42 protein-coding genes and 2 pseudogenes are annotated in these 57,671 nt (G+C 69.9%); 26 read left to right on the top strand and 18 right to left on the bottom strand.

Annotated elements, in window-relative coordinates; genetic code table 11:
• The first annotated feature begins 12 nt into the window (after window positions 1-12).
• The 3 genes from ACFWFI_RS04215 to ACFWFI_RS04205 all read left to right on the top strand — a co-directional run bounded on the left by ACFWFI_RS04215 (window position 13) and on the right by ACFWFI_RS04205 (window position 3,705).
• Complete coding sequence (locus ACFWFI_RS04215) at window positions 13-681, top strand: DUF4232 domain-containing protein (RefSeq protein ID WP_387385237.1); 669 nt, start codon at window positions 13-15, stop codon at window positions 679-681.
• 275 nt (window positions 682-956) lie between these two features.
• Window positions 957-2,570, top strand: a complete 1,614-nt coding sequence (locus ACFWFI_RS04210; RefSeq protein ID WP_387385235.1) for an ABC-F family ATP-binding cassette domain-containing protein — start codon at window positions 957-959, stop codon at window positions 2,568-2,570.
• 205 nt (window positions 2,571-2,775) lie between these two features.
• Window positions 2,776-3,705 carry a bile acid:sodium symporter family protein gene (locus ACFWFI_RS04205; RefSeq protein WP_387385259.1) on the top strand — a complete coding sequence of 310 codons (930 nt, stop codon included), beginning with the start codon at window positions 2,776-2,778 and terminating at the stop codon, window positions 3,703-3,705.
• 136 nt (window positions 3,706-3,841) lie between these two features.
• Here the strand turns inward: ACFWFI_RS04205 and ACFWFI_RS04200 are convergent, their stop codons facing one another.
• On the bottom strand, window positions 3,842-4,060 hold the full coding sequence (locus ACFWFI_RS04200) for an MbtH family protein (protein ID WP_387385232.1): 219 nt from the start codon (window positions 4,058-4,060) through the stop codon (window positions 3,842-3,844).
• Window positions 4,061-4,574: 514 nt separating this feature from the next.
• On the opposite strand from ACFWFI_RS04200, the gene ACFWFI_RS04195 reads away from it, so the two are divergent.
• Both ACFWFI_RS04195 and ACFWFI_RS04190 read left to right on the top strand, forming a co-directional pair.
• Window positions 4,575-6,155 (top strand): alpha/beta hydrolase, encoded by a 1,581-nt coding sequence (locus tag ACFWFI_RS04195; RefSeq protein WP_387385230.1) that lies wholly within the window; start codon window positions 4,575-4,577, stop codon window positions 6,153-6,155.
• 50 nt (window positions 6,156-6,205) lie between these two features.
• Entirely contained in the window at window positions 6,206-7,081 is an 876-nt protein-coding gene (locus tag ACFWFI_RS04190; RefSeq protein WP_387385228.1) for a peptidoglycan-binding domain-containing protein, read from the top strand.
• Window positions 7,082-7,217: 136 nt separating this feature from the next.
• Here the strand turns inward: ACFWFI_RS04190 and ACFWFI_RS04185 are convergent.
• From ACFWFI_RS04185 to ACFWFI_RS04175, 3 genes and pseudogenes are all read right to left on the bottom strand, one after another.
• Window positions 7,218-7,820 (bottom strand): annotated as a pseudogene (locus ACFWFI_RS04185) (N-acetylmuramoyl-L-alanine amidase); the annotation flags it as partial.
• 147 nt (window positions 7,821-7,967) lie between these two features.
• Window positions 7,968-8,819, bottom strand: coding sequence for an AfsR/SARP family transcriptional regulator (locus tag ACFWFI_RS04180; protein ID WP_387385226.1), 852 nt, complete (start codon window positions 8,817-8,819; stop codon window positions 7,968-7,970).
• 80 nt (window positions 8,820-8,899) lie between these two features.
• Window positions 8,900-9,589 (bottom strand): peptidoglycan DD-metalloendopeptidase family protein, encoded by a 690-nt coding sequence (locus ACFWFI_RS04175; RefSeq protein WP_387385224.1) that lies wholly within the window; start codon window positions 9,587-9,589, stop codon window positions 8,900-8,902.
• A 774-nt stretch (window positions 9,590-10,363) separates the two neighbouring features.
• Here ACFWFI_RS04175 and ACFWFI_RS04170 point away from each other — a divergent pair.
• The 5 genes from ACFWFI_RS04170 (at window position 10,364) to ACFWFI_RS04150 (ending at window position 20,245) form a co-directional block, all read left to right on the top strand.
• Window positions 10,364-10,573 carry an LGFP repeat-containing protein gene (locus ACFWFI_RS04170; RefSeq protein WP_387385222.1) on the top strand — a complete coding sequence of 70 codons (210 nt, stop codon included), beginning with the start codon at window positions 10,364-10,366 and terminating at the stop codon, window positions 10,571-10,573.
• Between the two features lie 78 nt (window positions 10,574-10,651).
• Window positions 10,652-13,936: a hypothetical protein gene (locus ACFWFI_RS04165; protein WP_387385220.1), complete on the top strand. Its 3,285-nt coding sequence runs from the start codon at window positions 10,652-10,654 to the stop codon at window positions 13,934-13,936.
• 32 nt (window positions 13,937-13,968) lie between these two features.
• A complete protein-coding gene (locus ACFWFI_RS04160) occupies window positions 13,969-18,021 on the top strand; it encodes a hypothetical protein (RefSeq protein WP_387385218.1) in 4,053 nt (1,350 codons plus the stop codon).
• A 216-nt stretch (window positions 18,022-18,237) separates the two neighbouring features.
• A complete protein-coding gene (locus ACFWFI_RS04155; protein WP_387385216.1) occupies window positions 18,238-19,326 on the top strand; it encodes a tetratricopeptide repeat protein in 1,089 nt (362 codons plus the stop codon).
• A 121-nt stretch (window positions 19,327-19,447) separates the two neighbouring features.
• A complete protein-coding gene (locus ACFWFI_RS04150; RefSeq protein WP_387385213.1) occupies window positions 19,448-20,245 on the top strand; it encodes an SDR family NAD(P)-dependent oxidoreductase in 798 nt (265 codons plus the stop codon).
• Between the two features lie 90 nt (window positions 20,246-20,335).
• On the opposite strand, the gene ACFWFI_RS04145 is transcribed toward ACFWFI_RS04150, so the two are convergent.
• From ACFWFI_RS04145 to ACFWFI_RS04135, 3 genes and pseudogenes are all read right to left on the bottom strand, one after another.
• The gene (locus ACFWFI_RS04145; RefSeq protein ID WP_387385211.1) at window positions 20,336-22,123 is read right to left on the bottom strand and encodes a cholesterol oxidase substrate-binding domain-containing protein; all 1,788 of its coding nucleotides are present in this window, start codon (window positions 22,121-22,123) and stop codon (window positions 20,336-20,338) included.
• A gap of 131 nt (window positions 22,124-22,254) precedes the next feature.
• Window positions 22,255-23,175: an AEC family transporter gene (locus tag ACFWFI_RS04140; RefSeq protein WP_387385209.1), complete on the bottom strand. Its 921-nt coding sequence runs from the start codon at window positions 23,173-23,175 to the stop codon at window positions 22,255-22,257.
• A 373-nt stretch (window positions 23,176-23,548) separates the two neighbouring features.
• Window positions 23,549-24,316 (bottom strand): annotated as a pseudogene (locus ACFWFI_RS04135) (helix-turn-helix domain-containing protein); the annotation flags it as partial.
• Window positions 24,317-24,400: 84 nt separating this feature from the next.
• On the opposite strand from ACFWFI_RS04135, the gene ACFWFI_RS04130 reads away from it, so the two are divergent.
• Entirely contained in the window at window positions 24,401-25,204 is an 804-nt protein-coding gene (locus ACFWFI_RS04130; RefSeq protein ID WP_387385207.1) for a TSUP family transporter, read from the top strand.
• Window positions 25,205-25,341: 137 nt separating this feature from the next.
• Here the strand turns inward: ACFWFI_RS04130 and ACFWFI_RS04125 are convergent, their stop codons facing one another.
• Entirely contained in the window at window positions 25,342-26,397 is a 1,056-nt protein-coding gene (locus ACFWFI_RS04125; protein ID WP_387385204.1) for a LacI family DNA-binding transcriptional regulator, read from the bottom strand.
• A gap of 273 nt (window positions 26,398-26,670) precedes the next feature.
• On the opposite strand from ACFWFI_RS04125, the gene ACFWFI_RS04120 reads away from it, so the two are divergent.
• From ACFWFI_RS04120 to ACFWFI_RS04105, 4 genes are all read left to right on the top strand, one after another.
• On the top strand, window positions 26,671-28,041 hold the full coding sequence (locus ACFWFI_RS04120; RefSeq protein ID WP_387385202.1) for an extracellular solute-binding protein: 1,371 nt from the start codon (window positions 26,671-26,673) through the stop codon (window positions 28,039-28,041).
• A gap of 22 nt (window positions 28,042-28,063) precedes the next feature.
• Window positions 28,064-28,996 carry a carbohydrate ABC transporter permease gene (locus ACFWFI_RS04115; protein WP_387385199.1) on the top strand — a complete coding sequence of 311 codons (933 nt, stop codon included), beginning with the start codon at window positions 28,064-28,066 and terminating at the stop codon, window positions 28,994-28,996.
• Between the two features lie 3 nt (window positions 28,997-28,999).
• Window positions 29,000-29,899 (top strand): carbohydrate ABC transporter permease, encoded by a 900-nt coding sequence (locus ACFWFI_RS04110; RefSeq protein WP_387385197.1) that lies wholly within the window; start codon window positions 29,000-29,002, stop codon window positions 29,897-29,899.
• A 71-nt stretch (window positions 29,900-29,970) separates the two neighbouring features.
• On the top strand, window positions 29,971-31,794 hold the full coding sequence (locus ACFWFI_RS04105) for a glycoside hydrolase family 2 protein (RefSeq protein ID WP_387385194.1): 1,824 nt from the start codon (window positions 29,971-29,973) through the stop codon (window positions 31,792-31,794).
• A gap of 63 nt (window positions 31,795-31,857) precedes the next feature.
• Here the strand turns inward: ACFWFI_RS04105 and ACFWFI_RS04100 are convergent, their stop codons facing one another.
• From ACFWFI_RS04100 to ACFWFI_RS04090, 3 genes are all read right to left on the bottom strand, one after another.
• Window positions 31,858-32,655, bottom strand: a complete 798-nt coding sequence (locus ACFWFI_RS04100; protein WP_387385192.1) for a sulfurtransferase — start codon at window positions 32,653-32,655, stop codon at window positions 31,858-31,860.
• Window positions 32,656-32,747: 92 nt separating this feature from the next.
• Window positions 32,748-33,182, bottom strand: coding sequence for an OsmC family protein (locus ACFWFI_RS04095; protein ID WP_387385189.1), 435 nt, complete (start codon window positions 33,180-33,182; stop codon window positions 32,748-32,750).
• 9 nt (window positions 33,183-33,191) lie between these two features.
• A complete protein-coding gene (locus ACFWFI_RS04090) occupies window positions 33,192-33,629 on the bottom strand; it encodes a hypothetical protein (protein ID WP_387385187.1) in 438 nt (145 codons plus the stop codon).
• Window positions 33,630-33,991: 362 nt separating this feature from the next.
• Between ACFWFI_RS04090 and ACFWFI_RS04085 the strand changes: the two genes are divergently transcribed.
• From ACFWFI_RS04085 to ACFWFI_RS04055, 7 genes are read left to right on the top strand one after another with little or no spacing between them, the layout of a single operon-like run.
• Window positions 33,992-35,611 (top strand): ABC transporter substrate-binding protein, encoded by a 1,620-nt coding sequence (locus ACFWFI_RS04085; RefSeq protein ID WP_387385185.1) that lies wholly within the window; start codon window positions 33,992-33,994, stop codon window positions 35,609-35,611.
• A gap of 4 nt (window positions 35,612-35,615) precedes the next feature.
• Entirely contained in the window at window positions 35,616-36,545 is a 930-nt protein-coding gene (locus tag ACFWFI_RS04080) for an ABC transporter permease (RefSeq protein WP_387385183.1), read from the top strand.
• A gap of 1 nt (window position 36,546) precedes the next feature.
• Window positions 36,547-37,458: an ABC transporter permease gene (locus tag ACFWFI_RS04075; protein ID WP_387385181.1), complete on the top strand. Its 912-nt coding sequence runs from the start codon at window positions 36,547-36,549 to the stop codon at window positions 37,456-37,458.
• The gene (locus ACFWFI_RS04070) at window positions 37,445-39,109 is read left to right on the top strand and encodes a dipeptide ABC transporter ATP-binding protein (protein WP_387385179.1); all 1,665 of its coding nucleotides are present in this window, start codon (window positions 37,445-37,447) and stop codon (window positions 39,107-39,109) included. The genes ACFWFI_RS04075 and ACFWFI_RS04070 overlap by 14 nt, the downstream gene beginning before the upstream one ends.
• A gap of 30 nt (window positions 39,110-39,139) precedes the next feature.
• Window positions 39,140-40,594 (top strand): NtaA/DmoA family FMN-dependent monooxygenase, encoded by a 1,455-nt coding sequence (locus ACFWFI_RS04065; RefSeq protein WP_387385177.1) that lies wholly within the window; start codon window positions 39,140-39,142, stop codon window positions 40,592-40,594.
• A complete protein-coding gene (locus ACFWFI_RS04060) occupies window positions 40,591-41,958 on the top strand; it encodes an NtaA/DmoA family FMN-dependent monooxygenase (RefSeq protein ID WP_387385175.1) in 1,368 nt (455 codons plus the stop codon). The genes ACFWFI_RS04065 and ACFWFI_RS04060 overlap by 4 nt, the downstream gene beginning before the upstream one ends.
• Before the next feature lie 8 nt (window positions 41,959-41,966).
• Entirely contained in the window at window positions 41,967-42,980 is a 1,014-nt protein-coding gene (locus ACFWFI_RS04055; RefSeq protein ID WP_387385172.1) for an aldo/keto reductase, read from the top strand.
• A gap of 34 nt (window positions 42,981-43,014) precedes the next feature.
• Here the strand turns inward: ACFWFI_RS04055 and ACFWFI_RS04050 are convergent, their stop codons facing one another.
• Window positions 43,015-43,881: a sulfurtransferase gene (locus ACFWFI_RS04050; protein ID WP_387385170.1), complete on the bottom strand. Its 867-nt coding sequence runs from the start codon at window positions 43,879-43,881 to the stop codon at window positions 43,015-43,017.
• A gap of 259 nt (window positions 43,882-44,140) precedes the next feature.
• Here ACFWFI_RS04050 and ACFWFI_RS04045 point away from each other — a divergent pair, with 259 nt between their 5' ends.
• Together ACFWFI_RS04045 and ACFWFI_RS04040 are read left to right on the top strand one after the other, a co-directional pair.
• The gene (locus ACFWFI_RS04045; protein ID WP_387385168.1) at window positions 44,141-45,163 is read left to right on the top strand and encodes an aldo/keto reductase; all 1,023 of its coding nucleotides are present in this window, start codon (window positions 44,141-44,143) and stop codon (window positions 45,161-45,163) included.
• A 360-nt stretch (window positions 45,164-45,523) separates the two neighbouring features.
• On the top strand, window positions 45,524-46,912 hold the full coding sequence (locus ACFWFI_RS04040) for an MFS transporter (RefSeq protein ID WP_387385166.1): 1,389 nt from the start codon (window positions 45,524-45,526) through the stop codon (window positions 46,910-46,912).
• Between the two features lie 53 nt (window positions 46,913-46,965).
• On the opposite strand, the gene ACFWFI_RS04035 is transcribed toward ACFWFI_RS04040, so the two are convergent.
• From ACFWFI_RS04035 to ACFWFI_RS04020, 4 genes are all read right to left on the bottom strand, one after another.
• Window positions 46,966-47,445 (bottom strand): NUDIX hydrolase, encoded by a 480-nt coding sequence (locus ACFWFI_RS04035; protein WP_387385164.1) that lies wholly within the window; start codon window positions 47,443-47,445, stop codon window positions 46,966-46,968.
• Between the two features lie 9 nt (window positions 47,446-47,454).
• Window positions 47,455-49,086: an apolipoprotein N-acyltransferase gene (lnt, locus tag ACFWFI_RS04030; protein ID WP_387385162.1), complete on the bottom strand. Its 1,632-nt coding sequence runs from the start codon at window positions 49,084-49,086 to the stop codon at window positions 47,455-47,457.
• 78 nt (window positions 49,087-49,164) lie between these two features.
• A complete protein-coding gene (locus ACFWFI_RS04025) occupies window positions 49,165-49,719 on the bottom strand; it encodes a hypothetical protein (RefSeq protein WP_387385160.1) in 555 nt (184 codons plus the stop codon).
• Window positions 49,720-49,788: 69 nt separating this feature from the next.
• A complete protein-coding gene (locus tag ACFWFI_RS04020; protein ID WP_387385157.1) occupies window positions 49,789-50,580 on the bottom strand; it encodes a glutamate racemase in 792 nt (263 codons plus the stop codon).
• Between the two features lie 58 nt (window positions 50,581-50,638).
• Here ACFWFI_RS04020 and ACFWFI_RS04015 point away from each other — a divergent pair, with 58 nt between their 5' ends.
• Window positions 50,639-51,820, top strand: coding sequence for a glycosyltransferase (locus ACFWFI_RS04015; RefSeq protein WP_387385155.1), 1,182 nt, complete (start codon window positions 50,639-50,641; stop codon window positions 51,818-51,820).
• A gap of 36 nt (window positions 51,821-51,856) precedes the next feature.
• Here the strand turns inward: ACFWFI_RS04015 and ACFWFI_RS04010 are convergent, their stop codons facing one another.
• Entirely contained in the window at window positions 51,857-53,143 is a 1,287-nt protein-coding gene (locus ACFWFI_RS04010; protein ID WP_387385152.1) for a TerD family protein, read from the bottom strand.
• Between the two features lie 261 nt (window positions 53,144-53,404).
• A complete protein-coding gene (locus ACFWFI_RS04005) occupies window positions 53,405-54,232 on the bottom strand; it encodes a phosphotransferase enzyme family protein (RefSeq protein ID WP_387385149.1) in 828 nt (275 codons plus the stop codon).
• A gap of 241 nt (window positions 54,233-54,473) precedes the next feature.
• Here ACFWFI_RS04005 and ACFWFI_RS04000 point away from each other — a divergent pair.
• On the top strand, window positions 54,474-57,671 hold a 3,198-nt coding region (locus tag ACFWFI_RS04000), incomplete at its 3' end, for an FG-GAP-like repeat-containing protein (protein ID WP_387385147.1).

Raw genomic sequence — 57,671 nt, 5'->3', positions numbered from 1 at the left:
ACAGGGGAACTCATGCGCCTTCAGAAGACTTCCGTCGTCATCGCCGCCGCTGCCCTGGCGACCCTCTCCCTCACCGCCTGCAACGGCGACGTCGGCAGCGGCACCGGCGCGGCGGCGTCCGCGTCGGTGGAAGCGTCATCCGGCACCAGCGGCTCCGGGGGCCCGAGCGGTTCCAGCAGTCCGGACGCCGAGGAAGGTTCCGGAGGAGGGGACACCCAGGCCTCGGCATCCGCCACCGCGTCCGCGTCGGACTCCTCGTCCGGTTCCTCGTCCGGTTCCTCGTCCGGCGACACCTGCCGGACCTCGAACCTCGCCTTCAGCAGTTCGGGCGGCATGGCGGAGGGCGAGGTACTGATCAATCTGGAGAACACCGGATCCGCGTCCTGCTCGATGCGTGGGTTCCCCGGCCTCGACCTCAAGGGCAAGGACGGGACCGTGAGCGCCGAGCGCAGCAGCGGCCGGTCGGCCCCGACGGTCACGCTGGCGCCCGGAGAGGGCACCAACTTCTCCCTGCACTTCCCGCCGAACACCAGCGGCGGCTCGGGCGTCACGTTCACCTCGGCTCTCGTGACACCGCCGAACGAGACCCACTCGCACCGCGTGTCCCTCTCCGTCAACATCTCCGCGGACTCCGGCTCCACTGCCCGCATCACGGTGGACCCGGTCGGCTCGGGCAAGTAGGGTCGTTCGTTCGGATCAGGCTGGACCAGGAGCGGGCCACGCGAGCCCAGCCTGATCCGAACGAGAGGCCGGCCAAGGTCGGCCCGGACATCGATCTGTGGTGAGGAGACCGGACATGGCGGGAGACGACGACATCTCCGGGTGACACCCGGATGTGTTCGGCCGTCGGCCGGTGCGTGACAGCACCGCTGCCGGGAGGCCCTGAGTCGCCCTGTTCCCCCATGCCCGCACCGGGCGGAAATCCGTCTGCCCGCATGCCACGCGAGGTCATTCCCATGTCCGACGTCTCCACAGCCCTGCTCGCACGCGACATCGTCCGGTCCTTCGGCACCGGGCGCGTCGTCGACGGCTTCTCCCTCACCGCGTCCCCCGGCCACCGCATCGGGCTGATCGGAGAGAACGGCGTCGGCAAGTCGACGCTGCTCCGCCTGCTCGCCGGCGCCGACGAACCCGACGCGGGCAGCATCATCCGCCCCGCCGACCTGGCTTTCCTGCACCAGGAGATGCCGTTCGACGCCGGGGCGACGATCGCCGACGTGCTGGACGACGCGCTGAGCGAGGTCCGTGACGATCTCGCCGAACTGGAGCGGCTCTCCAGGCAGTTCGCCCGCGTCGACGAGGGCTCCTCCGGCTACGCCGCACTGCTCGACGCCTACGGCAGGCGACTGGAGCGTGCCCAGGAAGAGGAAGCCTGGGACGCCGACCGCCGAGCCAGGATCACGCTCGAAGGCCTCGGCCTCGGCGGGATCCCGCGGGGCCGGGAGCTCGGCTCCCTGTCCGGCGGGCAGCGCGGGCGCCTGGCCCTGGCCTCACTCCTGGTCCGGAGGCCTTCGGCGCTGTTGCTGGACGAGCCGACCAACCATCTCGACGACAGTGCCGCCGCGTTCCTCGAGGAGCAGTTGCGCGGCCTGCCCGGTGCCGTCGTCGTGGCGAGCCATGACCGGGCCTTCCTCGATGCCGTGTGCACGGATCTGATCGACCTCGACCCGGCCATGGAGGGACCGGTGCGCTACGGCGGCAATTACACGGCCTACCTGGCCGAGAAGCGCGCCGAACGAGAGCGCTGGGAACGGCGCTACACCGAGGAGCAGGAGGAGTTGGAGGCCCTGCACCGGTCCATCGGCACCACCACGCATCGGGTCGCCCCGGACCGCGGGCCGCGCGACAACGAGAAGATGGGCTACGGGGTCCGGTCCAACCGGGTGCAGAGTCAGATCTCACGGCGGGTGCGCAACGCCGCTCGCAGGCTGGACGAAGTGGAACGGCACCGGGTCGCCGAGCCGCCTCGGCCGCTGCGGTTCCGCCGTACCGTGCTCGCCGGACCGACGGCGGACGGAACCCTCGTCTCCCTGCGCGACGTGCGGGTGCCAGGACGCCTCGCTGTCGACCGCCTGGACGTGTCGGCGACCGAGCGTCTGCTCGTGACGGGTGACAACGGGGCGGGGAAGTCGACGCTGCTGGGCGTGCTCGCCGGGCATCTCCGGGCGGACGGCGACGTACGGCGAAAGGGCGGGCTCTCGGTGGGACTGCTGGCCCAGGACACCGTCTTCGACCGGCCGGACCGCACCGTCCGGGACACCTACGCACAGGCGCTCGGCGGCGAGCGCGCGGAAGCCGTACCGCTGAGTTCGCTCGGCCTGATGAGCGAAGCGGACCTGGGCAAGCAGGTCGGGCGCCTGTCCGTGGGTCAGCGACGTCGGCTCGCGCTGGCCCTCCTGGTGGCACACCCACCCGAGCTGCTGCTGCTCGACGAGCCCACGAACCACCTGTCCCCCAGGCTCTGCGACGAGTTGGAGGCCGCCATGGGCGCGGGCCCCGGAGCGATCGTCGTGGCCGGTCACGACCGCTGGTTGCGGAGGCGATGGCAGGGGCGTGAACTGCGCCTGTAGCCGTGGCCGGCAGGGGCTTCCGGAAGGGATCTCCGTACGGACGCATCCTGGACATCTTGTCCACATAGCGAGACTCGCTTGCGGAGGCCCACGCCTGCGGCGTCTCATCGCGCCTGTGCAAACCGAACAGATAGCCCCTGATCAACCGGCCTCCGACAACAAGGCGGCGCGGCGCGCCGTCACGGTGTTCCCCGTCCTCGTGCTCATGGCGGGCGTAGCCGGTCTCGTCACCCCCGGCACGTTCGACGGCTGGACGGAATCGGTTCCGTACCTGCTGGGGATCGTCATGTTCTGCATGGGACTGACGATGACCCCGCTCGACTTCAGGGGCGTGGCGAAGCGTCCGTGGGCCGTGGCGATCGGCCTGGTCGCGCACTACGTGATCATGCCGGGGCTCGGTTGGGCCATCGCACACCTGCTCGGACTTCCGCCTCAGCTGGCGGCCGGACTCATCCTGGTCGGCTGCGCACCGAGCGGCACGGCGTCGAACGTGGTGACCTTCCTGGCCCGCGGTGACGTGGCGCTGTCGGTCTCCGTCGCCACCGTCTCCACGCTGGTCGCCCCACTGGTGACGCCGCCGCTCACCCTGCTGCTGGCGGGCGCTTACCTGCCGGTGGACGCGGGATCGATGATCACGGACATCCTCAAGACCGTGCTGCTTCCGGTCCTCGGCGGTCTCGTCGTGCGGCTGGTCGCGGGGAAGCTGGTCGACCGGGTACTGGGCCTCATGCCCTGGCTGTCGTCCCTGGCGATCGCCGCGATCGTCTGCGCCGTGGTCGCGGGCAGCGCCAGTGCGATCAAGTCGGCCGCCGTGACCGTTCTCATCGCCGTCGTGCTGCACAACGGCCTCGGACTCGCGCTCGGATACGGCGCGGGCAAGATCTCAGGACTCGGCCGGCCCGCCAGCCGCGCCATGGCCTTCGAGGTCGGCATGCAGAACTCGGGGCTCGCCGCCTCGCTGGCGACCGCTCACTTCAGCCCGCTGGCCGCCCTGCCGGCCGCGGTGTTCTCCGTGTGGCACAACATTTCCGGCGCCCTGGTCGCCGCCTGGATGTCCCACCGGTCACGGCGTGACGAGGCGGCCCTCGCGGTCGCCGGTCCGGCGCCGAAGGCCGCGACCGCAGAGGAATCCTGACCGGCGGGTCCGACCCGGCGGTTCCACGACTCGAAGGCGTTCGTCCGGGGTTTCCGGACGGACGCCTCGTGCGTCCCCGAGCGGACCTCCCGATGCGACTGCACGCGAGCCGGGCCGGGCAGCTTCCAGGTGGGGCTCATGCGGGGTCGGCGGCCATGCTCTCGATCAGGCTCTTGGGCCGCAGGTCGGTCCAGTTCTGTTCCACGTGGTCGAGGCAGGCCTGGCGCGTGTCCTCCTGGTGGGCCACGGTCCAGCCGGTTGGCACCTCGGCGAAAGCGGGCCACAGCGAGTGCTGCCCCTCGTCGTTGACGAGCACCAGATAGGTGCCGTTCTCGTCCTCGAAGGGATTGGTCACCGATACTCCTCGAACTTAGGTAAGGCTACCTTGACTTAATGTGGCCACCATACCCGGGCCTTCTCGGTTGACGCGTCAAACACCACAACTCCCCTACGTCTCGGCGGCACTGCTGACAGGAAGCCGTCGACGACGAGCCGATGAGCGCCCCCACAGGCCGCGCCGGTGCCGGCCGAGGGGGCCCACCGGTGATGCGGTCCGCCACGAACGGGAAGGCCGGACAGCGCTGCGCCTACGCCGCGAGGCTCCCCAGGACGGACAGTCACACCCCGCCGTCGCGAGGGTGACCTCGCGTCAGCATCCGCACTTCCGCGCTCGGGTCCGGGGACCCCGGACCCGTCCGGCGGCACGGGCGCCGATACGCCCGCTCCGGTGGTCCGGCCCGAACGCGGGACATAGAATTGCTTTGGCATCCTTGTTCTCGTAGCCCCTTCGATCGACGGACTCGGACAAGATGCAGGGTCGGCCGGACTCCTGATCGACGGTCCGGCAGGGTGCAGGACACCCCCACGCCATGACTGCCAGGCTCCAGGCCGCGGAGAAGCTCATGAATGTCATAGCCGAGCCGACGAAACTCCCCCTCGTGTATGTGCGCGGATTCGCCGGTGATACTTCAGGAATCAACAGCGTTGTAGAAGACCCCTTTTACGGCTTCAACGAAGGTTCCACGCACGTACGGGTAGGGGCCGACAACCAGCCGAGCTTTCACCAGTTCGAAAGCCCACTGCTACGCCTTCACCTCGACGAGGGATACAAGATTCTCGTCGAAGGAGGACAGGGCTCCTACCTGCAGAACCATGACCGCATTCCCCCCGACAGCGTCTGGATACACCGCTTCTACGATCCCTCCGCGACCACGTGGAGCGGCGAAGCCTCGGAGTTCCGGCTGGAGGACGCGGCGTCCGACCTCCTGCGCCTGATCGACACCCTCAAGGCCAAGAGCGGAGCTCCGCGCGTACACCTCGTCGCTCATTCCATGGGAGGGCTGATCTGCCGCTGCCTCGTACAGAAGGTCCTGCCCGACCTCGGACGCGATCCGGCGGATTGCGTCGACAAGCTGTTCACGTACGGCACTCCGCACGGCGGCATCGCCTTCGACGTCGGGTTCGGGCTGCTGGAGAAGGTCCGCGACGCCGTCGGAATCAACGGCGCGGACATCTTCGGCCCCCGCCGGATGTACGAATACCTGACACCCGCGGCAGACACGCAACCGGACGGTCCGCCCGACTCCTGGAACGCGCGCGAGATGCCGGACGGCAGCGGTTCCTTCCCCAAGGACCGTGTCTTCTGCCTCGTGGGCACGAATCCACATGACTACGAGGTCGCCCACGGCCTTTCCGCGGCCACCGTGGGAGCCCGGAGCGACGGCTTGGTGCAGATCGAGAACGCCCGCGTACCCGGGGCGCACACGGCCTTCGTGCACCGCAGCCACAGCGGACGCTACGGCCTGGTCAACTCGGAGGAGGGGTACCAGAATCTGCGCCGGTTCCTCTTCGGCGACCAGAAGGTGGAGGCTTCACTCACCGGCCACCGGCTCCCCCCGGCTGAGGACGGTGTCGCCTGGCAGGCGGAAGTGCGGCTGTCCGTGCGCGGTCTGCCTATCGTCATGCACGAACGGCTGGCGTCCCATTGGTGCCCGATCCAGTTGCCGGGTCAGCCGTCCCAGGCGTCTGAGCAAGAGGCGGCCGGCGAGGACTCCGACGGCGCCGTCGCCCTGACGACCGCCTTTCTCGGCAGTGCCCTGGCACGACCGTCCGGAAGCCCCGCCATGCGCTACGCCCTTCATCTGCGCATACTCACGATTCGGGAGCGCCGCGGAATTCTTCTGTTCAACGACCACCTGGAACAGGCCGCCGACTTCGACGACATACTCATCGTGGACATCGGCACGAGAGAGTCCGGTCCCGGGATCTGGGCCGCGTGGAATTCCACCATCCCGGGCGCCATCAGGGACCTCGATCTCAGCGGCGATCCGCTGAGCGACGAGGACCCCCGGGGCGGGATGTGGATCGCCCACATCCCGGTCCCACAGAGCGCCTGGCCGATTCTCGGCGAGGGTGCGAATGTCCGGCTGTCTGTTTCCCCGTGGAGCTGAATCTCCCTTCCGAGTTGCATCAACCCCGGCAGCACAGAGAGGGCGACACCATGCACCAGTCCGTTCGCGACCAATGGATCTCGTTCAACGACCCGCTCGAGGGTCGTGTCGACTTCATGTACCTCGACCAGAAGGGGTGGGTGAGCACGGGCATCGGAAACAAGATCGATCAGACGGCCGCACCGAACTCCGCCCCGAGTGCGGCGGAGCGATCCGCCTCCCTGGCTCTGGCCGGTGAACTGCTGTGGCTGGACGCCGGCGGCTCGCAGGTAACGGCGGACCTCGTCGCCGCCGAGTGGGACAAGGTCAAAGGGCGTCTCGACCTCGCCTCTCTGGGGCACAACGCCTTCAAGCCACCCTTCACCTCACTCCACGTGGACGACGACGAGATCAATCGCCATGTGTTCGCCAAGCTCGACCAGATGGAACTGTTCCTCACCGGTCGCCCTGAGTTCACGGACTTCGGCTCCTGGCCCGCCAACGCGCAGCTCGCGACCCTGAGCATGTGCTGGGCGCTGGGGCCCGCATTCAGATTCCCCAAACTCCAGGGCCACGTGTCCGTGCGCAACTGGCAGGGCGCGGCCGACGAATGCCACTTCACTCCGGACGAAGGAACCATCAGGATCCGGAACAAGCTCGACCGGGCGCACTTCCTGCTGGCACAGACCGTCGAGGGCCAGGGGCTGCCCGCCGAACAGCTGGCACTCGACCTGTCCGACGTGTTCGGGGTGCAGGGAGCACTGCTCGCTCTCGGATACCACCCCGGTCGCCAGGACGGCGGGGACGGGCCACTCACCCAGGCGGCGGTCAGCGCGTTCCAGAGCGACAACGGACTCGACCCGAACGGCGCGTTCAACGACCCGGCCACCATCGGCGTCCTGGCCGCACGGCTGTCCGAGGCGGGCTTCACGGTCGTAGGGGTCTGACGGGGGTCTGACGGGAGCGGAACCCGCGGAGAGGGACGTCCGGCGGAAACACCAGGTGCAACACTGCCTGGTCTTCCCGCCGGACGTCCCTGGTCTCCCTGCCGGACGACCTGCCGGACGACGTGGTTCACCCGACACCGGGCATCACGGCGGCCAGGTGCTCGCGTGTGCCTCGGCGAAGGTCCGACATTTCGAGGCCTCTGGGGTCGACCTTGCCGGGCTGCCATTCCCGGTGGCCGATCACGCTGCGTTCGCTCCAGCCGTGTGCCCGGCAGATGGCGGCGGCCACCTTCTCGATGGCCTCCACCTGCGCCTTCGGCCACGGGTCGTGGCCGTCGCCGAGGTTCACGCATTCGAAGCCGTAGAAGCGCGCGTTGCCGTCCGTGTCGGCCGAGTTGTCCGGCGGCAGGGCGGTCTCGGCGATCACCGCGCGCAGGACGTCGCCGTCTCCGGCGCCCGCGTGGTTGGCACGGCCGTAGCCGACCAGATGGACGGTGCCGTCCTTCGCGATGACCCCGTGGCACAGAGGGCCGGGCAGGGCGGAGTGGCCCTTGCGGCACAGCTCCACGCTGCTCGTCGTCCCGGAGGTCACCGTGTGGTGGATCATCACTCCGTGCACAGGGCCCCAAGCCCCCTTGTGATTACGGTTGTGGGTTCGCCACGACCCGTGCTCGACCACGGTGAGCCCTCCGGAGCGCAGCGCGGACAGGAACCGGTCTGCTGAGAGTGGGGTGGCCATGGTTCTCCTCGGAAGATATCGATCGAACCGGCCGCTGCCCCCGAGTCCGACGGCCGCTGTCCTACCAGTCTTCCCGGCGGTGCGTGACGCCCGCGTGACTGCCGCGTGACAGGCGAAGCGACGTCCGAGGCCGATCGCGAAGGGGCATCAGGCCGCGCCTTCGCCCTCCGGGGCGGCTGTAAGGGTGACCGGCCGAGCGTGGCCCGCCACCAGCCGGCAGAGCCGGTCGGTCGGCTCGAGGCCCAGCTCCGCATGGAGCCGGCGGGCGTAGCGGGTGAACGCGTGCAGGGCCTCGGACGGGTTGCCGTCCGAGAGGTGGGCCCGGACCAGACAGGTCTGGCCGCTCTCGCGCAGGGGCTCGGCGTGCACCGCGGCCTGTGCGGCCGCGACCGCCTCCGCGTACCGCTGTGCCGCGCTCAGCCGCCCCGCCAGGGTCTCCAGGGCATGGAGCCGCAACTGCCGCCACTCCTCGGCCTCCGACAGCGCCCAGTCGTCGTACCAGCCGGGGAGCAGATCGGCGGAGAGCACCCGTACCGCCTCCAGAGGGGCGCCGGGAAGGGGGCCCGCCCCGTCCGGTCGGAGGAGGGACTGTGCCGTCAGGCGCGCATGGTGCAGGTCGACGGTGGTTCCACGGGCCAGACGCACCTCGGCCGGGTTTATCTCCAGGGCCTGTCGGCCCTCGCGGTGCAGACGTGCCAGGGCCGCGCGCAGATCGGCGTGTGCGCGCCTCTCGGATGCCTCGGGCCACAGGGTGCCGGCGATCAGGGGCCTGGGCACCGCCGCCCGGCAGCGCAGGGCGACGAATGCCAGGACCCGTTCCGATCCCCCGGGAACGGTCACCGGTTCGTCACCCACCCATAGCCCGAAGCCGCCCAGGACTCCGATGCGTACTCCGGGCGGGTCGGCGCTCACGGGAGGCCGAGGGCCTGTCGGATCCGGGTCCTGCGCCGGCATCGGCCGGGCGTGCCCCGCGTCGTGTCTCCTGGGCCCGTCGTCCATGTTCATGTCCTTTGCCGCCTGTCGTCCCGACATCCGGGGCAGGGCCGTGGCGACGGACGGTGGCGTCGGGGTGCCTCCTGTCACCAGCCCGGTTTCGCGACCTTGCCGTAGGCCCAGCGGGGCCCGTTGGACATCTCGAAGTGCAGGTGCGGGCCCGTGGAGTTACCTGTGGTGCCGACCTTGCCGAGTCGCTGTCCGGCCTTGACTGCCTGGCCCTGCTTGACCTGCCGTGCCGAGAGGTGGCAGTACGTGTACACATGGCCGTTGTCCGCGTGCAGGCCGATCCACTGGCCGTACGCGCCGCCGCCGCCGTTCGACCATTCGATGGTCCCACCGCGTACGGCCACCACGGGGGTGCCGGACGGTGCCGCGAAGTCCTGACCGGTGTGCCGGCCGATCCCGTCCGGCTTCCAGGCGTACGGGCCGGGCTTGCGGAATTCGAACGTCACAGGGTGGCCGGGCACGGGTGAGGCCACTCGGCCACCGTGCGCGGCCGCGGGCTTGCCCTTCGCTGCCGCCTTCCCACAGTCCACCTCGAAGTGCTGACGACGGCCGAGCGCCGTGAGGGAGCGGCAGCCGGGGACGCCGTCGGCGTCGGCTCCTTTGAAGCCCTGCGCGATCTGTTCCGCACGGTATGCGGCCTTGGTCTGCTCGCCGAACCGGCCGGTGGCGCCGTCGGGAATCTTGTGGCCCCGGGCGATCAGAGCACGCTGGACGGTACGGACGTCGTCATTGGTCTTGCCGAACCGGATGTTGACCAAATCAACCATGATGGGCTCCTGGTAGCCGCAGTGTCGCCGGCCCCTTGTCGCCGCTCCGGTCTGGTGAGCCGTCACTCGGAGGCCGGCCAGGAGGAAGAGGGGGACGGCCAGGAGCTCCGAAGAGCGTTCGCTGACGCTGCCTCAACCCGTCATCGACGCGCCGACGCGGGCACTTGACGAGTGAATACGCCGACGAAATCGGTTCATTTCGACTATAAGCCCGCCGGTGACGACCGGCCACTATGGTCAGGAACACCCATCCATGCACGGCCGGAATCCCCGCTATTGCCCCGCACCGCTGCGGTGGAACGATTAACAATTACCGACCACCGGCAATCGATGAATCCCCAACATCTCGAATTTGGGGCTTCATTCGGCCGCTGCCCGTCGGCGACAGGCCTTCCGGACGGCACTCGATTCGTCCCGCCCGATCCGGTCGCGACGACCCCGTCGGCGTCATAGGCTTGCAGGGCTTGACTGACGAAGTTTCAGTGCGTGAGGAATCGGATGGGGCCGAGCTCCCGCAATGGCAACTCATCAGAATTGCGGATATTCTTGACAGGCTGGCGCATTTCTCCCGTCGCATGAACGATCAGGTCGAGGAAGAGCCGTGGCGCCGACACTCGAATCTGCATACCCAGGGTGCGTCGACGTGCCATGCACGCGGACATGCACCTGGTACGGGTGCGTCATCCGGCGCCCCGTCCACGGAGGACGGAGAGCCGTGCGGCACCTCTCGCGTCCGTGACCCGCATCGCGTCCATGACCCGAACTGGAGGTCCGATGTCAGCCATCGACGAGAAGTGGGCACAGATCCAGTGGATCGGTTCCCCGGTGGACGGGGGCGCGGGCAGCGAGGACGGGGCGAACCCCGACGGGCGCGGCCGGTCACGCGACTACGAGCACGGGTCGATCCCCTGGTCGGCTCAGACCGGCGCGCACGAGATCCACGGCGACATGACGGCAGGCGACATGACGGCAAGGGGGCCGTAGCCCACGAGTCCGTCCCCTTCGACTGATACGCATCGTCGGCCGGCACTCCCCGGGCCGATCCCGTGCCAGGAGACAGTCATGTTCCACATCGGCAAGCACCTCCTCCTCCTGAGACTGTGGAGGGAGGTACTGCTGGCGCATCACGGCGGAGGCCATCAGGGCGGCGGAGGCGGTTCGGACAGGGGCGGGGGACGGTTCGGCTCCGGCCGGGAGGGCGGCAGGCGCCCGGACCGGGGCGGCGGCCCGGAGGGACGGGGGGACGGCGGCCGTCCCGGGCACCACGACGGCGACGGCTTCCGCCCGGAGGGCGACGGGGACCGTGAGAGGGAGGGCCGGCACCGGCCCGACGGCGGTGGCTTCCGCCCGGACCGGGACCGCCCTCACCGCCCTGACCACGAGGACGACCGGCCCGCCCCCCACCGCCCCGAGCAGGAGGACGAAGGGGCTCTCCAGGGGCCGTTCCGGGTACGCAGACCGGAGGACATGCTGGTCGTCGACATCAGCCTGGTGAACCTCCGCCACGACGGCCGGCAACTCGTGCGCCAGGCACCCGGCCCCGCGCAGATCCTGGTGACGCTGCCGCCCCAGCACGTCGCCGAAGGCGTCCTCCCCGCGCTCCCCCTCACCGCGGATCCAGTCGTACCGGCGTTCTCGGCACGGCCCTCCACCCTTGCCTTCTCCTTGCCGGACGACATGGAGGGGGTCGGCCTCACCCTCGCCTCGCTGCTCGACTGGACCCAGCTGATCCTGCAGCCGGTGCCTGTCGTCGGGTCCCCCGACCCGGGTGACGGGTTCGTCTTCGGAGGGGTCCGGAAGACCGCCGTAGAGTTCCCCATGCGGCTGCTGCTCACCTACGACGACTCCCTCACCAACCACTGGGAGCATCTGACCGATCCATTCGTCTCCGACGGCCGCTCCGAGCTGTGGCACACAAGCCTGCTCGGCGCCGAGGGCAGCGGAGAAGCTCTGCTGCGGGCCGTCGCGACGGCGGCGGACCGAGGGGAACTGCCCGCCGGGCTGCCGCTGCTTCAGGAACACCTGAACGGCATCGTCGTCCAGACCAGCAGGCATGAGGTGTTCGACAAGAACGGGCTGCCCATCGAGATCCTCAGCGAGCCGCTCCACGCCGAGCAGTTCAGACTCACACCGCTCGGCGCCTCCGCCCATCTGCACGGCAGCTGGGAGCTTCCCGACCGGTCACTCCAGCAGTTCACGGAAGCCGGTCAGACACCGCCCCTGGCCTCCTACGACCACATCACGGGCCTGGGCCGTGACCAGTACCTGCGGACGGCGAGCCGGTACTTCTGCCACACCGGCCACAAAGCGCTGTGGGTCGTCGAAACCCGACGGGTCTTCACCGCCGCACCGGACGGCACCGTCGTCGCCGGCCTCGCGACGGAGCAGCACGCGGAGTTCCCGCAGCCCGACATCAGCTACGGCCCCGGCACGGGGTACGTGCACCAGGGGCGCGAGATGCCCTTGCGCTCACTGCACATCAACGAGCGTGTCTCCCCGCTGCTCAAGCCCGGCGCGGCGACGGGTCCCTTCTGGGCCGCCCTCGCGGGAGCGGACGCGGACTATCTGCTGCCGGTGACGGGGACCGACCAGGAGGGGCGGCAGGTCAGCTTCCGTATGCCTCTGCTCCTCGTCCCGGGGAAGAACGCCGCCGACGGTTCGGTCGAGGGCATGTTCCCTCATGTCGCGGACAAGCCGGTGGCCTTCGCCTCGGACGATCCGCATGCTCTCGCCGCACTGGACGGACAGGAGATGGCGATCGCGGAACCGTTGCCGGCCGTGCCCGCCGGCACCTGCCATCCGGTGACGACACTGCGTTTCGACGTGAAGCACATCGTGAGCGGCGGAGACCATCCCCTGGACGCGGTGCTGTTCGTGGCCGGTGCCGAGGTGCGCGAACCCGCGGTCGAGGCTTTCGCTCCGGGCGGCGGGCGCGTACAGGTGCGCATGAACGCCGGCTACCTGGACCGGGGGTTCACCGACAACCCCTCGGGCGCCTACCTGACCATGAACACTCCGGTACAGCTGCTGCTCAAGGCGGAGCAGGCCGGCGGGCTCGCCAGCCCCAATGCCAGCGTCTCCGAGATCACCGGCCGCGCGGGGGTGCTGCCGGAAGCCTTCGCGAAGAGCCCCGTCGCCGGCGCCGCCGCGGCCGTGCCCAAGGCCGACATCGAGAAGGCGTTCGGCATCGGAAAGCTTCTCGGCATCGTCAGCCTGACCGACATCCTGGGCGACATCCAGGAGTCGGCGGTCACCGAGCTCGCGCAGCTCTCCGAGAGCAAGATCGAACAGATCCTCAAGGACAACGATCCCCGGTCCCTGCTGCCCGTCCCCCTCCTGCGCGTCACCGAACTGCTCGACGGAGCGGGCAAGGAACTGCGCTACGTGTGGAAACCTCCGCTCAAGAGTTCCGGCATGCTCGACCTGGCGGGCGCCTCACTCGTCCTGGACGCCCGGACGACCCGCTCCCCCGACGGCCTGGAGAAGTCCTCCGTCAGTGGTGCGCTCACGGGCCTCACACTGAAGTTCGCGGGTCTGGCGCAGGTGAAGATCAGCCGCCTGGCCTTCACCTCCCGCCCTGGAAGCAGTCCCGAGGTGGACGCCTCCGGGCTGGAGCTCGTGTTCGAGGGCGCGCTGTCGTTCATCAACAATCTGCGGAGTCTGCTGCCTGCCGACGGTTTCGGCAAAGGCGCGTACATCGACATCGACCCGGCCGGAATCAGCGCCGGCTACACCCTCGCGGTACCCAGCATCGGGGTCGGCGTCTTCAGCCTGCAGAACCTCTCCCTGTCCGCCGGGCTGACGATCCCGTTCGAGGCCTCGCCCATCCGCTTCAGGTTCGCGATCTGTGAGCGTCAGAACCCGTTCAACGTCAGCGTCTCCTTGTTCGGCGGCGGCGGATTCTTCGCCATGGAGGTCTCGTCCAGGGGCATCGAAGTCATCGAGGGGGCACTCGAATTCGGAGGGACCGCAGCACTGAACCTGGGCATCGCCACCGGCGGGGTCTCGATCATGGCAGGCGTCTACTTCAAGCTCGACAACTCCGTGCCGGGATCCCAGAACATCACGCTGAGCGGCTACCTGCGCTGCAACGGCTATCTGTCGGTGCTCGGCATCGTCACCGTCTCCGTCGAGTTCTATCTGGAGCTCAGCTACCAGAAGTCGGGCGGCGAATCGGTGATCCGCGGCAGAGGCACCCTTTCGGTGAGCGTACGGATCGCCTTCTTCAGCAAGACCGTCTCGCTCACCCTGGAGCGCAGCTTCGCCGGCGCGCCCGGCGACCCCACCTTCGCCCAGTGCGTGGAGCCGGAGGACTGGGACACCTACTGCCTGGCCTTCGCGGCCTGAGCCGGCCCCGGCCACAAAGGAGACATCCAGCCATGCCCCTCCAACAGCGGATCCACTGGACCGTCCTCCCCGCCGGCTTCTCCACCGACGGGACGAAACTCCTCCTGTCGCTCTTCGTCGCCCCCCAGCTGTCCACCGGCGAGGACCCGCCTCCCGGCACCCGGGGCACGCTCGGCCCCTTCCCCGACTTCCTTCGCTGGCCCGATCAAGTGGCCTCGGCCACCTTCGCGTTCGCCACCACCGACGGCACCACGCCCCCGCAGGACTTCCCCGTCGGGCCGGTCACACCCACCGGTACGCCTCCCGACCCGGCCCTGTGGCAGCGTCTCTTCCGTACGGACACCGTGCTGGACTCCTTCGCGTTCGACCAGTACATGGGACGTGACGTGACCACCTGCCCCGGCCACGCCATGACGGAGAGTGCCCAGGACATCTATGCCAAGGCGGCCACCCGCTTCCCCGACCGCGCGCCGCTGCGGCGTGAGCTGGACGAGATGAGCGAGACGGGCGCGATGCCGGGCCTGGCGCCCTCGCCGGCGGAGGGAGTCGACACCTACCGGCAACTGCTCGGCTTCCACCACCCGCCCGCGTCCCGGCCCTCCCTCGGGCGCACCACGGAGAACAGCGATCCTCCGCTGGAAACACCCGTGCCCGACTTCCACAGCATGCTCACCTCTCTCAGCGACCACCCGGCCCTGCTGCGCCGCCTCGGACTGGTCCTGGACTTCGCCCTTCCGGCGGACGCCGTCCCGGATTCGGCGGGCAACCTCTTCCTCACCGTCAGGCCCACCTGGACGCCCCTCCTGGCTGGCGACGATCCGAACCTGAAGCCGAGCCACGACGTCACCCCGCACACCAGCTACGTGCTCGACCGGGCCAAGCAGGCGTTCGTCGCGGGAAGCCGGGGCGCCCAGCCGGCCGACCCGCTGGCTCCTCCGGCCCGGGGCCTGGTGCCGCTCCCCCAGGCGGAGTTCTCGATCGAGCAGGCCGATGCGGACGCGGCTCTCCTCCAACTGGACGCCGCCGGACCGGAATCCAAGGGCCTTCCCCTCGTGCGGACGGGTGGTCTCACCCTGGCACGCAAGGAGCGCATGGCCCACATCGCCGAAGACTTCCAGGCCGCCGCCGAACAGACGCACAAGGCCGACGAGCTCGTGGGGAACGCCGCCGCGGCCGAGCAGGTGAAGCTGTTCTCGGAGGACCTGGTGCGTGGACACCGGCTGGACGTCTGGGACGACAGCCGCAGGCAGTGGTTCTCGCTGCAGCAACGCGAAGTCGCCTACTGTCCGCCCGGTCTGCCGCAGGCCCCGCTGCTCTCCGCGTCCGACGAGGGGTTCTTCCAGGTGAGCATGGCCACCCGCCCGGAGACCGAGAAGCAGCTCTATCTGCACGACAACATCATCACCTGGGACGGCTGGTCGCTGGCCGCCTCACGACCGGGCAAGGTGCTGAGCGCCGACGAACGGGCCCCGGACCCCGAGGACGAAGCCACCCAGCCGCAGCGCATCGGCAACGCGGCCGCTCCGGGAGTCCCGCTGGAGATCAGGTCCGCCGCGCGACAGGGAACACTGCCCAGACTGCGGTTCGGCCAGTCCTACCGGATACGGGTACGGACCGTCGACCTGGCGGGCAACGGGCTCACTCCCGCGCAGGCCGACGCCCTGATGGCGGCTGAACCCGAAAGAGCCGACCTGGCGCTCCCCGCCGCGGGACCCCAGACCTTCCGCCGTTTCGAAGCGGTCCCCTCCCCGGTGGTCGTACCGCGTCTCCCGCTCATCGACGGTGCCCGCACCCAGCGGCTCGTCGTCCGCAGCGATCCGGAGCTCACTCCGGACGAGTACGCCGCCGCGTTCAACGCGTCGCCACCGGTCACCGGCGGCTCACACGGACCGTACGCGCCCCACGACGAGCGGCATGTCGTCGCGCCGAAGGCATCCCTCCAGTGCGTGGAACGGCACGGGATGCTGGACGCCGCCATCGGGTCGGGCGACCCGGCCGTGCGACGCGCCACGTACCAACTGGCCCTGCACGAGAGCGGCTCGCTGGACGACGCGACGCTGCCCGGAGCACAGGCGCAGGAGGCCGTCGACTCCGCCGGCGGCGGGAAGACCGCGCCGGTGGTCCTGCACACGGACGAGCGGGTGGAGACGCCCTACCTCCCCGATCCCCTGTCCACCGGGGCCGTGTTCTTCGGCCTCCCCGGCCTGCCCCCCGACCAGCCCTTCCCGGTGGACTGGAACGGCGACACCTGGCACAGCCCCCGGTCCTTCCGGATCCGTATCACGGAGGGCACGGGTCCGCCCCACTTCGACGAGCAGGCGCGCGTCCTGACGGTACAGCTTCCGAAAGCCACCGTCCTCCCTGTCCGGGTCTGTTCTCGGATCGCCCTCGACGACACCGTCCTGGGTCTGGCCGACTGGTGCTCGGAGTCGTCCACGACCGATTCCGAACAGGTCGGTGAGCTGATGGCCTCCGCGCACGAGAGCCGCCACTGGCTCTTCACCCCCAGCCAGGAGATCACCCTCGTCCACGCCGTCCAGCACCCGTTGGCCGCTCCGTCCCTGCAACTCGGGACAGCCCCCGTCCGCGCCCCGTCGGCGACGACCGAGCACCTGCTGGGTGCTGTCACCGTGCACAGCGACAGCACCGAACGCGTCGATGTGACGGCCGATTGGACCGACGTCACGGACGAAGGGCCTGACGGCCGGGTCGAGCGGACGGCCCGAGCACACCTTCTCGCCCTGCCGCTCTCCCTGGCCGACCTGCAGGACAGCCAGGGGCTCCCTCTCCGGGTTCCCCCCTCCTGCACCCTCACCGACGGGGTACTGACCTTCAGCACCGAGCTGGCCGAGACACTGGCCGCGAACGCCACTCCCCCGGCCGCTCCGCCCTACGCCAGACAGGAATTCGGCGACACCAAGCACCGCCGGGTCCGCTACACCCCGGTGGCGACCACCCGGTTCGGCGAGTACTTCCCGGCCTCCTTCGCCGAGCAGTCCGGGCAACCCGAGCGACCCGAGCAGCACGCACTGTCCCGCGACGGCGAACCGGTGGAGCATTCGGTTCCCAGCAGCGCTCCCCCGGCCACACCCGGGGTGCTCTACTGCATGCCCACCCTGGCCTTCGAGGAACCGGACGGTCCCCCCGGGACGGTCGTACGTCGGCGGCGCGGTGGCGGCATCCGGGTCTTCCTGGAGCGCCCCTGGTTCTCCTCCGGCGACGGAGAGCTGCTGGGCGTCCTCGTCGACGACGAGCCCGGCCCCCCGTCCCCGGACGCGCAGCCGGTCGTCACACTGATCGGACGTGACCCGATCCACCGGTCCGCGCCGGTGCGGGCCGCGACGCCCGCGATGTTCACCAACGTCCACAAGGCCGTCGGGCCGCTGCGCCGCCCCCTTCCCGGCGCGGGTGGCGTGGCGGCCGGGAACTCCACGGTCACCGCGCTCGGATTCGCCCCGCAGTTCGACCCGACGCGTCAGCGCTGGTACTGCGATCTGGACCTCGACACCGGTGACAGCTACTTCCCGTTCGTACGCCTCGCCTTGGTGCGCCTCCAGCCCGATTCGATCGCGGGGGCGGAGATCTCGAACGTGGTGCAGGCCGATCTCGTACGCACCCTCCCCGAGCGTGAGCTCACCGTCAGCGGGGACTCCCCCTTGACCGTCACCCTCACCGGACCGTCGTACCGTCCGCTGGGCTCTCCGGCGGCGAGAGTCAGGGCCCGGCTGGAGAGGCGGCACCCGGCTGTGGACGACGACAGCCTCGGCTGGGTGCCGGTCGAGGAGACCGAGACCGAGCTGACGGCCGGGGACGCGGACGCGTCCGACCGGGCGGTGTTCACAGGCGAGGTGCCCCTGCCGCCACGCTGGCACGGCTGGCACGGACGGCGCGGGCGCCGGCGTTTCGGCGGAGGAGGGCCCGGCGGAGGGCACGGACACGACGACCACGGGGGGCCAGGAGGCCGAGGTCTGAGGCTGATGGTCGAGGAGACCGAGTCGATCAGCCCGGACGGCCCCGGCGGGGCCGAGGAGCGAGTGATCTACTGCGACTCCGTGGACCTGGACGCCACGGACCTGGACCGCTGATCCCTCATCAGCCGACCGGCGCCGGAGTTCCCGCGGCATCCATCCCACTGACTACTCCATGCGTCCTCCGTGGCTCTCAGGTACGACCCAGGACCGGCACGAAGAGGGATTCGTGGAACCCCTGCCCGCCCATACCGTGTTGATCACGAGCGGCGGCCGGCAACGGCCGCGCCCAATGGTTCCGAGGACGGGCGAGACAGTGAGCGGGTGGCGCGGGTGACGCAGCAGAAGCGACCGACGGGCAAGGCGTTCGCCCCCGAGTATCAGGGAGCGCTCAGCTCGTTGTCGGTGAACTCGTCGCTCACCGAGGTGCTGGCGAAGGGCATCGAGGAGCTGCGGGCGGCCGAACGCGCCGGAGAACAGCGGGAGACGGCACGCTGCGGGCTCGCCGTCGCGGAGGCGTACCGGCGACTGGGGCGGGTGACGGAAGCCGACGCCGCCTGGAAGTCGAGTTACCGCGCGGCACGTTCGGCCCAGGACGCCGGGTCGATGGCCTGGGCACTGTGGAGCGGCGGCACGCTCGCCCGCCAGCGGGGCTCGCTGGCACTGGCGTACCGGCTGCTGGGGCTCGCGGCCGACATGGGAGAACGCGAGGGCGACGTGCTGGTACGCGGCTACTCGCTCGCCGGTCTCGCGGAGACCGGGCGCATTCAGGGCGATTACGAGGCCGTCGGGGAACTGCACGAGCAACTCCTCGCCGAGGCCCGGGAGCGCGGAGAGGCCAGGCACACGGTTTGGGCGCTGGAAGGCATAGCCCAGATGCACCGCAACACCGGCTCGTACGACAGGGCACTCGCCCTCTTCGAGGAGGCGGCCGAAACCGCGGGCCTGGCAGACGACCGGCGAGGCCGCGCCTGGGCGCTGCGCGGCATGGCCGACGTGGTGTCCGTACGCGACGGGGACGTGGAGCGTGCGCTGTCGCTGCTCGCGGAGGCCGAATCCACCTGCCGTGAGATGAAACTGTCCAGTGCGCTGGCGTACAACCACAAGATGCGGGGCAACGTGCACTACCGGGCCGGGCAGTACTCGCAGGCCCGTGACACCTATGCGCGGGCACTCGCGGAATTCCAGGAGATGAACGAGCCGCGGGGGACCGCGCTGTCCCGGCTGGGGCTCACCAAGTCGCTGGCCCGTCTCGGACGGAACCCGGCGGAGACCGTCGTGGAACTGACTGAACTCCGCCGAGCCTTGGACCGGATCGGCCTGCGGCACACCCGGGACATGGTCGACAAGGCGATGACCGAGCTGGGAGTGGGTCCTCTGCCCGACACGGGGAACCGCCTGGCGGAGGCGGTGACGCGCTGACCTCTGATTCTGGACTTGCGAGTCCATTTTTTTTCGCGCACCTTGGACCACGGCGAGCCCGCGCTCCGGCATTCGGAGAGGGCCGGCGCCCGTAACGGTCCAGGTGAAAGGTGTACGCCCGATGAATCTGCAACTCGAAGGCAAGCGAGCCCTCATCACGGGATCGAGCGCCGGACTCGGCAAGGAGATCGCGGAACAGCTGGCCGCCGAAGGGACTTCCGTCGTCGTGCACGGGCGGGACGAGGCACGGGCCGAGGCGGTGGCGAAAGCCATTCGCGAAGCCGGCGGAGCGGCAACCGTCGCGATCGGCGACATCAGCACGGATGCCGGCGCGGATGAAGCCGTGACTGCCGCGCTCGCGGAGGGGCCGGTCGACGTCCTGGTGAACAACGCGGGCGTCTACGACCCCGCTGCGAACTGGGCCGGGACGTCGTCCGCGGAGTGGGCCGACATCTACAACGTCAACGTCATCGCCGGCGTGCGTATGATCCAGCGCCTGGTTCCGGGCATGCGGGAGCGCGGCTGGGGGCGAGTGATCCAGATCAGCAGCGTCACCGGCCACCTGCCCCAGGCCGGCCAGCCCCATTACGCCGCCTCCAACGCCGCCCGCAACAACCTGGCGGCGTCCCTCGCCCGCGAACTGGCACACACGGGGGTCACGTCGAACGCGGTGGCAGCGGGCGGCATCCTCGTGGCGGCCACACAGCGGATGCTGACCGACCTGGGCAAGGAGAACGGCTGGGGTGACTCCTGGGACGAGATCGAACCGCACGTCGTCAGCAATCTCGCCCCCAACGACTCCGGCCGCATCGGCAGGCCCCGCGACTACGCGGGGATGGTGGCGTACCTGGCGGGCCCCGGGGCCGGTTACATCAACGGCACGACCCTTCACGTCGACGGCGGATGGCGCGACGCCTGAAACACGGAAGAAGTGCCGGTCCGACGGGCAGGCTCCGGAACCGCCCGGGGCCCGTCGCCGGTGACCGGCACCAGCGTCGTGCCCGGACGGTCACACACGGACCAGCCGGTCGGTGAAGGCGTTGCCGAAGACGCCGTGCGGATCCAGACGGTCGAGCACGCCGACGGCCTCCGCCCACTGCCCGGGGCCGTACGAGGCCGGGACCGTGGTGCCGATGACTTCCTGGTCCGCCCATGCCTCCGTCTCGGTGTACGCCCAGCCCTTGGACCACTCGACACGTGTGAGGGCGTAGTCACCGTCGAAGGTGGCGAGGAGGAATCGCTCCAGATCCCGGTAGAACGCGTGGGCTCCCGGAGTGGTCAGCTGGGTGAGGACATCGATCCACACCGCGCAGTCGAACTCCGGTCGGTCCACCGGCGGTCGCACGACGGAGAGCAGCGGCGGCCGGGCGCCGGGGGCCGCTGACTCCTCGGGCCTGTCCAGCCCGCCCACACGGATCTCGACCTGCCCGTTGACGGGGAACTCGCCGCGTGCGGCCCGCGACTTCAGCTGCTCGCTGTAGTAGGCCGCGAACTGTGAGATGACGCGCTGCACGTCCGCGCGCCGGGTCAGGACGGCGTACCCGTTGGCGGTCTCTCGCAGGGTCGTGGGGCGCAGGTAGAACTGCAGGTTGTGCGCGGCACCCCACAGGTCCGTGGCGAAGGTGGCTGCCAGCCCCGTTGCCGCAACCGTGTACTGGGCGGCACCGAAGGCCGGGGCGAGATACCAGGCTCCCTCCCCCAGGAGGCGCCCGGCCAGGCGGGCGACGGGCGTGGGGAGCGAGTCGCTGAACGGATAGTTGTACGGATGGTGCACGGCCCTCGCCGTGAGGGGGCGCTCCGGGCTGAGACTCCACACCTTCAACCACGGCTTGTCCGTGAAGGCGAACCAGATCGCCTCCACCCGCCCGGAGCGGTCGAGGAAGTCGGCGAACGTGTTCCCCCGGCGCGCGAGTGCGCTGCCCGGAGCGGCGAACAACTCGTCACTGGTGAGATCGACCCTGCTCCGGCAGCGGAGTGGGATCTCCTCGCCGGCCTGGAGGACCACCTCGACGACGAGGCCTCGGCCGATGTGGGCGGCCAGCGCCTCGCATTCCTTGTCGGAGCCCCGGTGGAAGGTACGCACCACGTACGCGGACCGGGCGGCGTCCCAGACGACAGCGGTGATCGACAGGACGAGGTTGCTCAGGGTGCCGTAGGTATGGCCCGGACGGGCGGCCTCTCCCACCGCGGGCACGCTGGTTCCGTGGGCGTCGATGGCCAGAGTGCCGCCGAGCGTCAGCTCACCCGGTGCGGGGGTGTTGGTGACCCCGAGGCCGTGGCCGGCGAGGAATGCAGTCAGCGTCTCCAGGGTCACCCCGGTCTGAGCCCGGACGGCGCCGGGAGCGCCAGGAGGTGGTGCGACGAGTTCCATGTCGGTCAGGTGCTCGGTGGTGTCCACGAGCAGCACGTGCTGGTCCGACTCGGTGGGTCCGGTGATGGTGAGGGGCGACCAGTTGTGTGCCTTCCCACGTGCGCGCAGTCGCCACCCTTCGCTGTGCGCCCAGTTCGCGAGGTCGGCGAGATCCTGGCCGGTACGCGGAGCGCAGGCCCACAGCCCGTGGTGGGTGATCTCGCCGGCCCAGTTGATGTAGGGGCTGCGGTACGCCTTCAGTCCGGCGGGCAGCTCGGGAGCAGGTGACGGGGCGATCGACGGCGTTTCCGCGGCGGCCGGGTGCACACCCGCGGCCAACACCGCTCCGGGGACACCGAGGGCTGCGCCGGCCACGGCCGCCGCACGGAGCACCCCACGCCTGGAAGGAGGAACGGAATGTGACGCGAAGTCAGAAGATTCAGGCATGGGCACGAATGTATGCGTCTCACACGTACCTGCCGACGGATAGTCCCGAAAGCCTGCACGAGTCCGTCCTGCGGGTGTACGGGGTAACGGCTCCTGGATTCACGCCTGCCCGGACGACAGACCTTCTCTGTCTATCCCAGGAGAGCCGCAACGGTGATCAGGACCGGTATCGAGGCGACGGTGGACAGCAGAATCGATTCTCTGGCGAGCTGTTCGGCGACACGGTACTGCGAAGCGTAGGTGTAGAGGTTCTGCGCGGCGGGCAGCGCCGAAACCACGACGACGTCGAGGAGGGCTGCGCCGTGCAGGTGGAAGATGCCCGCACCTACGCCCCAGGCGACGACGGGCTGGACGGTCGTCTTGAGGGCGGCGGACAGGACTATGGCGGGCCGGTTCTCCCCGCGGGCCGGTATGCCGCTGCCGCGCAGGGAGATCCCGAAGGCCAGAAGGACCGCGGGGACGGACATGTTGCCGATGAGGGTGAGAGGTTCGAGGGCCGGCGCCGGGACGGTCCATCCGGTGGCGGCGACGGTGACGCCCGCCAGCGAACCGACGGCCATCGGGTTGCGGAGCGGTGTGATCAGGCGCTGCAGGAGAGGGCGTGGCTCGCCGGGCCGGCTCAGATCGAGAATGGTCAGGGCGAGCGGGGTGACGACGATCTGCTGGAAGAGCAGGACGGGAGCGACGAGTGAGGCGTCTCCCAACACGTACACGGCGATCGGGATTCCGAGATTTCCGGCGTTGACGTAGCTGGAGCACAGGGCGCCGATGGTGAGCTGCCCGGTGCCCCAGCCCCGTAGGAGTCCCACGGTGACGAAGAGGGCGGCCGCGGCAGCCGTTGCGGCCGCGGTGACCAGGAGCCGTTGGGAGAAGATGACCGACAGGTCCGCCCCTGCCAGAGTGGTGAAGAGCAGTGCGGGGGTGGCCACGTTGAAGGCGAGCCTGGTCAGGACCGTCCGGCCGTCGTCTCCCAGGTGTCCGCGGAGTCCGAGGACGTAGCCGATGCCTATGACGACGGCGATCACCGCGAACCCGGTGAGAACTCCCTGCATGAACTTCCTTGCTGATGAATCGTCTGCGGCTGGTCAGCGGGGGCCGGCGACCGCCCGGCGCTCCTGGGCGGGGCCGTCGGCACCGCGCGCGACGGTTTCGCCCTGCTTCGGGAACTGCGGAGGGCTCGGACATGTGCCCGCGACGGTCCGGCAGTGATCAGCCAGGACTCTCAAGGGCCGGAGGCGGGCGGAACTGCCCTGAGTCACTGTCTTCCCCGTTCCCTCTTGAAACCCGCCCACCGGTGCGCTGACCAGGACTTAGCCTACGGTCACCACGGATCGGTGTTCTCATCGGCCGGGCAGTGGCGGCGTGGGCGCCGGTGACCGATCCGGGCTCGACGGCCGGCGCAGGGAGCGGAGCTCTGCGCGCACTCCCTGACCCGGCTGCCGCGAAGCGGGACGGCGGCATGCCGAAGGCCCGCGTGAAGGCGGCGGTGAACGCGGCAGGAGAGGCATAGCCGAGACGGCCACCGACCTGACTGACCGACCCCGTACGCAGCAGCGGCAGGGCCGCGAGCAGGCGCGCACGGGCCCGCCAGACGGCCGGGCTGTCACCGGTCTCCGAACGGAAGCGTCGGGTGAAGGCCCTTTCACTCATGGCCGTGCCGGCAGCCCATTCGGCGTTGGTGACGGCGGCGTCCGGGGCGGCCAGATACGCACGGCAGAGCCCCGCGAGATCGGCGGAGGCCGGGATTCCCACGTGGAAGGGCAGCGGGGTGCGCTCGGAGATCTCGTACAGGAGGAGCGCGGCGATGCTTCCCTCACGCCCGGACAAACTGTAGTGCGTCCCGAACTCCACAGCAGCCAGGAGCAGTTCGCGCAACAGCGGCGGAACGTCGACCACCGTACAGGTGGCGGGCCACCAGGGGACCGCGTCCGGCTCGATGTAAAGGCTCCGGGTGCTCACCCCCAGCATGCGGACCCGGTGCAGGGTGGCGGCCGGAATCAGTACGGCGCGCTCGGGCGGGACGGTCCAGGCCCCCTCGGCGGTGTCCACGACCATGACCCCCGTGGCGCCGTACAGGAACTGCGCCCGCCGGTGTTCGTGCCAGTCCAGTACGTGGCCGGGCGGATAGTCGGTGCCGATCGGCAGGACGACCCGGTCGACATGGTCGACATCGGTCAGCGGCACGTTCTTCACGTCTCCACCCTACTGGCCGGGACTCGATAGAAGTGTGCCGACCATCGGATGCGGGAAGCCCGCCGGAGCTGGTGGGGTGGGGTCATGGACGTGGTGATGCTGATAGTGGTCGGGCTCCTCACCGGGGTGACGACGGTGCTGTTCGGGTTCGGCGGCGGGTTCGTCGCGGTACCGGTCGTGGTGTGGGCCGACGGCGCGCTCGGCGGGGACGCGATGCGGGTGGCGACGGCCACCTCGGCCCTGGTGATGGTGGTGAACGCCGGGTTCGCGACAGCCGTCACACCGAGGCGGGTGCTCGTCGCACTCAGGGGCAGCCGTACGCTGCTGCTCCTGCTGGCGGCCGGCGCCGTGGCCGGCGCTCTCGCCACGCGCTTCGCCCCGGCCGGTCCGGCCCGCTGGGCGTTCATCGCCTACGTCGCCCTCACCCTCGCCGACCTGCTCCTGCGCCCCGGCTTCCTGCGCACGGCCACCCGGGTCGAGGAAGACTCGGACGCACCAAGTCCCCTGCCGGCCCTGCTCGGAGCACCGGTCGGTGCCGTCGCGGCCTTCCTCGGCGTGGGAGGCAGCGTCATGACCGTCCCCGCGATGCGGCGAGCCGGACACACCATGCAGGTGGCGACCGCGCTGGCCAACCCCCTCACCCTCGCCATCGCCCTCCCGGCCGCCGCTGCGTCCCTGGGCGCCGCCACGGTCCCCGCCGCCGCGGACGCGCAAGTGCACCTCGTAGGCCTCGTCGACCTCCGAGCCGCCGCGGCACTGCTCGTGGGAGCCCTGCCGGTCATCGCCGTGCTGCGACGCCGCCCGCCACGGATCCCGGACCGCGCCCACGCCTGGGCCTACATCGGGCTGCTCACCGTCGTTGCCGCCGCCATGCTGCGCTCTGCCTAGGGTCCTTCGTCTGGATCGGGCCGGGTCAGTGAGCGAGGTGCGGCACCAGGGCACGCGAACCCGGCAAGATCCAAACGAGAGGCCCTGGAGGGGTCGCCGTCCCGCTGTCACCGGCCCGGCGCCCGCCGGCGGACGTGTCAACGGGCCTCCGGACCCTCCGTGCTCTCGCGCAGGACGAGACGGTGGGCCACCACGCGGTCCTGAGGTGACTGGATGCCGGAGTCCCCGGGATCGGGCTCCTGAGGACTCCGCGCGGCCTCCTCGATGCGCTGGTGCAGGAGCTGGACGGCGACCCTGGCCACCGCCGCCTTGTCGGGCGCCACGGTGCTCAACGTCGGCACACTGAACCGGCCCCCCTCCACGTCGTCGAACCCGATCACCGCCACGTCCTCGGGGACGCGGAGGCCGTATTCGTGCAGAGCGCGCAACGCACCCAGGGCGAGCTGGTCGTTGAGGCACAGCAGCGCGTCCGGCCGCGCTCCGGCACGCAGGGCCCGGGTCACCGCCAGGGCGCCGTCGGGCATCCTGAAGTCGCCCACCGGCAGCAGCGCCTCCGGACGGTGGGCGATGCCCGCCTCGGCCAGGGCCGCCAGGTATCCGCGGGTGCGGGCCTCCGCGGTCCCGAGGCCCGGCGCCTCGATGCCACCGACCGCGAGGACGGTCCGGCGCCCGAGCCCGATCAGATGCTCCGTCGCCTCACGCGCGGCCCTCTCGTTGTCGATGGCCACATGGTCGGCCCCCTCCTCCAGCAACTCCCCGAGCAGCACGGTCGGTGGTGCCCCCGCGCGGTGACTGACATCGTCCGCGGTGAGGGCGAGCGGGCTGAGGATGATCCCGTCGACGAAGTCGGAGCCGAAACCGGCCAGCGCGGCAAGCTCGTGCTCGCGGTCCGCCCCGCTCTGGTGGATGAGCACCGTGAGGGAGAGCTGCTCGGCCTCGCGGATGACGTGCCGGGCGAGTTCGGCGAAATACGGCACGTCCAACTCGGGCACCACGAGGGCGATGATGCCCGTGCGTCCCTTGCGCAGGTGTCTCCCGGCCAGGTTCACCCGGTATCCGAGATGGTCGATGGCCTCGCGGACCACGCGCCGGGTCCGGTCGGAGACATGGACGTAGTCGTTGATCACGTTGGACACCGTCTTCTCCGACACCCCCGCGTGCCGTGCGACGTCCTTGATCCTGGGCCGTGCCACGGCCGACCTCCCTGCCCTCGAGCGCTGCCGAGTCTATGTCCCGGCCCGACGGCTGCGGACGGAGGCTTCCTCCCCCCGGCACGAGACCGCCGTGCGGCTGTCATGCAGCCGTACCGTCCGAACTCTTTACAGCGAATGTACATCGATGTAAAAACAGGTGGCCGCACTGTTTCAGCCAGCGCGGCTCACCCACCTGCCGTGTGCGGTGGCCCCGCCCGCACCGGCGGTCCACCGCCGATCCGGCATGAGCGTCCGGCCGTCGAAAGGTCCGCGATGAGTTCTTCGTCCCACCCCCGCCAGGTGCCGGCCGTGCCCGGCCCCGGCCCGGCCCCCGGTATCGGGCGCCGCCGGTTGCTGCGCTACGGAGCTGCCGGCGCGAGCGCACTGCTCGCCACGGGCTCCCTGTCCGGCTGCTCCTCGCGGGCCTCCGCCTCCGGCGCCTCGGCTCTGAACGTATGGGACCTGTTCCAAGGCGGTGACGGCATATTGATGGACGACATGATCCGGGCCGTCTCCGAGGGCCCCGACGGCTTCGAGGTCGACCGCACGATCCTCGACTGGGGGCCGTCGTACTACACCAAGCTCGCCATGTCGGCCGCCGGCGGACGGGCTTCCGACGTGGCGGTCCTGCACCTGTCCCGGCTGGCCGGCTACGCCCCCGGGGGGCTGCTGGACCCCTTCGACCTCGATGTGCTCGCCGAGTTCGGCGTCACCGAGAAGGACTTCACCCCGGCCGTCTGGGCACGTACGAAACATCAGGGGGGCGTCTACGCCATCCCCCTGGACGTCCACCCGTTCATCGTGTTCTACAACCGGGAAGCCGCGGGCGAAGCCGGACTGCTCGACCCGGAGGGCGAACTCGCCCCGATGGGGTCCCCAAAGGCAATGCTGGAGGCGGGCAAAGCCCTGGCGGAGGTCACGGGCAAGTCCGGCATCCTCTTCGGTCACGTCACCGACACCGCACAGAGCTGGCGGCAGTTCGCCGCGCTCTACGCGCAGACCGGTGCCGCCTTCACCCTGCCGGACGGCGGACCGGCCGAGATCGACACCGACGCCGCCGTGCAGGTCGTGTCGTTCATGCAGCAGCTCTTCGACGGCCGGACGAATCCCAACAACCTCGACTACAACAGCGCCCTGGCCGGGTTCCTGGGCGGTCGCGGCGGCATGGCCATGCTCGGCGAGTGGGAGCTGCCGGTGCTGCAGAAGTCCGGCATCCCGCTGGGGGCCGCGCCCTTCCCCCAGGTGTTCGGCCGGCCCGCCGTCTACACCGACTCCCACAGCTACGTCCTGCCGCACCAGGACAGCCCCGACCCGGCCCGCCGCAGGGAAGCGCACCGCTACGTCGCGCAGATACTCAAGCAGAGCCTCACCTGGGCGAGCGCCGGGCACATCCCCGCCTACCAGCCCGTGCTCGCCGAGCCGGCATACGCGGCTCTGAAACCGCAGTCCTCGTACGCCGACGCCGGAAAGGTGGCGGTGCTCGATCCGCCGAACTGGTTCGCCGGCGCGGCCTCGAACTTCCAGAACCGTATGTGTCAGCCGCTCCAGTCGGCGCTGCTGGGCAACACCTCCGCAGAGAAGGCGGTACGGCAGATGGTCCGCGAGGCGAACACGCTGCTGCGGCAGCCCAACCCGGTGGCCTGACCGAGCAGAAGGAGTAACCGACGTGACCACCACCACGCCCATCGGGGCCCCCGCCCCGACCGGCGAACCGCCCCTCGCCGCGGCCCCCCGGCGCAGAGTCGGCCGCCGCGGACCGGGCCCGCTCTTCGTCCTGCCCTTCGCGGTCCCCTTCGTCCTCTTCCTGATCTGGCCCGTGCTCCAGGGCCTCTGGATGAGCTTCACCGACAGCTCCCTCGCGCTGCGCGACACAGCCTTCGTCGGTCTCGACAACTACGCCGAGGCCTTCGGTGACCCGGACGTCTGGAGCAGCCTCGGCAACACCGTCTTCTTCACCGCGGCCTCCAGCGTTCCCCTGGTGCTGATCGCGCTCGCCATGGCGCTCCTGGTGCACAGCGGACTGGCCGGGCAGTGGGTGTGGCGGCTGTCCTTCTTCGTGCCCTACCTGCTGCCGGTCACGGTGGTGACCCTCATATGGACCTGGCTGTACCAGCCGGACGTCGGTCTCGGCAACGAACTCCTCGGCGCGCTCGGCCTCGAACCCGTCGGCTGGCTGTCCGACGAGGCCGTCGCGATGTGGTCGGTCGCCGCGCTCACGGTCTGGTGGACGGTCGGCTTCAACTTCCTGCTCTACCTCGCCGCCCTGCAGTCCCTGCCTACGGCCTTCGACGAAGCCGCCGCGCTCGACGGCGCAGGTGCCTGGCGTCGACTGTGGTCCGTCACCCTCCCGCAGCTGCGCAGGACCACCGTCCTGGTCGCCATGCTCCAGATCCTCGCGTCGCTGAAGGTGTTCGACCAGATCTACATCCTCACCAAGGGCGGCCCCAACGGCTCGACCCGTCCTCTCCTCGAATACGTCTACGACGTCGGGTTCACGGGTTACCGGCTGGGCTACGCCTCCGCCGTCTCCTACATCTTCTTCGCCCTCGTCATCGTCGTCTCGCTCGCACAGCTCCGCCTCTTCCGCCAGGAGGACTGACCGATGTCCACCACCACAACCACCGTGCGGGCCCGGCGCCGCCCACCCCGGGAGCAGGCCGGCTCACCACTGCTCCTCGGCCACGGCCGACTGCCCCGCGTCCTGGCCGGCACCGCACTCACCGTGATGGCGGCCGTCTGGCTGCTGCCGCTCCTCTGGGCGGTGGCCACCTCCGTCCAGAGCGAGCAGGACGTCGCCAAGCCGGGCCTGTCACCCTTCAAGGGCGCCTTCACCCTCGATGCCTTCCAGCAGATCCTCGAACGCGGAAACGTCACGGTCTGGGCGGCCAACAGCTTCCTCGTGGCCGGACTGGTCACGCTGATCACCGTCGCGATCTCCACGCTGGCGGCCTACGGCTTCTCGCGGGGCACCTTCCGGGGCCGCCGTACCCTGCTCACCGTCACCGTCGCCGCCGTCATGGTCCCGCCGCAACTCCTCGTCGTACCGCTGTTCGAACAGATGCTGATGTTCAACCTGGTCGACACCTACGCGGCGATGATCCTGCCCCAAGTGGTGGCGCCCATGATGGTGTTCATCCTCAAGAGGTTCTTCGACGGCGTCCCCCGGGAGCTGGAGGACGCCGCCCGGCTCGACGGCGCGTCCGAGGTGCGGGTCTTCCTGTCGGTCGTGCTTCCGCTGTCCCGGCCGATCGTGGCAGCCGTCTCGATCTTCGTGTTCATCGGTGCGTGGAACAACTTCATGTGGCCGTTCATCGTCACCAACGACCCCGGCCTGATGACGCTCCCCGTCGGACTGGCCACCGTCAAGGACGCCTTCGGTATCCAGTACGCCCAGGCCATGGCCTCTGCTCTGCTCGCGGCGCTGCCGCTGGTCGTGGTGTTCCTCCTCTTCCAGCGTCGCATCGTCAGCTCGGTGGCCACCACCGGCCTCGGCGGATCCTGACCCTGCCTCTTTCCTCCCTCCGTACCACCCGGGACCGGCCGCCGCCGGTCCGCCGACTCACTGGAGCATGTGTGCCCACTCACTCCGTACCTCGCCCGGAGTACCCGCGACCGCAGTTCGTCCGTCGCGACTGGCTCAACCTGAACGGCCTCTGGCAGTTCGAGACGGACCGGGGGGACAGCGGTCTCGAGCGCGGTCTCCTCACCCGTGACCTGGACGGGCAGATCCTCGTCCCCTTCCCTCCCGAGTCCGAACTCTCCGGAGTCGGCGACACCGACTTCCTCGAGGCCGTCTGGTACCGGCGCGTCCTCACGCTGCCGGCCGACTGGGCCGGGCGCCGGGTCCTGCTGCACTTCGGAGCCGTCGACCACGACACGACGGTCTGGGCGGACGGCACCGAGGTGGCGCGCCATCGCGGCGGCTTCACCCCGTTCACCGCCGACCTGGGGGACGTCGCGGGCTCGGGGCAGGACGTCGTCATCACCGTCCGGGCCCGTGATCCCCGCTCGGGCCCGCAGGCCCGCGGCAAGCAGGCGATCCAGTACGCCAACCACGACTGCAACTACACGCGTGTTACCGGGATCTGGCAGACCGTCTGGCTCGAGCCGGTCCATCAGGTGCACCTGAGGCGTCCGCGGATCACCCCGGACCTGGCCGGGTCCGCCTTCCACCTGGAACTCCCGCTGTCCGGTAACCAGCCGGGCCACCGGGTACGCGCCGTCCTGAGCGACGGGGACGGAGAGGTGTGCCGGGCGGAGGCACGCGCCGACCTCGACCTCGCACCCCGCCTCCACCTCCCCGTTCCGGCGGACAGGAGGCGCGAGTGGGGTCCGGACGACCCGCACCTGTACGGCCTCCGGCTCGAACTCGTCGACGAGCAGGGGGAGGTGCTCGACACGGTGGACAGTTACGCCGGACTGCGCGCCGTCGGCCTGCGGGGCAAGGCGGTCACCCTCAACGGGCGCCCGCTCTTCCAGCGGCTCGTACTCGACCAGGGCTGGTACCCGGACGGGCTGATGACGGCCCCCACCGACGAGGCGCTGGTCCGCGACATCGAGCTCGCCATGGACGCCGGCTTCAACGGGGCCCGGCTCCACCAGAAGGTCTTCGAGGAGCGCTTCCTCTACCACGCGGACCGCCTCGGATACCTGGTCTGGGGCGAGTTCGGCGACTGGGGCTGCGAGACGGGCGGGTCGTCGGGGAACAACCAGCAGCCCGACGCCTCCTACGTCAGCCAGTGGCTCGAAGCCGTGGAACGCGACTACTCGCACCCCTCGATCGTCGGCTGGTGCCCGCTCAACGAGACGTACCAGAAGCTGCACGACCGCATCACCGGGCTCGACGACGTCACGCGGGCCATGTTCCTGGCCACCAAGGCACTGGACGCCACACGGCCCGTGATCGACTCGTCCGGCTACGCCCACCGGGTCGCGGAGACCGACATCTACGACTCCCACAGCTACGAGCAGGACCCGGAGGCCTTCCGGGAGCAGATGGCCGGCCTGGCCAAGGGTGAGCCGTTCGTCAACGCCTACGAGAACGGAGCAGCCTACTCCCAGCCCTACCGGGGACAGCCGTACTTCGTGAGTGAGTTCGGCGGCATCTGGTGGGACCCGGAGGCCGCCGCCGCACAGTCCGGTGAGGACCGGACCGCCTCCTGGGGCTACGGCGAGCGGGTGCGGAACGAGGAGGAGTTCCACGCGCGCTTCAGCGGCCTCACCGGTGTGCTGCTTCAGGACCCCGCCATGTTCGGCTACTGCTACACACAGCTGACCGACGTCTTCCAGGAGCAGAACGGCATCTACCGCTTCGACCGCGGCACCAAACTCGACGTGGAACGCATCCGCGCCGCCCAGATACGCCCCGCCGCGATCGAGGAGCAGGACGGCCGCTAGCCCGATCGGACGGAGGCCGGCCCGGGACCTCCCGGAGCTGCCTTCGTCCGACCGGTTTCCACGTCACACACAGTCGGTGTCGACGGCCGCGGACCGGCTCAGGGCAATGCCCTGCTCGACGGGCAGGGAGGAATCGCGCTCCCAGGCGGACCAGGAGTCGACGAACAGGCCCACCTGCTGGCCCAGCAGGGCCCCGACGAAGACCAGCAGGGAGCTGGACACCCCGCCGCCGCAGTAGGCACCGACCTCGTGGCCGCCGATCGCCCGACGGGACAAGAACCACTTGCGCAGTTCCGTCGGCGATCGGAGCAGCCCGTCGGGAGCGACGAGTTCGGTCGAGTGGGCGTGGACCGCGTGCGGAATGTGTCCCGTCCTCCGGTCGTCCACCACACCGTTGTACGCACCGGCCGACCGTGAGTCGAGCAGTGTGCCGTAGCTCGAGATCTCCAGGACATCCGCGATCCCTAGGACGCGACGGCCGCCGTCGGGGGGATGTACCGGTTCGAACCGGTCGTCTGCCGCGACAGGTGTCGGCGCTGCCCGGAGACGGGCCGTCGGGCCGCCCGCACGGACCCAGGCCGGCAGACCGCCGTCCAGCACGCGCACCGAACGAAATCCCGCCCAGGTGAGGACGAACCACGCCCGGGTGGCTGATGACAGCTCCTCGATCCGCCGGGTGTACAGCACGAGGTCGTCAGCAGGCCCGATCCCCCGGGCCCGCAGGGTGGCACGCACCGTGGTGCGGTTCGGCAGCGGCAGGTGGCCACCGGCGGCCGTAGGGGTACCGGCGAAGTCGGCCTTGACCGAGGTCCGGAACGCGCCGGGGATGCTGCCAGAGACCGGATCCGCTCCTTCCGCCATCGTCCGCCAGGGTGTTACCTCCATGAACACGGACCGATGCCGCTGGGCGTACGCCGTCGGAGCGTCGACGACCCGGTCAGTCCCGGCCGGCGTCATGCCAGCGATCCCGAGGCATGCGGGACGAACACCACCGGGAGGCTCTCCTTGAGGGCGTTGTAGATGCGGCACCGCTTCTTGTACTCGGTGACGAGCACGTCGGCGGTGACGTTGTCGACGCCGTCGATGAAGCACTCCATGATGAGAGTGCCCAGGTAGTCTCCTGCGGCCTTGCGCTCGATCCGGGCGAAGATCTCGACCTGCCGATCCGGCTGCCCGCTCTCGACGAAGTCCTGACGGAACGCGTTCAGGGCGCAGGAGACGAGCGAGGCGACGAGCAGGTCGAGCGAGCTGGCTTCCTCGCCCGGGCCCCCGCCGCGTACCGAGCCGTCCGACATGATCTCGAAACCGGGCCCGCCAATGACGTAGCGGCCACGGACGTCGGTGGTCCGACCGTGCAGATTACTGGTCACGGTTGTCTTGTCGTTCATCGCGGGATTCTAGGCGCGTGGCGAGTGGCCGATCGCGGAGTCCGGAATCTGGACACCGGTCGTGGTCGCCACCCTCAGTTGGTCCGCCAGCAGTGACACGACACGGGTGAGCGAGCGGTTGTCCTCCTGCAGGACGACGATCCGCTGTTCCAGCTCCTCGACCCTGGCGAGCAGCTCACGCTGGCCCGGCCTGCGCTGCTGGCGTCCGACCGGGGGCGTTCGCGGTTCTCCGCCGTCTCCGTGGCCGTCGGCGGATTCGTAGTCGTAGTCGTAACTGCCGTCGTCGTAGCGTGCGAGCCACTTGCGCAAGGACTGGGGGCCCACCTCGAACTCTTCGGCGACCTCGCGCACGATCGAGCGGTTCTGGGGATCGTCCCGGCGCCGCTGCTGCACGCGTTCGACCGCGCGTTGGCGAATCTCGTCGCTGTACTTCCTGTCAAACACCACGTCGGCTTCCCCGTTCAGGAGACTGCAACACTGCTGTCACGATACTTAAAGCGTACTCGTGACACCATATCGGCTACGAGACACTCGCACCTAGGAAGTATCGCGCCACTTCCCGGCGCACACTCCGGGCCAGGCCACATTTCAAGCCTGACCAGGGGAAGTCCTGGTACGGGTGATCGGCTGAGCGGAGCCGAACACGTCCTCGTCGCACAGGCCATGGAAGCTGCTTCGCAACTTCATACGCATCGGATACATCCATCAGAGAGAGACAGGCGCATAGCTACGTAGCGCTGCCCGCTCGCAAATAGCAACGCCACCGCTGAGCACTCATCTCTGAGTCGATCGAAGGGAAACAACAGGTCGTGTCCAGTTCACGCCGGTGGCGCTGGCTCGCCGCAACGGCCGCCGCACTGTCTCTCCTTGTCACCGCCTGCTCGGGCAGTGACGGGCAGAGCGTGGCCGGAGCGAAGGTCGCCAAGAAGGACCGCTACGGAGGAACACTCAACATCGGTCTCAGTGCCGACACCGGTGGTGTCGACTCCGCCGTCGTCAACCAGGTCTGGCGCACCGTCGCTCGCGCCTTGGCCGACTCGTTGGTCTTCTACAACCCCGAGACCAAGCAGGTCGAACCATGGCTGGCCACGAGCTGGACCGTGAGCGACGACGCACGGCAGTACACGTTCAAGCTGCGTGACGACGTGACTTTCCACGACGGCACCAAGCTCACCGCGAAGGTCGTGAAGGCCAACCTGGAGAGCCTGAACCGGCCGGGTATCCACTCCAGCGCCAAGACCGTCGTGCAGGGCATCCGTACGATCAAGACGCCCTCGGAGCACGAGATCACCGTCGAGTTCGCCGAGCCGAACGCCGCCTTCCTGGTCTCGCTGTCGCGTGCGTACGTCGGCATCGTCTCGCAGAAGACGGCCGAGCTCCCGGTGGAGGAACGGCAGAAGTGGCTGGACGGCTCCGGCCCCTTCTACCTGGAGAAGTACGTCCCGAACCAGAGCATCGTGCTGAAGAAGCGTGATGACTACGGCTGGGCGCCGAAGTACTTCGAGCACGACGGTCCGGCCTACCTCGACGAAGTCGTCTACAAGATCATTCCGGAGGACTCGGTCCGCAACGGCGCGGTCATCGGCGACGAGGAACTGCAGTTCATCTACTGGGTGAACGCGAAGTACCTTCCGCAGTTCAAGAGCGCCGGGCTGACGATCTCGAAGACGCTCAACCCGGCGACCGGGACCGAACTGCCGGTGAACACCTCGTCGAAGTTCCTCAAGGACGTCCGTGTCCGGCAGGCACTGCAGGTCGGAACCGACCGGGACGAGTTCGTCAAGATCGACTCGGGTGGTGTCGACCAGGCCGCGACAGGCCCGCTGAGCAAGGACAACCCCTACTACTCCGACCAGAGCGCACTGCTGAAGTACGACCCGGAGCGGGCCAAGTCGCTGCTCGAGCAGGCCGGCTGGACCAGGACCGGCTCCGACGGCATCCGTGTCGACGCCGACGGGGAGAGGCTGTCGCTGCGCGCACCGGAGGACGACCCGGGCTGGCAGGTGCTCCAGGACCAGTGGAAGAAGCTGGGCATTGAGCTCGTCCTCGACCCGCCGCTGCCTGCCGAGGCGAACGAGAAGCTGCTGAGCGGCGACTACGACATCGCCTACTGGTACGCGTCGTCGCCCGACCCGGACGTGCTGCGTGCCAACTACGGCACAACCACAGGGTCGAACCGCAGCTTCATCGCGGACGGCGACAAGAAGGGCCAGGAGCTCGACCGGCTCCTCCAGGAACAGAACCAGACCATCGACAAGGCCGAGCGCCAGAAACTGGTCGACGAGGCCTCGCGCATCCTCGTCGAGCAGGCATACGACATCCCCGTGTCGAACGACGTCGACATCTGGGCCCACTCGCCCCGGCTGCACGACATCACACCCGTCGGCCTCGACCAGTACCTGATCAATGCCTGGCTCACGAAGAAGTAGACCGATGTCACGATATGCTCTTCGGCTCCTGTACGGCGTCATCGTGGTGTGGGGTGCGTTCACCGGAGCGTTCTTCCTCCTGTACATCGTGCCGGGTGACGCGGCGGGCGGTCTCACGGCCGGCGCCGACGGCGCCGACGTCAAGCAGCTCCTGGCCGAGCAGCGTGAGTTGCTCGGCCTCGACCGCCCGGTGTACGTGCAGTACTGGGACGCTCTGACCGGAGCCCTCCACGGCGACTTCGGTCAGAGCATCTACCAGCGCCGGCCTGCGGTGGAGGTGTACTTCGAGTCCTTCCCCGAGACGCTGAAGCTGGCCTTCCTCGGCCTGCTGCTCGCCGTCGTCCTGGGAGTGACGCTGTCAGTGGTCATCGAACTGGCCGACTGGAAGTGGGCGCGCGAACTGCTCATCTCGCTGCCGCCGGTGGCGGTGTCCCTGCCGCCCTTCCTGATCGGCCTGGTCCTGCTCCAGCTGTTCGCCTTCCAGCTGCACTGGATCAAAGCGGTCAGCGACCCGGGTTTCGCCGGTCTGCTCATCGCCTCGGTGGCGCTCGCCGTCGCCGGAGGCGGCAGCATCTCGCAACTGCTGACGGCCAATCTCCGCGGCGCTCTGACCTCACCGTACGTGGAGACCGCTCGCAACTGGGGGCTCAGCCAGTTCGACATCGTCGTCCGGCACGCCCTGAGGAACGCTGCACTGCCGGTCATCACGTCGCTGGGAACCACCGTCGGCGTGATGGTCGGTGGGACGGTGCTGACCGAGACGGTGTTCTCCCGGCTCGGCGTAGGACGGCTCGTGGTCGACGCGGTCAACGGACGGGACATGCCCGTCGTCCTGGTCGCGGTCACGATCAGTGCGGTGATCTTCGTCGTCGTCAACCTCGTCGTCGACGCGCTCTACCCGCTGCTCGACAAGCGGATCCGATGGGACGGGTGACATGACGGCCCTCGAAGTGAAGACTCAAGACACGCCGCCCCCCGAAGGAAAGGCATCGGTACCACCGGCGACGCGCTCGCCGAGGCTGGGCGCCCACCTGGCCGAACTGCTCCGCTCGCCCGGACTGCTCGCCGCGTACCTGTGGGTCGCCGTGATCCTGGCCGCCGCGATCCACCCAGGCCTGTTCGCGCCCGGCGACCCGCTCCGGCAGGACGCGTCGCACATGCTGCTGAAACCGGGCCTCGACCACCTGTTCGGCACCGACGACTTCGGCCGCGATCAGTTCACCCGAACCGTGTGGGGCACCCGGCTGTCGCTCGAGGCGGCCGTGATCGCGGTGCTCATCGGCCTGGTGAGCGGTTCGTTGCTCGGTCTCGCGGCCGGCGCGCTGCGAGGCAAGGCCGACAGCATCCTGATGCGGATCATCGACATCATGCTGGCCGTGCCGAGCCTGATCGTCTCACTCGCGATCATCTCCGCCCTGGGGCGCGGCACACTCAACATCGCCATCGCCATCGGCATCAACAGCACAGCGGGGTTCGCCCGTCTGATGCGGTCCGAGGTCCTCAGGGTGAGCAACGCCAAGTACGTCGAGGCCTCGGTCTTCACCGGGCACGGCTACGTCTACCGCCTGTTCAGGCACGTCGTACCGAACGCGTCGCGCTCGGTACTGGCCGCGGCCACGATGGACATCGGCACGGCGATCCTGACGGTTGCCGCGCTGAGTTTCCTGGGTCTGGGCGCGCCCCCGCCGACGCCCGAGTGGGGCCTGCTGGTGGCCGAGGGGCGCACGTTCATCGGAGTCCAGTGGTGGCTGAGCCTGCTGCCCGGCCTGGTGATCGTGCTGACCGTGCTCGCGGTCTACCGCATCGGCAGATCGTTCAACCGAGGGAGGACCCGTGTCGTCGCCTGACCATGGGAGGACCGCGCTGCTGAGTCTGCGCAACATCAGTGTCGAGTTCGCGCTGCCCGGCCGCGCCACGACTCCCGTTCTCGACGACGTGAGCCTCGACGTCCCGGCGGGATCGATCCGGGCCGTCGTCGGCGAGTCGGGGTCGGGCAAGTCCACCCTCGGCCGGGTCGTCACCGGCACCCTCGCCGAGAACGGGCGCGTCACCGCGGGCGAGGTGGCCCTCGACGGCCGTGTCCTCACCGGGCTGTCCCGACGGCAGTACCGGTCCGTCCGGGGCAAGGAGATCGGCTACATACCCCAGGACGCGCTGCTCGGCCTGAATCCGTTGATACCCGTGGGTGTCCAGGCCGGGGAAGCGCTGCGCGCCCATGGCCTGGCCACCCGCGCGGAGCGCCGCGAGCGGGTCGTCGACCTCTTCGCGAAAGTGGGACTGCGCGACCCCGGGAAGGTGTACGCACGCTATCCGCACGAACTGTCCGGGGGGATGTGCCAGCGGGTGCTGATCGCCGCCGCGATGAGCACCCGTCCCCGGCTGCTGATCGCCGACGAGCCCACGACCGCGCTCGACGTGACGGTGCAGAAGACGATCCTCGATCTGCTGTCGAGCCTGGTGGAGACCGACGGCCTCGGGATCCTGCTCGTCACCCATGACCTGGGGGTCGCTGCCGAGCGGGCCGACGACATCGCCGTGGTGAAGGACGGGCGCATCGTGCGCAGCGGGCGGACCGACGACGTCGTCGCCAACCCCGGGGACCCGTACACGGAGAGTCTCCTGCGCTCCTCCTCGCTCGGGTTCTCCGGCCCGCGGGCCGCGACCGCCCGACTGGAGTACTCCCGCACCGTGCCCGAGGACTCCCCGGTGGTGGTGAAGGCCGAGGGGGTCGTGAAGACCTTCACTTCCCGTCGTGCCCCGGACACCGTCACGGCGGTGTCCGGGGCGACATTCCAGGTGCGAAAAGGAACCACGCTGGGGATCGTCGGTGAGTCGGGGTCGGGCAAGACCACTCTGGTACGCATCCTCGCCGGCCTGACCCCGGCCGACGCCGGATCGGTCGAGATCGACGGCGAACCCGTCGTGCACCACCGGCGCGGCGCCGGGCAGGCGGACCTCTACCGCAAGGTGCAGATGGTCTACCAGGACCCCTACGCGTCCCTGAACCCCAGAGCCACGGTCCGCGCGATCCTCGACGAGCCGCTCACGGGTCACCGGTACGGCTCCGCGCAGGAACGCGCGCGCAGGATCACTGAGCTCCTGGAGGTCACCGGACTGCCCGCCTCGGTCGCCGACCGGTACACGGCCGAGCTGTCGGGTGGCCAGCGCCAGCGGGTGGCCATCGCCCGCGCGCTGGCACCACGTCCGGACGTCGTCGTCCTGGACGAGCCAGTCTCCGCCCTCGACGTGACCGTGCGGCGCCAGATCCTCGACCTGCTCGATTCGCTGCAACGCGAGCTCGCCCTGACGTACGTCTTCATCTCGCACGACCTCGGTGTGATCGCCGAGGTCTCCGACGAGATCGTCGTCCTGCACCACGGGCACATCGTCGAGCGCGGCCCCGCCCTCCACGTCCTCACCCGGCCACGGACCGACTACGTCAAGCAGCTCTTGGCGTCGATCCCCGGCGCGGCGGAGCCCGCGGCCCTGCCCTCGTAAATCCGCGACAGACAGACAAGGACCACACCCATGCCCGAGCGACAGCTCCACCTGGGCTACATGCACTGGTTGAACGGCACGCACTGGGGCGGCTGGCGGCACCCGGACGCACCCACGGCGCAGGCCTTCGAGCTGGAGTACGCGACCAAGGCCCTGCGCCTGGTCGAGGACGCGAAGTTCGACTTCTTCTTCCTCGGGGACACGCTGCCCGGCGACATCGTCAAGGAACAGTGGATCACCACCCACAACACCGGACGCCTGGAGCCGTTCACCCTGGCCTCCCAACTAGCCCTGCACTCCTCGAAGATCGGGCTCGTCGTCACGGCGCACCCCACGTTCTACGAGCCTTACATCCTGGCCCGGCTGACGGCCTCCCTCGACCACCTGAGCGGCGGACGGCTGGCGTGGAACGTCGTGCTGGGCGCGTCCGACCTGGCGGCCAAGAACTTCAGCCTGCCGGACCTGGGCGGTGCCGCCCGCTACGAGCGCGCGGACGAGTTCATCGACGTCACCCAGCGCCTGTGGGACAGCATCGAGCAGGGCGCCTACCTCCAGGACAAGAAGCGCGGCCACTACATCGACGAGGCCAAGGTCCACCGGCTCGACTGGGAGGGCCGGCACTTCCAGGTATCCGGCACGCTGCCGCTCGAACGCCCGCCGCAGGGCCACATCCCGCTGCTGTACGCCGGCGCCTCCGAGCTCTCCCGCGAACTGACCGCGAAGTGGGCCGACGTCAACTTCACCGGCCCGGCCACACCGGAGGACTCGATCGCGTTCAACACCGACGTGCGGCGGCGGGCCGAGCGCCAGCGCGGACGCGTCGACCCGATCTTCTTCATGCCGGGTATCACCCCGCTGATCGCCGACACCCGCGCGGAGGCGGTCGACCTGTACGAGGAGCTGAACGAGCTGCTCCCGTACGACGACGACATCGTCGAGGGTGATCAGGACGAGGCGTTCTGGGCGGGGCCGGACGGGGCCGCCGTCGCCGCCTCCACCTTCCCGCTGCCCAAGGGCGTGCGCAGCGTCCGCTCCCTGTCTGCGCGGGTCGGCACCGATCTGAGGCCGCTCGGCATCGACGGCACCGTCAAGGCGGACACCGCCGAGCAGTTCAACGCCTACGGCCGCAAGCTGCTGAGGGCGCTCGCGGAGCGGACCGGCCGTAGCGTGGACAACGGCGGGGTCCGGGTCAGGGACGTGCTGGGAGCCTCCATCGCCGGGAACTTCCCCCTGGTCATCGGTACGGCCGAGCATGTCGCCGACATCCTCATCGACTGGTTCGACCGGGGCGCCGCCGAGGGCTTCAACATCAGCTCGCCCTTCCTGTGGGACCAACTGGAGCGCTTCACGAGCCAGGTGGTGCCGATCCTCCAGGAGCGCGGCGTGTACCGCACCGACTACACGACCGACACCTTCCGCGGCCACTTCGGCCTGGACGTCCCCCCGAACCGCTTCGCTGCCAAGAACAAGGAGGCCGTCGCATGAGCGGTCGACGCACCCTCCGTCTCGGACTCGCGGCCTACGGCACCGGCTGGGACCTGGACGCCTGGCGGCTGCCGGAAGCCACCAGCTTCGGCCTGCGCGATCCGAGCGTCATCCTCGACATCGCCCGCACCGCGGAGCGCGGCAAGCTCGACTACGTATTCGCGGGCAGCGCCCTCGGCAGCGAACCCGACCGCCTCAACCGGATCTTCCGCTGGGACAACTTCGTCTACGCCGGCCACGCCGCGGCGATCACGGAGAACCTCGGGTTCGTGATGTCGGTGAACTCCTCCTTCGAGCATCCCTATTCGGTCGCCCGGCAGCTGGCCACTCTGGACAACTTCAACCGGGGACGTACCGCGCTGAACGTCGTCTTCGGCATCGACCGCGACGGCGACCCGGTCGGCAACTACGGCAAGAACCCGGTGCCCACCGAGGAGACGAAGTACGCCCGCGCCCGGGAGTTCACCACGGTCGTCAACCGGCTGCTGCACGACAGCTGGGACGACGACTTCCTGCTCGACGACAGGAAGGGCGGCACCCTGGTGAGGCCCGGCTCATGGCGCGAGATCGACTTTCACGGTGAACACTTCGACGTACGCGGCCCGTTGAACGTCCCGCCGCCGGTGCAGAGCCATATCCCGATCGTCCAGGTGGGCCTCTCCGAGGAGTCCCTGCGCTACGGCGCCGACTTCGCGCAGCTGCGCTTCTCACCGTATTTCGGGATCGACCGCGGCAAGGAGGAGTACCGCAGGCTCAAGGAGCGCGTCGCGGCCAACGGGCGCGATCCCGAGAAGTTCAAGATCATCCCTGGGATCACCTTCTACCTCGCCGGCACCGTCCGGGAGGCGCAGGCGAAGTTCAACGAGATCAACGCCTTCCAGCTCACGGAGGCGTTGCCGGCCGCGTTCTCCGAGGCGCTCGGCGTCGACCTGTCACGGGTCCGCGACAGTGAACGCGTCCTCGACGTCGTCGATGTAGAGGAGATCGGCGACGACGCGCTCAAGCCACTGATCAGCGACCGCGCACGCGATGTGAAGAACGACCGCGAACTGCTGCGGCAGATCCTCGCCACCCGGATCGGCGAGGACGCGACCCTGCGCGAGCTGTACCACTACGTCCAGCGCGCCCGGCACGAACAGCAGCCGGCCGTCGTCGGTGACGCCCGGACCATCGCCGACTGGCTGGAGGAGAACTTCGAGGAGCGGGTCCTCGACGGCGTCCAGCTGTTCCCCCCGTACCACCGCGGACCGGCCGACCTGTTCGTCGACCTCGTCGTACCGGAGCTGCAGCGCCGCGGCATCTTCCGGACCGAGTACGAGGCGTCGACCCTGCAGGGCCTGCTGGACACCGACGACGTCCATTGAGGAGAACCATGCCCCCTGCCCTCCCGCTCCCCGACGGACACCGCCGGCTCGGCACGTCCGGCCTCGTCCTGTCCGAGATCGGCATCGGCGCCAGCACCTTCGGACGCTCGGGCATGCGCGCGACCGGCCAGGAGGCCGTCACCGCGATCGTGGACCGTGCCATCGACCTCGGCGTCACCTACTTCGACCTCGCCGAGGGCTACGGAGACCGCCCCGGCCAGAGCGAGGAACTCTTCGCCGCCGCGCTCGGCGGCCGACGGGAACAAGTCGTCATCGGCACCAAGTTCGGGCTGAACCTCAGCCGCGAACGCGGTCCCGCCTATGCCCGCCCAGGATCCCGCAAGTACATCCTCGCCGCGGTCGAGGAGTCACTCCGGCGGCTGCGAACGGACTACATCGACCTGTACCAGATCCACTTCCCGGACCCGTACACACCGGACGAGGAAACCCTCTCCGCGCTCGACGCGCTGGTGACGTCGGGCAAGGTGCGCTACATCGGCGCGTCGAACTTCAAGGCGTGGCAGATCGTCGAGGCGCAGCACGTCGCGAGGTCGCACGGGCTCACCCGTTACGTGTCGACGACCGACGAGTACAGCCTGCTGTGGCGCAGGCCGGAGGAGGAGCTGATTCCGGCGCTGCGCCACCACGGCCTGGGCTTCATCCCGTACTTTCCGCTCCAGAACGGGCTGCTCACCGGCAAGTACTCCGCGGACCACGCGCCGGACGACGCCAAGATCACCAACCTCAAGCGCTACCTTTTGCGTTCCGCGCCCTGGGCGGCGCTGGCGAAGTTCGAGCAGTTCGCCCGCGACAGGAGCATCACCCCGAGCGCGGCCGCACTCGGCTGGCTGCTGGCCCAGCCGACGGTCACGAGCGTGATCGCGGGAGTGACCGTGCCCGAGCAGCTCGACGAGAACGTCCTCGCCTCCCGCTGGAGCCCGACCGCCGGGGAGGAGGCTGAGCTGCGAGGCCTGTTCACCGGCGACCTGTCGGGCGGCCCCGGCGTGGTCGACCGCGGCTGAGGTGCCGGGAGCACCGTGCTCCCGGCCCCACCGGTCATCCGGCCGATGCCGGGTCGACGCCAGGCCGGTCCCCGAGTGTCGTGGGCCGCGTGGGATCGCTGATCCACGCGGACCACGAGCCGGGGTAGAGCGCCGCCTCGACGCCGAGGGAGGCGAGTGCCAGCACGGTCGTCGTCGCCGACACTCCGCTGCCGCAGTACGCGCCGACCTCGCGGCCGTCCAGGTGCGCGGTGTACAGGGCGCGCAGCGCCCCGGCGTCGAGCAACTCGCCCCCGGCGAAGTTCGCCGCTCCGGGGACGCTGTGCGCACCGGGGATGTGACCGGTCCCCGCCCGGTCCGGTTCGCCGCGGTACGCGGCCGTGGCACGCGCGTCGACGAGATGACCCTCGGCGGCGAGCCGTTCGGCGCCCTCGGCTGTCAGGACCGGAAGCGCGCCGGGCCGTACGACGGCCTTGCCCGCAGCCGGCAGAGGCACGTGGATGTCGAGTGCCCCGCCGATCTCCCGCCAGGCGGCGAGGCCGCCGTTCAGATACCGCACGTTCTCCACGCCGGCCCAGCGAAGAAGCCACCAGGCGCGGGCGGCGACGGCGGGGTTGCGGCGCGTGTGGACGACGACCGTGCTGTCGTCGTCGACTCCCCAGATCCCCAAGCGTTCCTGCAGGGCGCTCGGATCAGGGAGTGGGCTGTTGCCGGACGTCTCGGTCCGCGGGCCGACAAGATCCCTCTCGAAGGAGACGTAGTGAGCGCCAGGTATGTGTCCCGTCGGATAGGAGTCCACCTCCTCGGCTGGGTCTCCTGACTCCCGGTCGACCTCAAGGACAACGATCTTCGCGCCGCCCCGCAGGGCGATGTCGAGTTCCTTCGCCGATGTGGTGACGGCCTTCGTGGTCGCTGAGCGCACCTGACACTCTCCCTCACTCGTGATGAGGCGACTATCATCCACAGGGAAGCATTCCGCTATATATCTTCTATTACATCCTCAATAACCTTCACCGTCACGCTATTTATCTTGTTCTGCTCGATTCGCCAACTTATACTTACCGCCGACGGAAGAGCCTCGTCGGCGAGCGGTCGCTGACGGCCCGGCGGGGACGGCAGCCGGTCGAGCGGGCACAGAGAAATCCCGGCAATCACCCACGTACGACGAACGGATACCTCCCATGTCGGCCAACGGCAAACCTCATCAGGCGGCAGCGAACCGCTACGAACGGCTCCCCTACCGGCACGCCGGCCACTCCGGACTGCGGCTCCCCGCGTTCTCCTTCGGCCTGTGGCAGAAGTTCGGCACCGACTACCCGTACGAGACGCAGCGCGAGATCGTGCTGCGCGCCTTCGACCTGGGCATCACCCACTTCGACAACGCCAACCGGTACGGTCCCCCGCACCGCGCGGCCGAGAAGTTCTTCGGTCAAGTGCTCCGCCAGGACCTGGCTCCCTACCGGGACGAGCTGATCCTGTCGACCAAAGCCGGCAATCCCATCGGTCCGAGCCCCTACCAGCGAGGCGGCTCCCGCAAGTCCCTGCTGACCTCTCTCGACCACAGCCTGCGTGACCTCGGGACCGACTACGTCGACGTCTTCTACAGCCACAGCCCGGACCCCGACACACCGCTGGAGGAAACCGTCAGCGCCCTGGTGACCGCGGTGACCTCGGGCAAGGCGCTCTATGCCGGCATCTCCAACTATCAGCCCGAGCAGGCCGACGCGGCGGCCTGCCTGCTGCGTTCCGCGGGCGTGCCGCTCGTGGTGCACCAGCCCCGATACTCTCTCTTCGATCGGGGACCCGAGCTGAACGGCCTCATGGACCTGGCCGTGCGAGAAGGCTTCGGGCTCGTGGTGTACAGCCCGCTCGCGCAGGGGCTGCTCACCGACAAGTACCTGGGCGACTCGATCCCCGAAGGTGCCCGAGCTCGCACCAGTGCCTTCCTGTCGCCGGACGTCATCGACGACACCTACCGGAAGCGGGCGTCCGCCCTGCACGAACTCGCCCGGGAGCGAGGCCAGTCCCTGGCACAGCTCGCGCTGCAGTGGGTGCTGCGCCGACCGCAGGTGACCAGCGCCTTGATCGGTGCCAGCTCGGTATGGCAGCTCGACCACAACGTCGGCTCCCTGGACTTTCCCCCGTTCACCGAGGAGGAACTCACCCTCATCGACGAGCACGGCGTGCACGGGACCGCTCTCTAGCACCGCTCGTTCGGATCATGCCGGCTCGCGCGCCCGGCCAGGCGGCGTCGCGGGTACCGATGAGGTTCGGGTGGCCGCGGGCGCGAGTCGGCGAGTTTCCGTTGTGCCGGCCACGCGGCGGCGGCTGTGCACCGCATCCGTGTGACGGCGTCCGGCGCATTCTGCCGCCGCTGCTTGCCTGCCCACCTCACGGGCCTGCGAGAAGAGCTCGCCCGAGCGGAAGTTCCAGCCACCTCGTAGCGCCGGCCCGCACACTGCCCATCCGAACTATGGTGTCCCGCCACATACGCCCCTGACCTGCCCCTTCCTACGGTATGGCGACACGGAAACGTCCCCGCCAACTGTCCGGAAGTGGTATCCATGGCCGCCCCAGCAACCGCTCCCCCACCCCCGTCCAACCTCCGCCGCATCGTCGCAGCGAGCCTCGTCGGGACCACGGTGGAGTGGTACGACTTCTTCCTCTACGGCTCCGCTGCCGCGCTGGTCTTCAATAAGCTGTTCTTCCCCGATTCCGACCCGCTCGTCGGCACCCTTCTCTCCTTCCTCACCTACGCCGTGGGCTTCGCCGCACGCCCGATCGGGGCCCTGGTGTTCGGGCACTACGGAGACCGGCTCGGGCGCAAGAAGCTGCTGGTGCTGAGTCTGCTGATGATGGGGGCCGCGACCTTCGCCATCGGGCTCCTGCCGACGCACGCCACCATCGGTTCCGCCGCACCGGTCCTGCTCACCGTCCTGCGCCTGGTGCAGGGGTTCGCCCTCGGTGGCGAGTGGGGCGGCGCCGTGCTGCTCGTGTCCGAGCACGGCGATGCGAAACGACGCGGGTTCTGGGCGTCGTGGCCGCAGACCGGGGCACCCGCCGGGCAGTTGCTCGCGACCGGGGTACTCTCCGCGCTCACCGCTCTCATGTCCGAGTCCTCGTTCGAGGCGTGGGGCTGGCGGATTCCCTTCCTTCTCTCCGGCGTGCTCGTGATCCTGGGACTGTGGATTCGTCTCTCTGTCGATGAATCACCTGTCTTCAAGGCGGCCCTGGCCCAGGCCGAGCAGCGCAAGGCGGCCGCAGCCCCCGCCGAGAAGATGCCTCTGGTCGCCGTTCTGCGGCATCACTGGCGTGATGTGCTGATCGCCATGGGTGCGCGGATGGCCGAGAACATCAGCTACTACGTCATCACCGCGTTCATCCTCGTGTACGCGACGACCGCCGTGGAACTGAGCAAGCAGACGGCGCTCAACGCCGTACTCATCGCGTCCGCCGTGCACTTCGCCGTGATCCCGCTGTGGGGGGCGCTGTCCGACCGGGTGGGGCGCAGGCCCGTCTACCTGGTCGGCGCCATAGGCGTGGCGCTGTGGATGTTCCCGTTCTTCGCGCTGATCGACAGCGGGAGCTTCGGGAGTCTGCTGCTCGCCGTCACGGTCGGGCTGATCTTCCACGGTGCCATGTACGCACCGCAGGCGGCCTTCTTCGCGGAGATGTTCGCGACGAGGATGCGCTACTCGGGGGCGTCGATCGGCGCCCAGTTCTCGTCGGTCGCCGCGGGTGCCCCGGCGCCCCTCATCGCCACCGCGCTGCTCGCCGACTTCGGCAGTTCGACGCCGATCTCGCTGTACGTCATCGCCGCGGCGCTTCTCACCGTGCTGGCGATCGTCTGCGCGAAGGAGACCAGGAGCCGGGACCTCACGGACATCGAGGCGGAGGCCGGCCGGCAGGCCGCGGATACGGCGGCACTGCCCGCCGACGCCCGTAGCGTCTGACCCGCCGGCACCGAAGGGCCCGCCTCCACCGTGTGCCGGCGGGAGGCGGGCCCTCAGGCATCGGGGGTGCGCGCGAACCAGGTGGGGCCGTCCGTGAGGGACTGCTTGATCCGGAACAGCGAGAACTCACTCAGCGGCGGCAGTGCGTCGACGTCGAACCACGCGACTTCCAGCGACTCGTCGTCGTTCACCCGCGCCTCGCCGCCGGTGGCCCGGCAGCGGAAGGTGATGTCGAGGTACTGGCAGCGGTCGCCGTTGGCGTACTGCACCGGCTTCAGAGCCTGGGTGAGCACGACCCGCTCCGCGACGCAATGCACCGCCGTCTCCTCGTACACCTCGCGCTCCGCTGTCAGCGCGGGCTCCTCGCCGGGCTCCCCGATACCGCCGATGACCGACCACTTGCCGGTGTCCGACCGCCGGCCGAGCAGCACCCTGCCCTCGTCGTCGAAGACGACCGCGGTGACTCCCGGCAGCAGAAGGAGCTGGTGGCCGGCGGTGGCGCGGATGTCACGGATGAAGTCTGGAGTAGCCATGCGACGAGCCTACGTGGCGGCCGGGACGTTTTCCGGACCGGCCGCCAGGTCCTTCCGTCCCTTCCTCGCGCGCACCGATCGGGCCGTCGCCCAGCCGAGCCCGCCCAGGGCGAGCAGCGCCAGGATGCCCTCCGGCAGGGTTCCCAGCCGGGTGGCGGGCGTGAGCGACGACCGCAGGGGCACCTCGTCGACCAGGGCGCCGGGGGTGAACATCTTCGTCTTCTCCACGATCGTGCCGTCCGGCCGGATCACCGCGCTGACGCCGCTGGTGACGGGCACGACGACGGACCGCCCGTGCTCGACCGCCCGCACCTGGCTCATGGCCAGCTGCTGGTAGGTCATCTCGCTGCGCCCGAAGGTCGCGTTGTTGCTCGGTACGGCGATCAGCTGTCCGCCGTCCTTGACCGTGTCGCGTACGGCGTCGTCGAAGGCCGCCTCGTAACAGGTCACGAGCCCGACCTTCGTGCCCGCCAGGTCGAACACGCCGACCTTGCTGCCTGAGCCGAAGTCCCGCTGCACGCGGTCGACGTCCTTGCTGAAGACCCGTGCGACGGACCGCATCGGCATGTACTCGCCGAACGGCTGGATGTGCCGCTTGTCGTACGTGTCGACGGGGCCGCTCTTCGGATCCCACTGGATCAGGGTGTTGCGGAGAGGTCCGGTGTCGGGTGTGAGGACGGCGCCGACGACCGTGGGGGCACCGATGGCCCGCACGGCCCGGTCGATGGCCTCGCGGGCGTCGGCGTTGCGGTACGGATCGAGGTCGGAGGAGTTCTCCGGCCACAGGACGAAGTCGGGCTGGGGCACCTTCCCCGCCTTCACGTCCTGGGCGAGCTGCTCCGTCCGGTTCGCGTGGTTGTCCAGGACGGCCCGGCGCTGTGAGTTGAAGTCGAGTCCCAGGCGCGGCACGTTGCCCTGGATCGCGGCGACCGTGGCGGTGCCGTCCTCGGGCGAGTCGTCCACGAGCGGGAGGGCCGCCAGCGCGGCGGCGACGGGAGCGGCGACGGTGACCGCCGCTGCCACCACCGCGGCGCGGGGCACGGTGCCGGTGGCGCGGTAGCGGCGCACCTGCCGGACGGCTTCCAGCAGTCCGAATCCGCACAGCACCACGGCGAACGAGAGCAGGGGGGTGCCGCCGAGTGCGGCGAGCGGCAGGAACGCGCTCTCCGCCTGTCCGAAGGCGATCTTGCCCCAGGGGAAGCCGCCGAACGGGACGCGGGCGCGGAGTGCCTCGTCCAGGGTCCACACGGCCGCTGCCCAGACGGGCCAGTACGGGAGCCGGGAGACGGCGGCGATACCGGCGCAGCCGATGGCGATGAACACCGCTTCGGCGAGCGCGAGCGCGAGCCAGGGAACAGGGCCGACCTCCTCCCCCGTCCAGTGGAGCAGCGGCAGCATGAAGCCCAGCCCCGCGAGGAGGCCGAGGCCCAGCGCGGCACGCGGCCTGCGTGCCGTGAGGACCCAGCCGAGCAGGGCGAAGCCGGGGAGTACCAGCCACCAGAGGGGCCGGGGCGGGAAGCTCGCGTAGAGCAGCGCACCGGACAGCACGGCTGCGGCCGGCCGGGCGAGCCGCGGCCACAGCTTCCTGCTGCGGGACGCGGGGGCGGGCGGCGGTTCGACGGTGGTGATGGTGGCGCTCACGTGCCGGAGTCTACGGTGGACCGCTGTGGGAGCGGCAGCCGCTCCGGCCACTCCCTGGCAGCGGGGCCCCGGCCGGGCTCAGGCCTTCCCGGTGGCCGCGAGGTGCAGCCGGTCGCGGATGAAACGTACGGCGGCCTCGGCGTCGTCCACCGTGACTGTGAAGGTCCTGCCGTCCCCCAGCCGGAGCACCAGTGCCTCCCCTCGGCGCACGACCACGGCCGTGCCCTGGTCGGGGCGCCAGCGGTAGCCCCAGCCGCCCCACTGGCGCGGGGTGACCTTGGGCGCGAAGTCCGCGCCCACCACATGGGTGAGCAGGATCCGGCGCCTGGGCAGCCCGGCGTGACCGCAGCGCACCTCGAGGGCGTCGCCGTCGACCTTGACGGCCACGTGCACGAAGGCGAGGGTCCCGAAGAGGATCAGGAGTCCGGCGGCGACACAGCCGATGACGGACATGAGCAGCGGGGCGAATCCGCCGCCCCAGGCCGAGTCGACAGCCAGTTCGATGCCGAGCGCCAAGCACCCCGCCCCCACGGCCGCGAGCAGCCACTGGAAGCGGTTGGTGGCCCGGCCCGTCCAGACCGTGCTCGGGGCCTGGCTCGAACCGTGCCGCGCGTTACCCGGGTGGTCCGTCATGCCAAGCAGCGTACCCACGTTCCGCGACGCGGGGAGGGGGTGCGCGGCCCGGCGAGGCGCCTCACACGGTCAGATCGCGGGGCTGACCGCCTTGAGCAGCAGGCCCTCGGCGTAGGCCGTAGCGGGTTCGGGAAGGTCCGCGGGGTGGCCGGCGAGGAGGACGGTGAGGGTGCCGGACGGTTCGGCCGACGGAGCGGGAGTCGCCCCGATGCGGCGCAGCGCTTGTGCGGCCACCGCGTCGGCGGATCCGTGCAGGACGAGCGGCGCACGGCCGGGACGGTCACGCTCCACCGCGGCGCGGATGCGTTCGGCCACCAGCTCGTAGTGGGTGCACCCGAGGACGACGTCCGTGACATCGGCCGGGGTGAGGGCGGCGGCAGCGGCCACCGCGCGGTCGATCGCTTCCTCGTCGGCCTGCTCGACCGCGTCGGCGAGGCCCGGGCAGGGCACTTCCGTCACGTCCACTGCCTGCGCGAAGTCGTTGATCAGCCCACGCTGGTAGGGGCTTCCGGTGGTCGCCGGCGTGGCCCAGATGGCGAAGGGGCCACCGCCCGCGGCGGCCGGCTTGATCGCGGGCACCGTGCCGATGACCGGCAGTCCGGGCTCCAGTTCGGCCCGCAGGGTGGGCAGGGCATGGACGGAGGCGGTGTTGCAGGCGATGATCAGGGCGTCCGGCCCGTGGGCCGCGGCGGCCTGTGCCACTGCGAGCGCGCGACGGGTCACGTCCTCGGGGGTACGGGGCCCCCAGGGCATCGAACCAGGGTCCGAGGACAGCACCAGATCGGCGTCCGGCCGCAGTCGGCGTACCGCGGCCGCTGCCGCGAGCAGGCCGATTCCCGAGTCCATGAGTGCGATCTTCACCCGGTCACCATAGTCGACAGCCCTTGCGGCACCGCCGGAGTGGGGCACACTTCGACGGATGAGCGCCGTTGCCTGGATCGCCGTGGGTTCACTGATCGTGTGGGTGTGGCTGTTGCTGGGCCAGGGCTTCTTCTGGCGGACCGACCAGCGGCTTCCCATGCGCGGGGACCCGGAGCGCTGGCCCTCGGTCGCCGTGGTCGTACCCGCGAGGGACGAGGCCGAGGTCCTGCCGGTGAGCCTGCCGTCGCTGCTCGCCCAGGACTATCCGGGTGACGCGGAGATCATCCTCGTCGACGACTGCAGCGGCGACGGCACGGGCGAGCTCGCCCGTGCCCTGTCCGAGCGGTGCGGGGGGCTGCCGCTGACGGTGGTGACGCCCGGTGAGCCTGAGCCGGGATGGACGGGCAAACTCTGGGCACTGCGGCACGGGATGGCGCTGGCCCGGCAGCGGAAGCCCGAATTCCTGCTCCTGACGGACGCCGACATCGCTCATGAGCCGGACAGCCTGCGGGAGCTCGTCGCGGCGGCCGGGACCGAGGGGGCGGGCGGGTTCGACCTGGTCTCGCAAATGGCGAGGCTTCGGGTGACGAGCACCTGGGAGCGGCTGGTCGTGCCGGCCTTCGTCTACTTCTTCGGCCAGCTCTACCCGTTCCGCCGGGTGAACGGGAAGAGGTCGCGGACGGCCGCGGCGGCGGGCGGCTGTGTACTGCTGCGTGCCGGAGCCGCCGAGCGGGCGCGGATCCCGGAGTCCATCCGGCAGGCGGTGATCGACGACGTGTCGCTGGCGCGTGCGGTGCGGCGCAGCGGAGGCCGCATCTGGCTGGGGCTCGCCGACCGGGTGGACAGCGTGCGGCCCTACCCGCGGCTGGCGGACCTGTGGCGCATGGTCGCGCGGAGTGCGTACGCGCAACTGCGCCACAGCCCGTCGCTGCTGGCGGGCACGGTCCTCGGTCTGGGCCTGGTCTATGTCGCGCCGCCCGTCACGCTGGTCGCCGGGGTGCTGGGAGGCGATCCGGTGGCCGCTGCGGCGGGCGGGGCGGCCTGGGCGGTGATGGCGGGCACCTACATGCCGATGCTCGGGTACTACCGGCAGTCGCTGTGGCTGGCGCCGCTGCTGCCCTTCACCGCGGTCCTCTATCTCCTGATGACGGTCGATTCCGCGGTACAGCACTACCGGGGGCTCGGTGCGGCCTGGAAGGGGCGTACGTACGCCCGCCCCGAGGCCGCACCGGAACCCTGAGCCCGGCTGCCGGAGCGCCGACGAGGGGCCCTGGGATCACTTGCGCCCGGGGGTCCAGTTCATGCCCCATCCGTAGGCCGCGTCGATGGTCCGCTGGGGGCTCACGCCACGCTGGGGGACGAGGTAGCGGGCCTCGCGCTGCACAGTGAGGTCCCTCCCGTCACTGGTGATCAGTGCGAGCGCGCACACGGTGGAGGGCACGGTGCACTCGTCGAGGGAGAAGTCGATCGCCGCGCCGTTCTGCGGCTGAAGAGTGACCGTGGCATGCAGGTCGGCGAAACTCCGGGCACCCTCGTAGATGGTGACGAAGATCAGGACACGGCGCAGCCGGTCCTTGTGGTCGAGGTTGATCGTGAGGTTCTCGCCGGTGGAGACCGCACCGGTACGGTCGTCCCCGTCGAGGTGGATGTACGGCGGCTGCCGGAGAGAGCCGAAGGCGTTTCCCAGCGCCTGCACAACCCCCTTGCTTCCGTCGGTGAGTTCGTACAGTGCGCAGAGATCGAGATCCAGGTCCGCGTGCATGGCGACGGCCCTGCCGAGTTTCGCGCCCCAGCTCTTGAACTGCTTGCGCACTTCCCAGTTGAGATTGACGCGGAGGGCTCCGGAGGTGCCACCCTGTTTCGACAGCGACACCGAAGGTGCTTCCTTCGTCAGCGTGACCTTGGTCAGCCTCACGGCCTGCACGACGGGGGGCGCGGGGGGCGGCGTGGGGGCCGCCTGCGGTGCGACCGGGCGGGCGGGGGCCTGGGGAGCCCTCTGCGGCTGCTGGGGCGGCGCCACCTGCTGGGGCTCGTCGACGGAGATACCGAAGTCCGTCGCGAGGCCCGCGAGTCCGGTGTCGTACCCCTGTCCTACGGCCCTGAATTTCCAGGCACCCTGGCGCAGGTAGAGCTCGCCGAGGATGAACGCGGTCTCGACGGTCGCGTCCGCACTCTCGAAGCGTGCGATCTCGGAGCCGTTCGCCGGGTCCACGATCCTCACGTAGAGCCCGCTCACCCGTCCGAAGGTGCCGCCGTCCGCCGAGGCCGCGATCACGACTCGGTCGATCGCCGGCTCCATCCGCGCGAAGTCCACCGCGAGGCTGTCAGTGACGGTGCCCCCGGCCGTCTCCTTGCCCTCGTGCCGCACCGCGCCGGACCCGTGCACCGGCTGGTTGTAGAAGACGAAGTCCGCGTCGCTGCGCACCTTTCCCGACACGAGAAGGAGCGCCGAGGCGTCCACGTCGGGGGTCCCGGGAGAGGTACGCCAGCCCAGTTCGACCCGCACGGTCCGAGCCGGCACCGCGACATTGGTTCCCTTTTGCATGGTCATGCTCGCCCCCATCACGAGTCCGGCTGCCCGGAGAGTTTCCCGCCAACCTAATCCCCGGTCCGCCGGGGAGCCCACAGTCTCGACGGGGCGGCCGTCGGCGATCCGTCGGCATCCCCCGTGAACTCGCTCTATACACGATCACAGCACGGCGCGGTCCCTCATCTCGCCGATTTCGCTCGCACCGGCGCACGAGACTCACTCACAATTCGCGCGACGACCCTCATTTCGACCTCCACCGTGGGAACCCTGCGACGGAGGGCTCCTGCGTGAAAATCAGAAGCCGGATTCGTCGAACAGGGCGGCCGTGAACGTCTCGCGGCGGGCCGACAGCCACGCCTGCACGCGGTCCCAGCGTTCCCAGCCACCGCGCTCGGCCAGTGCTCGGACGTAGACCGGGTCACCACCCGCCACGCGGTCCGCCACGAAAGCGCGGCAGATCTCTGTGGCCCGCTCGATCGCTTCCGGCAACTCCGAGCGCTGCTCCGGCGAGAGACCGTAGCCGTCGGCCAGGATCCGTAGCCGGGCGGGTGCGTCCAGTCCGTCGGGATGGAGGGCAGCCGCGGAGGCGGGGTCGAGCACGGGGACCCAGTACCGGGCGGCCATGGCGACGTCCCACAGCGGGCGGCCCGGGGCGGCCAGGTCGAAATCGATCAGAGCCGTGGCACGGCCGTCACGGAAGACGACGTTCTCCGGACAGACATCGTTGTGGCACAGCATCGTCCCTCCCTCCGGATCGGCCAGATCCGAGGGCCACTCGACGGAGGTGTCGACGGGGATGGAAGCACCGGCCTCATGCAGACGCCGGAGCAGGCTTCCCACCGACCTCAAGGCGTCCGGTGTCATCGCCCACCTCGGGAACGGCGGCAGAGCCACGTCACCGGGGATGAAGGTCAGCCGCTCGCGGCCGTCCGCGGTGAGGCCGACGGGGGTCGGAGCTCCGTCGAAACCGTGCTCCTTCAGCGCACGGAGGTGGGAATGCAGGGCGTGCACGGTGCGCGGAGCCGGGCGTTCCACCAGCGCACCGCGGCGGAATACCGCGCCCACGTTCACCATGCCGCCGAACAACGCTTCGCTGTCCGCCGCTTCTCCCTCAGACGTCATGCCGATCACGCTAGCGCCAGGCCGTAGCTGTCGTCGTGCGCTCGCACACCGCGCCCCGGCACCAGACGGCGCGGGTCCGGCAAGCGGCCCGACGGGCACGGTCTGCGACCAGCCCTTGAACAGGTTCGAAACCAGATGTCGCGTGATGATCCTTCCTGGTACTGTCGCCTCTCTCGCGCGGGGACGAGCGGCAGTTCCATGGGCGCCCCCTGCGTCAATCACCTTGGGGAGGGGCCCTTTCGTGAAGCGTCCGCAGGAAAGACGGGACACGCGCCGGCAGCGCGCGCTCGGCCGTATCGCTCTTACCGTCACGCTCACCGTGACCGCCGGAATCGGCACCGCTGCGGGGACAGCCGTCGCCGAGACCCGCGGCGCGTCCGCCGATCCTGTCGTCATCAGCCCGGGCGCACGCTTCGTGCCCCGCGCCACCATCGTCCTGAACGCCGGCGAGACCGGATTCCTCACCGCCCAGGAGGGTGACGACCGCCTCCGCTGGATCGACTACGCCACCGGCGCGACAACCGTCCTCGCCCACCGCCTGCCCGAGCCGCTCGCCTACGACGTGGATGAGTTCCGCTTCGCCCGGTACCCGTCGGACTTCGGCCATGGCTCCGACACCGTCGCCCTCTACACGGATTCCCCGGCCCCGCACGTGACGCTCCAGCAGCGGGCCGGCGGCGGACCGGCGACCACGGTCCCGATCCCGGAGGGCCAGACGTACGTCTCGACCTACGGCGACACCGTCATCACCCGGACCGGTGCCGAGAACGCCGCTACGAGCCTGCACCTCCTGCACATGGAGGACGGCGAGGTGCGGGAGCGGAAACTGGAAGGTCTTCCGGAGGGGTGGAACCTTTCCATCGGCGAGGGCGACGCCCGGTCCGTCGCCGTCCGCGGCATCAAGTGGGAGGACACCACGATGTCCCAGGGGTGGTGGGTCGTCGACCTCGCCACCGGCAGCGTGAAGGCGCTCTCCACGCAGGGCGAGAGCGTCTCCTTCGACCGCGACACCGTCTTCCACCTCGGAGCCCCGTCCGGCGACGCCGCGCAGGTGTACCGCCGTGACGACCTGGACGCGGAGCCGACCACCGTAGACCTGCGGGACGTGGCCTCGTACGACGACGTCGTCCGGCCCCTCGGGGACGAGTTCGTCACCGTGACCCCGCCCAACCCCGGCGACAACGAGTACCGGGGCAACCATCTCGTCCTGCGCGACGCCACGGGGAGCTGGAAGTCCCTGCTGGCTGTCGCCTCCCCCTCGGTGCACCGCACACCCGACGGCTCGCTCCTGGTGGCCGGCGCGGAGGAGAGCACCGACTACGGCGCACTCGACTGGGGGTACTACCTCTTCACCCCCGCCGCGGACGGCACCGTCACCCGCAAGCGCCTTGCGGACATAGAGGACCGGGAGGCCGCGCCGACCGGCATCTCGCTGGGCAGCGGCATCCTCACCACGGCCGACGACTCGCAGTACTACAGCCCCCACACCTACATCGGCGGCTATCGGAGCACCTGGCTGAAGGCCTCCGGCCGTCCGGAGGAGCTGAACTCGACCGTCGACGGCCTCGTGTCCGGCCGTGACGAAGACGGCTGCAACTCCACCGAGGGCGCCTATTGCGTGACCATGTTCGCGAGTGGCGACGGCTATCACGGCCGCAAGAACGCGACCGAGCAGGACGTCACCATGCTCTACCGGAACGGCTCCGCGTCCTGGGGCCCGAGGGTGACTTCCGGGCTCGGCAGCCCGCAAGTCGTCGACCTCTCGGGCCGGTTCGGTGTGGTGAACCAGGCATGGGGCGGTACGCAGGCGGTCCTCCACTTCAAGGACGCCGATACCGGGAGCACGCTCCAGAAGCGGGACCCGGTCGCGGCCTCCGTCTGGGGCAACACGCTGTGGAGCGCACTCGGCCGGTGGGACGACACCAGCTCGGGCGTGCCGACCGGGGTGACGGCGAAGAACCTGTCGACCGGTGCCGCCGGCGAGTCCTTCGACCCGGGCTGCGTCCCCAGTGACCTGCAGGCCGTGGGCCGTTGGGTGTACTGGCGGTGCAGCAACTACTGGCACGACTTCAAGGGCGCCGGCGTCTACGACCGGCAGGCCAAGCGTTCCCTGAAGCTCGGCTCCGACGAGACGCTCTTGGGCGACGGCTACCTGGTCCGCCGCTCGGACGCAACCGGCCTCACCCTCGTCGACCTGCACGACGGACTCCCGGTCAGCGACAAGGAGGCCGACCTGCCCCAGCGGGTGGTCGCCACCACCGCCGAGCTCGGTGACCGGACAGGGCGGCGTTCCGGTTGGACCGTCGACCGCTTCGGCGGTCACGTCGCCTACACGGGCGAGGATCGCCGGGTGCGGATCGTCCCGTCCGGCGTTCCGGCCTCCCAGATCGCCGTCATCGACGCCGACACGCCCGCCATGGACATCAAGGCCGGTGCCTGGAAGCCGCGTTGGTGGCTGTCGAAGCCGGCCGGCTCGTGGGCGCTGACGCTGACGAACAAGGCGACCGGGAAGAGCGTACGAACGCTCTCCGGCGGAGAGGCCCGAGGTCTGGTCGCGCCGTCGTGGGACGGCAAGGACTCGGCCGGGAACGTCGTCCCGAACGGGGCCTACACCTGGGCTCTCACAGCGAAGCCCGCCGACGGTGTCCAGGCGGACCTTTCGGTCCTCGGGACGGTGCAGGTCACCCGCGGTGCCGCCGTGCGCCGCGACCACGTCGGCGACGACGGCTACCCGGACCTCTACGCCCACGGCACCGACGGCTCCCTGCTCGTCTACCAGGGCAACGCCTCCGGCAAGGTGTCGGCGAGGGCCGACGGCGGCACCTGGCCCGCCACCTCCACCCTCGTCCCCTTCGGCGACCTCGACGGCGACGGCGTCAACGACACCCTCGTCACCGACAAGGACGGCTTCCTGTACCGCTACTCCCCCGAGCGCGGCAAGGTCGTCACCCCGGACGCCACGCACACGAAGATCGGCAGCGGCTGGACGGCCTTCGACGCCCTGACCTACTCCGGCGACTTCACCGCGGACGGCCTGCCCGACCTGGTGGCCCGCGAGACCTCCACCGGCAGCCTCTACCTGTACGCGGGCACCGGCACCGGCGGCTTCACCCGTACCGGCAGGATCGGCACCGGCTGGAAGTCCCTCACCATCGTCGGCGCCGGCGACCTCGACGGCGACAAGCACGCCGACCTCGCCGCCCGCACCGCCAACGGTGACCTCTACCGCTACTCCGGTACCGGCAAGGGCACCGTCGGCGCCGGCGTGAAAATCGGTTCCGGCTGGAACGGCATGGCTGACATCGTAGGCATCGGCGACCTCACCGGCGACGGCAAGGACGACATCCTCGGCCGCACCACGACCGGTGACCTGAACCGCTATGCCGGCAACGGCACCGGCGGCCTCGGCGCCGGTGCCAAGATCGGAACAGGCTGGAAG

It is taken from the genome of Streptomyces sp. NPDC060209 (assembly GCF_042728155.1).
Classification (GTDB): Bacteria; Actinomycetota; Actinomycetes; order Streptomycetales; family Streptomycetaceae; genus Streptomyces.
Note: the sequence above shows the minus strand (reverse complement) of the source record. Positions and strands in the feature narration are given on the sequence as shown.

Excerpts from the sequence above, each read along its gene's own strand:
- ACFWFI_RS04195 (WP_387385230.1), top strand. The coding sequence starts at position 4,575 with ATGACTGCCAGGCTCCAGGCCGCGGAGAAGCTCATGAATGTCATAGCC.
- ACFWFI_RS04025 (WP_387385160.1), bottom strand. The coding sequence starts at position 49,719 with ATGACGGACCACCCGGGTAACGCGCGGCACGGTTCGAGCCAGGCCCCG.
- ACFWFI_RS04005 (WP_387385149.1), bottom strand. The coding sequence starts at position 54,232 with ATGACGTCTGAGGGAGAAGCGGCGGACAGCGAAGCGTTGTTCGGCGGC.
- ACFWFI_RS04110 (WP_387385197.1), top strand. The coding sequence starts at position 29,000 with ATGTCCACCACCACAACCACCGTGCGGGCCCGGCGCCGCCCACCCCGG.
- ACFWFI_RS04100 (WP_387385192.1), bottom strand. The coding sequence starts at position 32,655 with ATGGCGGAAGGAGCGGATCCGGTCTCTGGCAGCATCCCCGGCGCGTTC.
- ACFWFI_RS04035 (WP_387385164.1), bottom strand. The coding sequence starts at position 47,445 with ATGGCTACTCCAGACTTCATCCGTGACATCCGCGCCACCGCCGGCCAC.
- ACFWFI_RS04130 (WP_387385207.1), top strand. The coding sequence starts at position 24,401 with ATGGACGTGGTGATGCTGATAGTGGTCGGGCTCCTCACCGGGGTGACG.
- ACFWFI_RS04055 (WP_387385172.1), top strand. The coding sequence starts at position 41,967 with ATGCCCCCTGCCCTCCCGCTCCCCGACGGACACCGCCGGCTCGGCACG.
- ACFWFI_RS04145 (WP_387385211.1), bottom strand. The coding sequence starts at position 22,123 with ATGCCTGAATCTTCTGACTTCGCGTCACATTCCGTTCCTCCTTCCAGG.
- ACFWFI_RS04180 (WP_387385226.1), bottom strand. The coding sequence starts at position 8,819 with ATGGACGACGGGCCCAGGAGACACGACGCGGGGCACGCCCGGCCGATG.
- ACFWFI_RS04095 (WP_387385189.1), bottom strand. The coding sequence starts at position 33,182 with ATGAACGACAAGACAACCGTGACCAGTAATCTGCACGGTCGGACCACC.
- ACFWFI_RS04150 (WP_387385213.1), top strand. The coding sequence starts at position 19,448 with ATGAATCTGCAACTCGAAGGCAAGCGAGCCCTCATCACGGGATCGAGC.
- ACFWFI_RS04215 (WP_387385237.1), top strand. The coding sequence starts at position 13 with ATGCGCCTTCAGAAGACTTCCGTCGTCATCGCCGCCGCTGCCCTGGCG.
- ACFWFI_RS04165 (WP_387385220.1), top strand. The coding sequence starts at position 10,652 with ATGTTCCACATCGGCAAGCACCTCCTCCTCCTGAGACTGTGGAGGGAG.
- ACFWFI_RS04060 (WP_387385175.1), top strand. The coding sequence starts at position 40,591 with ATGAGCGGTCGACGCACCCTCCGTCTCGGACTCGCGGCCTACGGCACC.
- ACFWFI_RS04190 (WP_387385228.1), top strand. The coding sequence starts at position 6,206 with ATGCACCAGTCCGTTCGCGACCAATGGATCTCGTTCAACGACCCGCTC.
- ACFWFI_RS04075 (WP_387385181.1), top strand. The coding sequence starts at position 36,547 with ATGACGGCCCTCGAAGTGAAGACTCAAGACACGCCGCCCCCCGAAGGA.
- ACFWFI_RS04080 (WP_387385183.1), top strand. The coding sequence starts at position 35,616 with ATGTCACGATATGCTCTTCGGCTCCTGTACGGCGTCATCGTGGTGTGG.
- ACFWFI_RS04040 (WP_387385166.1), top strand. The coding sequence starts at position 45,524 with ATGGCCGCCCCAGCAACCGCTCCCCCACCCCCGTCCAACCTCCGCCGC.
- ACFWFI_RS04160 (WP_387385218.1), top strand. The coding sequence starts at position 13,969 with ATGCCCCTCCAACAGCGGATCCACTGGACCGTCCTCCCCGCCGGCTTC.
- ACFWFI_RS04015 (WP_387385155.1), top strand. The coding sequence starts at position 50,639 with ATGAGCGCCGTTGCCTGGATCGCCGTGGGTTCACTGATCGTGTGGGTG.
- ACFWFI_RS04210 (WP_387385235.1), top strand. The coding sequence starts at position 957 with ATGTCCGACGTCTCCACAGCCCTGCTCGCACGCGACATCGTCCGGTCC.
- ACFWFI_RS04065 (WP_387385177.1), top strand. The coding sequence starts at position 39,140 with ATGCCCGAGCGACAGCTCCACCTGGGCTACATGCACTGGTTGAACGGC.
- ACFWFI_RS04205 (WP_387385259.1), top strand. The coding sequence starts at position 2,776 with ATGGCGGGCGTAGCCGGTCTCGTCACCCCCGGCACGTTCGACGGCTGG.
- ACFWFI_RS04045 (WP_387385168.1), top strand. The coding sequence starts at position 44,141 with ATGTCGGCCAACGGCAAACCTCATCAGGCGGCAGCGAACCGCTACGAA.
- ACFWFI_RS04140 (WP_387385209.1), bottom strand. The coding sequence starts at position 23,175 with ATGCAGGGAGTTCTCACCGGGTTCGCGGTGATCGCCGTCGTCATAGGC.
- ACFWFI_RS04170 (WP_387385222.1), top strand. The coding sequence starts at position 10,364 with ATGTCAGCCATCGACGAGAAGTGGGCACAGATCCAGTGGATCGGTTCC.
- ACFWFI_RS04120 (WP_387385202.1), top strand. The coding sequence starts at position 26,671 with ATGAGTTCTTCGTCCCACCCCCGCCAGGTGCCGGCCGTGCCCGGCCCC.
- ACFWFI_RS04010 (WP_387385152.1), bottom strand. The coding sequence starts at position 53,143 with ATGGGGGCGAGCATGACCATGCAAAAGGGAACCAATGTCGCGGTGCCG.
- ACFWFI_RS04175 (WP_387385224.1), bottom strand. The coding sequence starts at position 9,589 with ATGGTTGATTTGGTCAACATCCGGTTCGGCAAGACCAATGACGACGTC.